The organism is Stenotrophomonas rhizophila (assembly GCF_003751305.1).
Lineage (GTDB): Bacteria > Pseudomonadota > Gammaproteobacteria > Xanthomonadales > Xanthomonadaceae > Stenotrophomonas > Stenotrophomonas rhizophila_B.
Genome location: NZ_RJKV01000002.1, coordinates 115,344 through 171,193 on the forward strand (window position 1 = coordinate 115,344; position 55,850 = coordinate 171,193).

The 55,850-nt window shown below is 68.0% G+C and carries 55 protein-coding genes (2 of these 55 cut by a window edge); 27 read left to right on the top strand and 28 right to left on the bottom strand.

Annotated features, from left to right (window positions below):
• Positions 1-761 carry the 5' portion of an aldo/keto reductase gene (locus EDF74_RS09120; protein ID WP_123729854.1) on the bottom strand. The gene continues 199 nt to the left of window position 1, outside the view, so 761 of the gene's 960 nt are visible here — the first part of the coding sequence; it begins with the start codon at positions 759-761; its stop codon lies beyond the left edge, outside the window.
• Between the two features lie 173 nt (positions 762-934).
• Between EDF74_RS09120 and EDF74_RS09125 the strand changes: the two genes are divergently transcribed.
• The 3 genes from EDF74_RS09125 to EDF74_RS09135 all read left to right on the top strand — a co-directional run bounded on the left by EDF74_RS09125 (position 935) and on the right by EDF74_RS09135 (position 2,735).
• Positions 935-1,795 (top strand): class I SAM-dependent methyltransferase, encoded by an 861-nt coding sequence (locus EDF74_RS09125; protein WP_123729855.1) that lies wholly within the window; start codon positions 935-937, stop codon positions 1,793-1,795.
• A 71-nt stretch (positions 1,796-1,866) separates the two neighbouring features.
• On the top strand, positions 1,867-2,127 hold the full coding sequence (locus tag EDF74_RS09130; protein ID WP_123729856.1) for a hypothetical protein: 261 nt from the start codon (positions 1,867-1,869) through the stop codon (positions 2,125-2,127).
• A gap of 68 nt (positions 2,128-2,195) precedes the next feature.
• The gene (locus tag EDF74_RS09135; protein ID WP_123730829.1) at positions 2,196-2,735 is read left to right on the top strand and encodes a pseudouridine synthase; all 540 of its coding nucleotides are present in this window, start codon (positions 2,196-2,198) and stop codon (positions 2,733-2,735) included.
• 59 nt (positions 2,736-2,794) lie between these two features.
• On the opposite strand, the gene EDF74_RS09140 is transcribed toward EDF74_RS09135, so the two are convergent.
• A complete protein-coding gene (locus tag EDF74_RS09140) occupies positions 2,795-3,184 on the bottom strand; it encodes a hypothetical protein (RefSeq protein WP_123729857.1) in 390 nt (129 codons plus the stop codon).
• Positions 3,185-3,367: 183 nt separating this feature from the next.
• Positions 3,368-5,872, bottom strand: a complete 2,505-nt coding sequence (gene hrpB / locus EDF74_RS09145; protein WP_123729858.1) for an ATP-dependent helicase HrpB — start codon at positions 5,870-5,872, stop codon at positions 3,368-3,370.
• A 90-nt stretch (positions 5,873-5,962) separates the two neighbouring features.
• Between hrpB and EDF74_RS09150 the strand changes: the two genes are divergently transcribed.
• Both EDF74_RS09150 and EDF74_RS09155 read left to right on the top strand, forming a co-directional pair.
• A complete protein-coding gene (locus tag EDF74_RS09150) occupies positions 5,963-6,484 on the top strand; it encodes a hypothetical protein (protein WP_148045934.1) in 522 nt (173 codons plus the stop codon).
• Between the two features lie 52 nt (positions 6,485-6,536).
• Positions 6,537-7,334 (top strand): TatD family hydrolase, encoded by a 798-nt coding sequence (locus EDF74_RS09155; RefSeq protein ID WP_123729860.1) that lies wholly within the window; start codon positions 6,537-6,539, stop codon positions 7,332-7,334.
• An 80-nt stretch (positions 7,335-7,414) separates the two neighbouring features.
• Here the strand turns inward: EDF74_RS09155 and EDF74_RS09160 are convergent, their stop codons facing one another.
• The 4 genes from EDF74_RS09160 to EDF74_RS09175 are packed head-to-tail and all read right to left on the bottom strand — an operon-like array spanning position 7,415 to position 11,011.
• The gene (locus EDF74_RS09160) at positions 7,415-8,311 is read right to left on the bottom strand and encodes an NAD-dependent epimerase/dehydratase family protein (RefSeq protein ID WP_123729861.1); all 897 of its coding nucleotides are present in this window, start codon (positions 8,309-8,311) and stop codon (positions 7,415-7,417) included.
• Between the two features lie 5 nt (positions 8,312-8,316).
• Positions 8,317-9,255, bottom strand: coding sequence for a 2-dehydropantoate 2-reductase (panE, locus tag EDF74_RS09165; RefSeq protein WP_123729862.1), 939 nt, complete (start codon positions 9,253-9,255; stop codon positions 8,317-8,319).
• Entirely contained in the window at positions 9,255-10,055 is an 801-nt protein-coding gene (locus EDF74_RS09170; RefSeq protein WP_123729863.1) for an ABC transporter permease, read from the bottom strand. The genes panE and EDF74_RS09170 overlap by 1 nt, the downstream gene beginning before the upstream one ends.
• Positions 10,052-11,011 carry an ABC transporter ATP-binding protein gene (locus EDF74_RS09175; protein WP_123729864.1) on the bottom strand — a complete coding sequence of 320 codons (960 nt, stop codon included), beginning with the start codon at positions 11,009-11,011 and terminating at the stop codon, positions 10,052-10,054. Before EDF74_RS09175 ends, EDF74_RS09170 begins: the two co-directional genes overlap by 4 nt.
• 104 nt (positions 11,012-11,115) lie before the next feature.
• On the opposite strand from EDF74_RS09175, the gene EDF74_RS09180 reads away from it, so the two are divergent.
• The 5 genes from EDF74_RS09180 to EDF74_RS09200 all read left to right on the top strand — a co-directional run bounded on the left by EDF74_RS09180 (position 11,116) and on the right by EDF74_RS09200 (position 16,709).
• On the top strand, positions 11,116-11,865 hold the full coding sequence (locus tag EDF74_RS09180; RefSeq protein WP_123729865.1) for a ferredoxin--NADP reductase: 750 nt from the start codon (positions 11,116-11,118) through the stop codon (positions 11,863-11,865).
• 98 nt (positions 11,866-11,963) lie between these two features.
• Positions 11,964-13,130 carry a GGDEF domain-containing protein gene (locus EDF74_RS09185; protein WP_123729866.1) on the top strand — a complete coding sequence of 389 codons (1,167 nt, stop codon included), beginning with the start codon at positions 11,964-11,966 and terminating at the stop codon, positions 13,128-13,130.
• Positions 13,131-13,238: 108 nt separating this feature from the next.
• Positions 13,239-14,747: an alpha/beta hydrolase gene (locus EDF74_RS09190; protein ID WP_123729867.1), complete on the top strand. Its 1,509-nt coding sequence runs from the start codon at positions 13,239-13,241 to the stop codon at positions 14,745-14,747.
• 34 nt (positions 14,748-14,781) lie between these two features.
• On the top strand, positions 14,782-15,528 hold the full coding sequence (locus tag EDF74_RS09195; RefSeq protein ID WP_123729868.1) for an ATP-binding cassette domain-containing protein: 747 nt from the start codon (positions 14,782-14,784) through the stop codon (positions 15,526-15,528).
• Entirely contained in the window at positions 15,525-16,709 is a 1,185-nt protein-coding gene (locus tag EDF74_RS09200; RefSeq protein ID WP_123729869.1) for an ABC transporter permease, read from the top strand. The genes EDF74_RS09195 and EDF74_RS09200 overlap by 4 nt, the downstream gene beginning before the upstream one ends.
• A 98-nt stretch (positions 16,710-16,807) precedes the next feature.
• On the opposite strand, the gene EDF74_RS09205 is transcribed toward EDF74_RS09200, so the two are convergent.
• The 3 genes from EDF74_RS09205 to EDF74_RS09215 all read right to left on the bottom strand — a co-directional run bounded on the left by EDF74_RS09205 (position 16,808) and on the right by EDF74_RS09215 (position 19,526).
• A complete protein-coding gene (locus EDF74_RS09205; RefSeq protein ID WP_123729870.1) occupies positions 16,808-17,503 on the bottom strand; it encodes a transposase in 696 nt (231 codons plus the stop codon).
• A 190-nt stretch (positions 17,504-17,693) separates the two neighbouring features.
• Complete coding sequence (locus tag EDF74_RS09210; protein ID WP_123729871.1) at positions 17,694-18,704, bottom strand: energy transducer TonB; 1,011 nt, start codon at positions 18,702-18,704, stop codon at positions 17,694-17,696.
• Between the two features lie 186 nt (positions 18,705-18,890).
• Positions 18,891-19,526 (bottom strand): TIGR00645 family protein, encoded by a 636-nt coding sequence (locus EDF74_RS09215; RefSeq protein WP_123729872.1) that lies wholly within the window; start codon positions 19,524-19,526, stop codon positions 18,891-18,893.
• Between the two features lie 108 nt (positions 19,527-19,634).
• On the opposite strand from EDF74_RS09215, the gene EDF74_RS09220 reads away from it, so the two are divergent.
• The 4 genes from EDF74_RS09220 (at position 19,635) to EDF74_RS09235 (ending at position 25,164) form a co-directional block, all read left to right on the top strand.
• Positions 19,635-20,324, top strand: coding sequence for a glutathione S-transferase N-terminal domain-containing protein (locus tag EDF74_RS09220; RefSeq protein WP_123729873.1), 690 nt, complete (start codon positions 19,635-19,637; stop codon positions 20,322-20,324).
• A gap of 171 nt (positions 20,325-20,495) precedes the next feature.
• Positions 20,496-22,724: a S9 family peptidase gene (locus EDF74_RS09225; protein ID WP_123729874.1), complete on the top strand. Its 2,229-nt coding sequence runs from the start codon at positions 20,496-20,498 to the stop codon at positions 22,722-22,724.
• Positions 22,725-22,763: 39 nt separating this feature from the next.
• The gene (locus EDF74_RS09230; RefSeq protein WP_123729875.1) at positions 22,764-23,273 is read left to right on the top strand and encodes a cytochrome c oxidase assembly factor Coa1 family protein; all 510 of its coding nucleotides are present in this window, start codon (positions 22,764-22,766) and stop codon (positions 23,271-23,273) included.
• Between the two features lie 79 nt (positions 23,274-23,352).
• Complete coding sequence (locus EDF74_RS09235; RefSeq protein ID WP_123729876.1) at positions 23,353-25,164, top strand: DUF885 domain-containing protein; 1,812 nt, start codon at positions 23,353-23,355, stop codon at positions 25,162-25,164.
• Between the two features lie 98 nt (positions 25,165-25,262).
• On the opposite strand, the gene EDF74_RS09240 is transcribed toward EDF74_RS09235, so the two are convergent.
• Positions 25,263-25,721: a hypothetical protein gene (locus EDF74_RS09240; RefSeq protein WP_123729877.1), complete on the bottom strand. Its 459-nt coding sequence runs from the start codon at positions 25,719-25,721 to the stop codon at positions 25,263-25,265.
• Between the two features lie 181 nt (positions 25,722-25,902).
• On the opposite strand from EDF74_RS09240, the gene EDF74_RS09245 reads away from it, so the two are divergent.
• The 4 genes from EDF74_RS09245 to EDF74_RS09260 all read left to right on the top strand — a co-directional run bounded on the left by EDF74_RS09245 (position 25,903) and on the right by EDF74_RS09260 (position 28,536).
• A complete protein-coding gene (locus EDF74_RS09245) occupies positions 25,903-26,151 on the top strand; it encodes a hypothetical protein (protein WP_123729878.1) in 249 nt (82 codons plus the stop codon).
• Positions 26,152-26,285: 134 nt separating this feature from the next.
• Positions 26,286-27,203, top strand: a complete 918-nt coding sequence (locus tag EDF74_RS09250; protein ID WP_123729879.1) for a bestrophin family protein — start codon at positions 26,286-26,288, stop codon at positions 27,201-27,203.
• A 39-nt stretch (positions 27,204-27,242) separates the two neighbouring features.
• Positions 27,243-28,232 carry a porphobilinogen synthase gene (gene hemB, locus EDF74_RS09255; protein WP_123729880.1) on the top strand — a complete coding sequence of 330 codons (990 nt, stop codon included), beginning with the start codon at positions 27,243-27,245 and terminating at the stop codon, positions 28,230-28,232.
• A gap of 34 nt (positions 28,233-28,266) precedes the next feature.
• The gene (locus EDF74_RS09260; protein WP_260232237.1) at positions 28,267-28,536 is read left to right on the top strand and encodes an SHOCT domain-containing protein; all 270 of its coding nucleotides are present in this window, start codon (positions 28,267-28,269) and stop codon (positions 28,534-28,536) included.
• Between the two features lie 67 nt (positions 28,537-28,603).
• On the opposite strand, the gene EDF74_RS09265 is transcribed toward EDF74_RS09260, so the two are convergent.
• A complete protein-coding gene (locus tag EDF74_RS09265; protein ID WP_123730830.1) occupies positions 28,604-29,476 on the bottom strand; it encodes a TolB family protein in 873 nt (290 codons plus the stop codon).
• Between the two features lie 52 nt (positions 29,477-29,528).
• Here EDF74_RS09265 and aroE point away from each other — a divergent pair, with 52 nt between their 5' ends.
• The 3 genes from aroE to dinG all read left to right on the top strand — a co-directional run bounded on the left by aroE (position 29,529) and on the right by dinG (position 32,991).
• Positions 29,529-30,374 (top strand): shikimate dehydrogenase, encoded by an 846-nt coding sequence (aroE, locus tag EDF74_RS09270; RefSeq protein ID WP_123729882.1) that lies wholly within the window; start codon positions 29,529-29,531, stop codon positions 30,372-30,374.
• 10 nt (positions 30,375-30,384) lie between these two features.
• Complete coding sequence (locus EDF74_RS09275) at positions 30,385-30,747, top strand: hypothetical protein (protein WP_123729883.1); 363 nt, start codon at positions 30,385-30,387, stop codon at positions 30,745-30,747.
• A 141-nt stretch (positions 30,748-30,888) separates the two neighbouring features.
• Positions 30,889-32,991, top strand: a complete 2,103-nt coding sequence (dinG, locus tag EDF74_RS09280; RefSeq protein WP_123729884.1) for an ATP-dependent DNA helicase DinG — start codon at positions 30,889-30,891, stop codon at positions 32,989-32,991.
• 25 nt (positions 32,992-33,016) lie between these two features.
• Here the strand turns inward: dinG and EDF74_RS09285 are convergent, their stop codons facing one another.
• Both EDF74_RS09285 and ilvD read right to left on the bottom strand, forming a co-directional pair.
• Positions 33,017-33,646, bottom strand: a complete 630-nt coding sequence (locus EDF74_RS09285; RefSeq protein ID WP_123729885.1) for a hypothetical protein — start codon at positions 33,644-33,646, stop codon at positions 33,017-33,019.
• 82 nt (positions 33,647-33,728) lie between these two features.
• Positions 33,729-35,567: a dihydroxy-acid dehydratase gene (gene ilvD / locus EDF74_RS09290; RefSeq protein WP_123729886.1), complete on the bottom strand. Its 1,839-nt coding sequence runs from the start codon at positions 35,565-35,567 to the stop codon at positions 33,729-33,731.
• Positions 35,568-35,780: 213 nt separating this feature from the next.
• On the opposite strand from ilvD, the gene EDF74_RS09295 reads away from it, so the two are divergent.
• Both EDF74_RS09295 and EDF74_RS09300 read left to right on the top strand, forming a co-directional pair.
• On the top strand, positions 35,781-36,344 hold the full coding sequence (locus EDF74_RS09295; RefSeq protein WP_121040776.1) for a DUF1190 domain-containing protein: 564 nt from the start codon (positions 35,781-35,783) through the stop codon (positions 36,342-36,344).
• Positions 36,345-36,347: 3 nt separating this feature from the next.
• Positions 36,348-37,526 carry a glutathionylspermidine synthase family protein gene (locus EDF74_RS09300; protein ID WP_123729887.1) on the top strand — a complete coding sequence of 393 codons (1,179 nt, stop codon included), beginning with the start codon at positions 36,348-36,350 and terminating at the stop codon, positions 37,524-37,526.
• 3 nt (positions 37,527-37,529) lie between these two features.
• Here the strand turns inward: EDF74_RS09300 and EDF74_RS09305 are convergent, their stop codons facing one another.
• The 9 genes from EDF74_RS09305 to EDF74_RS09345 all read right to left on the bottom strand — a co-directional run bounded on the left by EDF74_RS09305 (position 37,530) and on the right by EDF74_RS09345 (position 48,021).
• On the bottom strand, positions 37,530-38,828 hold the full coding sequence (locus EDF74_RS09305; RefSeq protein ID WP_123729888.1) for a DUF58 domain-containing protein: 1,299 nt from the start codon (positions 38,826-38,828) through the stop codon (positions 37,530-37,532).
• A 31-nt stretch (positions 38,829-38,859) separates the two neighbouring features.
• Complete coding sequence (locus EDF74_RS09310) at positions 38,860-39,873, bottom strand: AAA family ATPase (protein WP_123729889.1); 1,014 nt, start codon at positions 39,871-39,873, stop codon at positions 38,860-38,862.
• Positions 39,870-41,048 carry a DUF4350 domain-containing protein gene (locus EDF74_RS09315; RefSeq protein WP_123730832.1) on the bottom strand — a complete coding sequence of 393 codons (1,179 nt, stop codon included), beginning with the start codon at positions 41,046-41,048 and terminating at the stop codon, positions 39,870-39,872. Before EDF74_RS09315 ends, EDF74_RS09310 begins: the two co-directional genes overlap by 4 nt.
• A complete protein-coding gene (locus EDF74_RS09320; RefSeq protein WP_123730831.1) occupies positions 41,045-42,718 on the bottom strand; it encodes a DUF4129 domain-containing protein in 1,674 nt (557 codons plus the stop codon). The genes EDF74_RS09315 and EDF74_RS09320 overlap by 4 nt, the downstream gene beginning before the upstream one ends.
• Positions 42,708-43,700 carry a stage II sporulation protein M gene (locus EDF74_RS09325; protein ID WP_123729890.1) on the bottom strand — a complete coding sequence of 331 codons (993 nt, stop codon included), beginning with the start codon at positions 43,698-43,700 and terminating at the stop codon, positions 42,708-42,710. Before EDF74_RS09325 ends, EDF74_RS09320 begins: the two co-directional genes overlap by 11 nt.
• Positions 43,697-44,386, bottom strand: coding sequence for an RDD family protein (locus EDF74_RS09330; RefSeq protein ID WP_123729891.1), 690 nt, complete (start codon positions 44,384-44,386; stop codon positions 43,697-43,699). Before EDF74_RS09330 ends, EDF74_RS09325 begins: the two co-directional genes overlap by 4 nt.
• A 121-nt stretch (positions 44,387-44,507) precedes the next feature.
• Positions 44,508-45,038: a gamma carbonic anhydrase family protein gene (locus EDF74_RS09335; protein WP_123729892.1), complete on the bottom strand. Its 531-nt coding sequence runs from the start codon at positions 45,036-45,038 to the stop codon at positions 44,508-44,510.
• A 70-nt stretch (positions 45,039-45,108) separates the two neighbouring features.
• Positions 45,109-46,998 carry a tRNA uridine-5-carboxymethylaminomethyl(34) synthesis enzyme MnmG gene (gene mnmG / locus EDF74_RS09340; RefSeq protein WP_123729893.1) on the bottom strand — a complete coding sequence of 630 codons (1,890 nt, stop codon included), beginning with the start codon at positions 46,996-46,998 and terminating at the stop codon, positions 45,109-45,111.
• Between the two features lie 492 nt (positions 46,999-47,490).
• On the bottom strand, positions 47,491-48,021 hold the full coding sequence (locus tag EDF74_RS09345; RefSeq protein WP_123729894.1) for a hypothetical protein: 531 nt from the start codon (positions 48,019-48,021) through the stop codon (positions 47,491-47,493).
• A 148-nt stretch (positions 48,022-48,169) separates the two neighbouring features.
• On the opposite strand from EDF74_RS09345, the gene EDF74_RS09350 reads away from it, so the two are divergent.
• Positions 48,170-49,129, top strand: a complete 960-nt coding sequence (locus EDF74_RS09350; protein WP_123729895.1) for a pyridoxal-phosphate dependent enzyme — start codon at positions 48,170-48,172, stop codon at positions 49,127-49,129.
• Positions 49,114-49,725, top strand: coding sequence for a YdcF family protein (locus tag EDF74_RS09355; RefSeq protein ID WP_123729896.1), 612 nt, complete (start codon positions 49,114-49,116; stop codon positions 49,723-49,725). Before EDF74_RS09350 ends, EDF74_RS09355 begins: the two co-directional genes overlap by 16 nt.
• A 41-nt stretch (positions 49,726-49,766) precedes the next feature.
• Here EDF74_RS09355 and bioC read toward each other — a convergent pair whose 3' ends face one another.
• From bioC to bioB, 5 genes are all read right to left on the bottom strand, one after another.
• The gene (gene bioC / locus EDF74_RS09360) at positions 49,767-50,651 is read right to left on the bottom strand and encodes a malonyl-ACP O-methyltransferase BioC (protein ID WP_123729897.1); all 885 of its coding nucleotides are present in this window, start codon (positions 50,649-50,651) and stop codon (positions 49,767-49,769) included.
• 37 nt (positions 50,652-50,688) lie between these two features.
• Positions 50,689-51,471 carry an SDR family oxidoreductase gene (locus tag EDF74_RS09365; RefSeq protein ID WP_123729898.1) on the bottom strand — a complete coding sequence of 261 codons (783 nt, stop codon included), beginning with the start codon at positions 51,469-51,471 and terminating at the stop codon, positions 50,689-50,691.
• 60 nt (positions 51,472-51,531) lie between these two features.
• Positions 51,532-52,293 carry a pimeloyl-ACP methyl ester esterase BioH gene (gene bioH, locus EDF74_RS09370; protein ID WP_123729899.1) on the bottom strand — a complete coding sequence of 254 codons (762 nt, stop codon included), beginning with the start codon at positions 52,291-52,293 and terminating at the stop codon, positions 51,532-51,534.
• 16 nt (positions 52,294-52,309) lie between these two features.
• Positions 52,310-53,521: an 8-amino-7-oxononanoate synthase gene (gene bioF / locus EDF74_RS09375; protein WP_123730833.1), complete on the bottom strand. Its 1,212-nt coding sequence runs from the start codon at positions 53,519-53,521 to the stop codon at positions 52,310-52,312.
• A 62-nt stretch (positions 53,522-53,583) separates the two neighbouring features.
• Positions 53,584-54,618, bottom strand: a complete 1,035-nt coding sequence (gene bioB, locus EDF74_RS09380; RefSeq protein ID WP_123729900.1) for a biotin synthase BioB — start codon at positions 54,616-54,618, stop codon at positions 53,584-53,586.
• A 70-nt stretch (positions 54,619-54,688) separates the two neighbouring features.
• Between bioB and EDF74_RS09385 the strand changes: the two genes are divergently transcribed.
• On the top strand, positions 54,689-55,402 hold the full coding sequence (locus EDF74_RS09385) for a ComF family protein (RefSeq protein ID WP_123729901.1): 714 nt from the start codon (positions 54,689-54,691) through the stop codon (positions 55,400-55,402).
• Between the two features lie 82 nt (positions 55,403-55,484).
• Positions 55,485-55,850: the 5' portion of a SecDF P1 head subdomain-containing protein gene (locus EDF74_RS09390; protein WP_123729902.1), read on the top strand. The gene runs 135 nt beyond the window's last position; only the first 366 of its 501 coding nucleotides appear in the window; the start codon lies at positions 55,485-55,487; the stop codon falls past the right edge of the window.

Below are 55,850 nucleotides of genomic sequence, written 5' to 3' on the forward strand. Positions count from 1 at the left end.
AGCGCGCCCAGGATGCGCAGCCCGCGCGGATTGACGTACTTGTCGACCACGCTCTGGCCGCGCGCGCTGCTCTTGCCGGCGTCGGCAGTGCTGCGGTACTTGCCGCTGAGGAAGCCGCTTGCCAGCGAGTAGTAGCTGATCACCCCCAGCTGCGCCTCGCGCACCACCGCTTCCAACCCGGCCTCATAACCGGCGCGGTCGTACAGGTTGTACTCCGGCTGCAGCGTTTCATAGCGCGGCAGTTTGTAGTCGGCCGATACCCTCAAGGCATCGCGCAGACGCTCGGCGCTGTAATTGGAAGCACCGATCGCGCGCACCTTGCCCTGTTCGATCAGGCGGCCGAACGCGGCCAGCGTGGTCTCCAGCGGAGTGGCTTCATCATCTTCGTGCGCCTGGTACAGATCGATCACATCGGTCTGCAGGCGGCGCAGTGAATCCTCCACCGCGGCGGTGATGTTGTCGGCGGACAGTCCCGGGCGCTCGGCCCACTTGGCGACCTTGGTCGCCAGCACGACCTTGTCGCGCTTGCCGCTGTGCTTGAACCAGCGGCCCAGAATGGTTTCCGATTCGCCGCCCTGGTTGCCGGGCACCCATGCCGAATATGCATCGGCGGTGTCGACCAGGTTGAAGCCAGCATCGACGAAGGCATCGAGCAGGGCGAAGGACGTCTTCTCGTCCGCACTCCAGCCGAAGACATTGCCGCCGAAGGCGATGGGGGCGACATGGAGGCCGGAACGACCGAGTTCACGCGTGGCAGTCATGGGTGATGTTCTCCCTGGGAATCGTTTCCACAGGATACGGCCGGCGTGGTGACAGCGTTGGGGCAGCAGGCACAAAACAGTGTTCCGGATTGCTGCGTCGCACTAACGTTTTGTGAACACCTGTACACGCTTCGCTGCTAGTCTCGCGGCATCCCGCTACCGGAAGCTCGCCGATGAAAGCCCGTTCGTTGACCTGTGCCTGCCTGTTCACTGTTTCTACCCTGATGCTTGCCACGCCCGCGATGGCGATCAAGCCCGCCGGCCCGAACGCGCAGGTCGCGATCACCCCGGCCGTGCAGAAGGCCGTGCAGGACAGCCGCCGCGATCCGGCCAACGTCAAGCGCGACGCGTACCGCCATCCCGCGCAGACACTGTCGTTCTTCGGCGTCGCACCGGGGCAGACCGTCATCGAAGTCACCCCGGGCAGCGGCTGGTATTCGGAAATCCTCGCGCCGCTGCTGCACGACAAGGGCCAGTACGTCGCCGCCGTGGTCGACCCGATGGCCGTGGCGGAGGGACGTGGCCGCGACTACCAGCAGCGCAGCCGAGATGGGCTGGACAAGAAGTTCGCCGGCAACGCTGCTGTATTCGGCAAGAGCCGCGTGGTCGCCTATGACCCGAAGGCCCCGGTCTTTGGCCCGGCCAACTCGGCGGACGTGGTGCTGACCTTCCGCAACGTGCACAACTGGCGCAGCAGCGGCCAGGCCGAAGGCATGTTCAAGGGCTTCTTCTCGGTGCTCAAGCCGGGTGGCGTGCTCGGCGTGGTGGAACACCGGGCCAAGGCCGATGTGCCGGCAGACGACAAGACCGGTTACGTGGGCCAGCAGCAGGTGATCGCGATGGCCAAGGCCGCCGGTTTCGAACTGGCCGGCAGCAGCGAGATCAACACCAATCCGCGCGACACCAAGGATTACCCGAACGGTGTGTGGACGCTGCCGCCGACCAACCAGCATGACGCGGCCGATGAGGCCAAGTACCAGGCGATCGGCGAAAGCGACCGCATGACCCTGCGCTTCGTGAAGCCAGGTAAGTAAGCGACCCGCGCATAAGACACGGCGCGCGGGCTGCGGCCCGCGCGTTCCAGGGACGGTAAAGGAATGCACCCTTGAAGAAGCTGCTGTTGATCGGTCTTGCGGCGATGACGCTGATCAAGATCGTTGATTTCGTGTTTTACGGTCAGCACGGCTACGACCTGATGGGGGCGGCGGGCTTTGGGCTGCTGCTCACTGGCGCTGCGCTGGATGGACGCAGCGCGTTCAACGCGCCCGCCACGGGGCGCTGGGCACGGGAAGCCCGCATCGCCAATGTCTGCGGCGTGGTGCTGGTGCTCGTCTACTTTCTCCTCAAGATGAACGTCATCGGCTGACGCCGTCCGGATCGCGGCGGCGGCACGGGGATGGGACAATGGGCCATCCCCGTGCCGCTGTTGCCCCGATGCTGATCGCCTTCAACAAACCGTTCAACGTGCTGTGCCAGTTCACCGACCGCAGCCAGCCGCCGCGCGCGACCCTGGCTGGTTTCGGGCTGCCACCGGCGGTGTACGCGGCTGGCCGGCTGGATTACGACAGCGAAGGCCTGCTGTTGCTCACTGATGATGGCGGCCTCGCACACCAGTTGACCGATCCGCGGCACAAGGCCGACAAAACCTATTGGGTGCAGGTGGAAGGCACGGTGACCGATGAGCAGGTCCAGGCGCTGCGCCGTGGCGTGCTGCTCAACGATGGGCCAACGCTGCCGGCCGGTGTCGAACGGCTGGAACCGTCGCCTGAGCTGTGGCCGCGCACGCCGCCGGTGCGTTTCCGCAAGACGGTGCCCGATGCGTGGCTGGCGATCACGCTGCGCGAAGGCCGCAACCGCCAGGTACGCCGCATGACTGCGGCGGTCGGACTGCCCACGTTGCGCCTGGTGCGTGTCTCGATGGGCGCCCATGCGATCGGCGATCTTCAACCCGGCCAATGGCGCGAGATCGGATAATAAAAAACCGCCGGTAGCGACCGGCGGTTTCGATGCACGTGCGGTAACGCGTCAGCGGATCAGGCGTCGCTGCCGATATCGCTGGTTTCGTCCACCACGGTCTCGTTGCGGCGGTTGCGTGCGCTGATGCGCTGCGCCTGGCCGTTCACCACGCCGCCGTTGGCAAGCTTCTTCTTCTGCTGCTTGCGGTACAGCGCGTAGCCCAGCAGCCCCACGCCGACAGCGGCGGCGGCGATGGTCACGGCCGGATTGCGGCGCACCACCTTGGCGGCGACCTTGCTGCCGGTCTTGACCGCGCCGAGTGCGGCACCGGTCTTGATCCAGTCGGTGGCCTGCGGCCCGAAATGGCGCAGGTTGCTGCCGGCATGCTTGAGGCCATCACCAGCGGTGCTGGCGAGGTCCAGGGCACGCTCGAGGGCGCGGTCGGTAATCACAGTCAATCTGCTCATGGGGGGTCCTTGCCTAAAGGTTCTGATCCAGTGTCGCGCGGTGGCCGTGTAGGGCGTGTTATCCATTTGCTACGGCCGGATCACGACTGTAGCCGGTTCCCCGCGCTGCGCGAGCCACGTGCCCGGCGATGGTCAGGTGACAGCCATGAATGCGCGCGTCGGGTGAGGAAGAGGGCGGCGTGTTCACGTGCCGCGCGGCTTGGCGCGGTGTGTCGCGTTCGCCGTCCACGGATCGTCCGGCCACGGATGCCGGGGATACCGCCCCTTCATTTCCTTCTTCACCTCGGCGTAGGTGTTCGCCCAGAAGTTGCGCAGATCCTGGGTGACCTGCAGCGGGCGGCCGCCGGGGGACAGCAGGTGCAGCGTCAACGGAATGCGGCCGTCGGCGATGCGTGGGGTATCGCTCAGGCCGAACAGCTCCTGCAGCTTGACCGCCAGCACTGGCGCCTGCGGGCTGATGCCGTCGGCATCCACTGCGTAATGGATCGGGCGCTCCATGCCGGAGGGCACGGTGATGCGGACCGGGGCATGACGATCGATCAGCTGGCGTTGCGCCCACGGCAGCGGTGACTTCAGCGCTTCGCCGAGGCTGGATTCATCGAGGGCATCCAGGCGTGTCTTGCCATTGAACGCGGGCGTCAGCCAGGTCGGCAGCGTCGCCATCAACGCTGCATCGGAGACGTCCGGCACCTCCAGCTCCGGCATCCACGCACGCACGGCCAGCGCCCGTGCCTGCCACTGGCGCAGGCCGTCCGTCCACGGTAGTGCCTCCAGCCCGAGTTCGGCCACGGCCTCGGTCAGGGCCTTCGCGGCATGCGCGGGATCCACGCGGCCGGCCGAGCGGCTGTCCAGCACGATGCGATCGAAACGGGTTTCGCGCCGCGCGACCAGCGCACGTTTCTCACCGTCCCAGCGCACCACGTCCTCCTGCGTGAAGCGCGCCGCGAAGTCACGCCGCAGGCGGTTCTCGTCCACCGGCGCGGCGCGCAGCAGCAATGCGTCGCGCGCCTCATAGCGCAGTTCAACGGCAACCAGCCACGGCTCACCGCGCAGGTCACTGGGATCAAACAAGCGCGCGCTGCGGCCGTTGGCCAGCAGGTAGCGCAGCGGATCGGTGGGGTGGCGGGCGGCGATCCGGTCCGGGAACGCATGTGCGAGCAGGTCGCCGAGCTGATGCGCTTCGACTGAGGAAGGGGGCGCGGCATCACAGCGCAGGCGTCGCCGCCACTGTTTGCTGGCGGCATCGATCATGGCCAGGCCGCCGCGGTTGGCGTCGTGGGGTGCCCGCCCTTGGCGGAACGCCGCCAGCGCCCGCCACCGCGCGGCGAGCGCATCACCGCCCTGGCGCAGCGGATCGCGCGCTTCCACCAGCGCGGCCAGATCGCAGGCCAGGGCCTGCTCGACACCACTGCCTGCCGCCATCAGCATCGCCGCCAGGCGCGGATGCGTGCCGAGGGTCAGCATGCGCCGGCCCAGCGGGGTCAGTGTGCCGCTGTCGCTGAGCGCGCCCAGGCGCTGCAGCAGTTCACGCGCGGCGGCCAGCGCACCGGCCGGCGGTGTATCGACGAAGCGCAGGTCGTCACTGCCCCAGGCGGCCAGCTCCAGTGCCAGCGAGGCCAGTTCCACCTGCGCGATCTCGGGCCGACGCTGTGCCTCCAACCGCTGCGACTGCGGCCACAAGCGCCACGCCCAGCCCTCGGCGACACGGCCGGCACGGCCGGCACGCTGATCGGCCGAGGCCTGCGCGATGTTCACCACGTCCAGGCGCGCGAAACCGCTGTTGGGGTCGTAACGCGGCTCGCGTGCCAGACCCGCGTCGATCACCACCCGCACGCCGGGCAGGGTCACCGATGACTCGGCCACGTTGGTGGCCAGTACCACGCGGCGCCGACCGCCGGGATCGGGCTGCAGCACCTGCGATTGCTGGTCCACTGGAAGCTCGCCATGCAGCGGCAGTACCTGCACGGCCGGATCCAGCACGGACTGCAGCGCGGTCTGCACGCGCGCGATCTCGCGCTGGCCGGGCAGGAACACCAGCACGTCGCCGGGATGCTCGGCCAGCGCCTGCTCCACCGCACGCCGCGCCTGCGGTTCCAGTGACTCGTCGCGGCGGGCGGGGAAGTGCGCGATCGTGACCGGGAAGCTACGGCCCTCACTGCTCAGGCGCGGCGCATCGAGAAACTGCGCCAGTCGCTCGCCGTCCAGCGTGGCCGACATCACCACGATGCGCAGGTCCTCGCGCAGCTGGGACTGCACGTCCAGCGCCAGGGCCAGGCCCAGGTCAGCGGCCAGATGCCGTTCGTGGAATTCGTCGAACAGCAGCGCGCCCACGCCCTCCAGCAGCGGGTCGTCCTGCAGCATCCGGGTGAGGATGCCTTCAGTCACCACCTCGACACGGGTACGAGCGGAGATCTTGTTCTCGAAGCGGATGCGGTAACCGACGGTCTCACCGACGTTCTCGCCCAGCTGACGCGCCATGAACTGCGCGGCGCTGCGGGCGGCCACGCGGCGCGGTTCCAGCATGATGATCTTCCGGCCTTCCAGCCATGGCGCATCCAGCAGGGCCAGCGGCACCTGGGTGGTCTTGCCGGCGCCGGGTGGCGCTTCCAGCACCAGTCGGGTGCCGCGCTCCAGCGTGGTCAGGATCTGCGGCAGCAGCGTGGAGATGGGGAAAATCGGGGGGCTCATTGCACAAGGATACGGCGTCCGCTGCGCAGCGCATTGCCAGCGCGCGGCGGGCGTGTTTCCCTGTGCCGCCCTGACCCCATGGATACCCCGATGCGCTGCGCTCTACGCGTGCTGTCGTTGTTGATCGCAGGCGCCATGGCGCCGTTCGCTGCCATCGCTGCCGAGCCCGCCACGGCCGAGGCGGACACGTCGCTGCAGGCACCCTACGATGGCAACCACTGGGCCGTGCTCGCGCGGGCGCAGATCCAGGCGCGCTACCTGCCGGCGGGGTTGAGCGATGATGCTGCGATCCAGCGCGCACTGGCCGATGGCACGCTGCGCGAAGCGGTGTATCCGAGCCTGCAGCTGGCCGACGATGTGGCTTACATCACGCTGAGGGCGCTGGCGCGCAGCACGCTGGACCGCCGCAAGGACATTCTCTACCTGTGCCGGCGGACGGATGGCTTCGAGCTTCTGCTCGACGATACCGCTGAGTGTGCTGACGATGCCGCGCGCCGCCTGCGTTTCGACGCTACCGCCGGCGGTGCGCTGACGTGCCGCGACTGCGCAGCGTTCGGCCTGCCCACGCGGTGGGAGCGCCATGATCGCCCCACGCGCGGGGCGTCCGATTGAGCCTGCCGGGGCGCAGGTACAATGGCCGGGTTTCCCGTCCTGCAGCAGCCCCATGCAACTGATCGATATCGGCGCCAACCTCACCCACGATTCCTTTGATCGCGACCGCGACGCCGTGCTGGCGCGTGCGCGCGAGGCGGGGGTGGTGCAGATGGTGATCACCGGCGCCAGCCGCGAGCATTCGCCGATGGCGCTGGATCTGGCCCGCCAGCATCCGGGGTTCCTGTACGCGACCGCTGGCGTGCACCCGCACCATGCGGTGGAATACACCGACGAATGCGACGCGGAAATGCGCGCGCTGCACGCCCATGCCGAGGTGGTGGCGGTAGGTGAGTGCGGGCTGGATTACTTCCGAGATTTCTCGCCGCGCCCGGCGCAGCACCGTGCCTTCGAGCGCCAACTGCAGCTCGCCGCCGAGAACGGCAAGCCGCTGTTCCTGCACCAGCGCGACGCCCATGCCGATTTCATGGCGCAGATGAAGAATTTCGACGGCAAGCTCGGCCCGGCGGTGGTGCATTGCTTCACCGGCGAGCGCCAGGAACTGTTCGATTATCTGGACCAGGACTGGTACATCGGCATCACCGGCTGGTTGTGCGATGAACGCCGCGGCGCGCACCTGCGCGAGCTGGTCAAGCACATCCCGGCCAACCGGCTGATGATCGAGACCGACGCACCGTACCTGCTGCCGCGCACGCTCAAGCCACTGCCGAAGGACCGTCGCAACGAGCCGATGTTCCTGTCGCACATTGTTGAAGAGCTGGCCCGCGATCGTGGGGCAGACGTGGCGACCACGGCCGCCAACGCGACGGCGGCTACGCGCGCGTTCTTCCGGTTGCCTGACGCGGCCTGAGAGGGTAGGTACCGACCGTGGGTCGGTATGCGTGTCGGGCCGCGCATTGGTGCACCGCACCCACGACCAACGGTCGTGGGCTACCGTAGCGCGGGGCGTCCGTCGCCGTGGGCCCACGCGTCGTCCAGCCCTTCGCGGTAGGTCGTGAAGCGTGGCTGCCACTGCAATGCGGCGCGCGTGACGCGGCCATCGATGCGCTTGTTGCTGGTGTAGAAGCGGCGCAGTGAGGCGGCCACCTCGGGTGCGTCCCACGCCTGCACGACGGGCAGCGGCAGCCCACTCAGCGCCGCCGCGTAGGCCACCACGTCCTGCGGCGGCGCCGGTTCGTCATCGCTGAGCAGATGGAGCGCATGGCCTTCGGCCTGCTGCATTGCCGCCAGCACCGCGCTGGCCAGATCCTCCACATGCAGCCGGTTGAATACCAGCCCCGGCCGCACGACATGCCTCGCCTTGCCCTGCGCCAGCTGGACCAGTGCATTGCGCCCGAGCCCGTACAGGCCAGGCAGCCGGAACACCGCCGAGGCGATGCCGCGGGCCTGCGCGGCGGCCTGCCACTGCTGTTCCGCGTGCAGGCGTTTCAAGGCGGTCTCATCGGTCGCATCGGCGGTGGATGTCTCGTTGACCCAGCCGCCAGCGCGGTCGGCATACACCGCAGTCGAGGAGAGATAGCCGACCCAGCGCAGGGCAGGGCTGTCACTCAGCGCATCAGTGAGCAGGCGCAAGGCCGGGTCGCCCTCCGCATCGGGTGGCACGGCGCAGACGATGGCCTCGGCCGTGCGGATCGCCTCACACAGGTCCGCGCTGATCGGTTCGCCTGCAACCAGACGGTGGCGGAGCAGCCCATCCTCCGGCGCACTCGCCGGATCACGCACGGTGCCGCTGCAGGCCACGCCGTGCGCGTGCAGCAGCGCGGCCAGATGCCGGCCGCTGTAGCCCAGGCCCAGCACCAGTACGCGGGCGGGCAGCGCGGTAGGCATCGTGCTCAGGCGCTGCGCAGCTGCTGGTAGGCCTGCAGGTGCGCATAGGCCACCGCCAGCAGCGGCGCCGCCTGTCCGGCTGCGCGTGCACGCACCAGCATGTCGCCGACGATATGCCCGGCCTCCACCTGCTGGCCGGCCTCCAGATCGCGCAGCATCGAGGCCTTCAAGGCCGAGCCGGCCTGGGTGGTCGCGGTCAGCGCGATCTCGCGTGCCTTGGCCGGGATCGGCTCGCCAGCCGCCTCGGCAACGGCCACGCATTCGTCGTAAAGGCCGCGCACGATCGCCGCACCGTCATCGGTGGCCACGATCGTGCCGACATCGGCGCGCATCAGGCAGGTCGCCGCCGCCAGCGTGGTCAGGAAGGTGTACTTGATCCACTGCTCCTGCCCGATGGCATCGCTGGCGACGTGGTCCACGCCGGCCTGCACGCAGGCCGCCGCCAGGGCCAGTACCCGCGCGCTGCTGCCGGTGCCGTCACGCTCGCCGAAGGTCAGCTTGGCCGCGGGCGCCAGATGCACCACCGCGCCATCGGCGGCCTTGGTCGCGCTGATGAAGCACAGCCCACCGAGCACCGCATCGCGGCCGAAGCGGGCATCCAGATCGGCGTAATGGCGCAGCCCGTTGAGGATCGGCAGCACCGTGGTGCGCGGCCCGACCGCCGGGGCGATCGCATCGATCGAACTGGCCAGGTCGTAGGCCTTGCAGCTCAGGATCACCAGGTCGAACGGTTCAGCGCCCGCCAACGCGGGCAGCGCCTCGGCGGTGACGTGCTGGACCGGGAACGCCGCATCCCCCAGCGGGCTGCGAAGCACCAGCCCTGCCGCATCCAGCTGCGCCGCCCGGGCCGGGCGCACCAGGAAGGTCACGTCCACGCCGGCCTGGGCCAGGCGACCACCGAAGTAACCGCCGGTCCCGCCGGCGCCGAGGATCAGGATGCGCATCAGCTCCGCATCCCCACCCCACGCTTCAGCAGCCACAGCGCCAGCGCGGTCAGGGCGACCACGAAGCCGATCATCAGCGCGTAGGCCACCCACAGCGGCACGTCGCTGGTGCCCAGCAGGCCGTAGCGGAATGCGTTGACCATGTAGAAGATCGGATTGGCGTGCGTGGCCGCTTCTGCCCAGGTCGGCAGCAGCTTGACCGAATAGAACACGCCGCCCAGGTAGGTCAGCGGGGTCAGGATGAAGGTCGGCACGATCGCCACGTCATCGAACTTCTTGGCGTACACCGCGTTGATGAAGCCGGCCAGCGAGAAGATCGTCGCGCCCAGCAGCACCGTGGTCAGCGTCACCAGCGGGTGCGGGATGCGCACCGGGGTGAAGAACATGGCGATGATCAGCACGATCACGCCGACCATCATGCCGCGCAGCACAGCACCGGACACATAACCCCACAGGATCACCCAGTTCGGCATCGGGCTGACCAGCAGCTCTTCCACGTGGCGGCCGAACTTGGCGCCGAAGAAGGACGAGCTGATGTTGCCGTAGCTGTTCTGGATCACGCTCATCATGACCAGGCCGGGCACGATGAACTGCATGTAGCTGTAGCCGCCCATCTCGCCCACGCGCGAGCCGATCAGCCCGCCGAAGATCAGGAAGTACAGGGTCATGGTGATCGCCGGCGGCACCAGGGTCTGGCCCCAGATGCGCAGGATGCGCGCCACTTCACGGCGCACGATGGTCATCAGGGCGATGCGGTTGCGCTGGCCGTCGGTCAGGACCGGGGTCGGGGTGCTGCTCATGCCACGTTCTCCTGGTTGCCGGTGAGGCGCACGAACAGCTCCTCCAGGCGGTTGCTCTTGGTCCGCATCGAACGCACCCGGATGCCGGCGGCGTTCAAGGCGTCAAACACCCGGTTGAGGTCCATCGCGCGCGGCATGTCCACATCCAGCGTGTGGCTGTCGGTGGCGATCAGGATGGCGCCTTCGATCTCCGGCAGCTGGGCTGGCAGGCTGCCGTCGATGTCGAACAGGAAGCCTTCCACGTCCAGCTTGGCCAGCAGTTCGCGCATCGGGCCCTGGGTGACGATCTGGCCGTGGTTGATGATGGCCAGGTTCCGGCACAGGTGCTCGGCCTCTTCCAGGTAGTGCGTGGTCAGGATGATCGTGGTGCCGGCGGCGTTGATCTCCTTGAGCACGCGCCACATGTCGCGGCGGATCTCGATGTCCACGCCAGCGGTCGGCTCATCCAGGATCAGCAGGCGCGGGCGGGTCATCATCGCGCGGGCGATCATCAGCCGGCGCTTCATGCCGCCGGACAGGGTGCGGCTCATCACCTGGGCCTTCTCCCACAGGTGGGCGCGTTTGAGCTCTTCTTCGGCCATCTTCTCCGCCTCGGCACGCGCCACGCCATAGAAGCCGGCGTAGTTGACCAGGATGTCGAAGGGCTTTTCAAACAGGTTGAAGTTGATCTCCTGGGGGACCAGGCCGATCAGGCGCATGGTGGCGCTGCGGTTGCGCACCAGGTCGCTGCCGAATACCTCCACCTGGCCTTCGCTCAGGTTCACCAGCGAGCTGATGATGCCGATCAGGGTCGACTTGCCGGCGCCGTTGGGGCCCAGCAGGGCGAAGAAGTCGCCCGGGGCCACGTCCAGGGAGACGCCCTTCAGCGCCTGGGTGCCGTTGTCATAGGTTTTGCGGAGGTCACGCACCCGCAGGGCGGGCGCGGCGGTGGGCGCGGGGGTGTTCTGGGAAGCCAAGCTCTTGCCTTCGCGCCCATGGGCTGGCGCTGGATAGGGGCGGGGAGCGGCTATTATAGAAGACCCCGAGGGCTCGCCCCGGCTACACACTGTCCCGAAACGTCGTGCCTGCCCAATTCCCCCTAAAACTGGTCGACCGGCGCATGCTGGCGCCCACCATCGGCCATTACCAGTTCCTGCGTGATGACGGCCAGCCGCTGGATTTCCAGCCCGGCCAGTTCATCCAGGTCCATTTCGAGTACGCCGATGGCACCGCTACCAAGCGCAGTTATTCGCTGGCGACCATTCATGATCATGCCCTCGGCGCCGGTGACGCGGTCGATATCGCGGTCAGTTTCGTCCCCGGCGGTGCCGCCACGGCCCTGTTCGAGGGCCTGGACATCGGCGGCCACGTCAGCGCCAGCGGCCCGTTCGGCCGGTTCTGCCTGCAGCCGGGCGACCATAACGCCCGTTATCTGCTGATCGCCACCGGAACCGGGGTCACCCCGTACCGGTCGATGCTGCCGCTGCTGGCGACCGCCATGGCCGAGCGTGGCGTGGAGGTGGTCCTGCTGCAGGGTGCCCGCACGCCGGCCGAACTGCTCTACAGCGAGGACTTCTATGCCTTCGCGGCCGCCCATCCGGGCTTCCGCTACGTGCCGTGCCTGTCCCGCGAGCTGCCGGAGGACCCGCATCCGGACGTACGCCACGGCTACGTGCAACAGCACTTGGCCGAATTCGCTCCGAGCGCGGGCACCGACATTGCCTACCTGTGCGGCAACCCGGACATGGTCGATGCGACGTTCGAGGCGCTGAAGACGGCCGGGTTGCCGACTCCGCAGGTGCGGCGCGAGAAGTACGTCAGCAGCAAGTGACCGTGTCCGGCGGTCACGCCTGAGGGTGTGGGCGCCCAGCGGCGTCGGCCTGCGGCTGGCGGTAAGATGCGCCGCGTCCCCCCGGCCTGACTGCCACGATGCTCTTGGACTTCCCCACCATCGCCGTGCTCGGCTTCCTGCTGTGCCTGGGCATCGCCATGGGCTTTTCGCTGCTGTTGCTGGTGCTGCGGCGGCAGCCCGCGCTGCGGCTGTGGACGGCGAGTCTGTGGTTGTTGTCAGTCAGCCTGACGCTGGTCGCAGTGCGCCCCTATCTCCCACCGGTCTCCGGGATCCTGGCCAGCAATGTCGCAGTCGCGCTGTCTGGCGTGCTCATGCTGTACGGCGTGGCGCGCCATCTCGGCCATCGCCTGCCGCCCTGGCAGCCCGTGGTGTTGTGCCTCAGCTACCTGGGCGCCATCACGTTCTTCCTGCTGGTCCATCCCAGCCTGGTCATCCGGCTGCATGTCTTCAGCGTCTTCGCGGTGCTGCTCAACGGCTGGATGACGTGGTTGCTGCTGCGCCAGGCGCCCCCCGCCCAGCGCACCAGCTGTCGGTTGGCGGCGGCCGTGTTCGGCGCGCAGACCCTGCTTTATCTGATCCGCCTGTTCCTGCCCGTCGCGCCGGATGCGGGCGATGACATCATGCGCGCCGGGTCGCCGGTATTCGCCACGTACCTGATCGGCCTGATCCTGGAACTGGCCCGGTGTTTCGCGCTGGTGCTGCTGCTGGTGGAACGGATGCTGGTCGATCTGCAGCGGCTGGCGCGTACCGATGTGCTGACCGGTCTGCTCAACCGCGGTGCGGTACTCGCTGATGGAGCCAACCTGCTCAGCAGCGTGCGCCGCGCCCCTCGACCGCTGGCGCTGTTGCTGCTGGACGTGGACCACTTCAAACAGATCAACGACCGCTGGGGCCATCTGGCCGGCGACGCGGTCCTGCGGCGTATCGCGGATGTACTTGCCGGCTGCGTGGCCGACCGCGAGCATCTGCTGGGACGCTATGGTGGCGAGGAGTTCATTGTGTTGCTGCCCGGTGCGGATGCCGCCGGGGCGATGCAGTACGCCGATCGGATCCTGCATGCGCTGCGCGCCTCGCCGGCCCTGATCGACGGTGTGCCGGTGCCGGTCACGGCGAGCATCGGGCTGGCCATCGATCGCCGTGGCGACATCGCGCGTCTGCTGGGCGATGCCGATGCGGCGCTGTACCAGGCCAAGGCCGAGGGTCGCGACCGGACCGTCATGTCGGGACCGGCACAGCGCCGCTGACGGATATCGTCGGGGTGGGTCCGCTCCGATGCCTGCGCGCCCGGTCACATCCGCGCCGCCCGGTCGTCATGGCATGCTGAGACCCTTAACTCCAGGACGAGATCGACCATGCGACTTCCCTGCCGTCCCCTGGCCAGCGCAGCAGTCCTGCTGCTGGCTGCCTGCCAGGCTGCCCCGGAGGCGACGCCCAAAGCGGCAGAGCGCCTCTACGGGACGCTGGCATTCCAGCCCTGCACCCTGACCAGCGCACAGGCCAGCGCGAATGTCGAAGCCCAATGCACCACGCTGCAGGTGCCGGAGAACCCGGCGGCACCGGACGGTCGCAAGATCGGCTTGAACATCGCCTGGCTGAACGCCGGCAACGATGGCGCGGGCAACGGCGACCCCGTCTTCTTCGTCGCCGGTGGCCCGGGCCAGGCCGCGACGGATGTTGCCGCACCGGTCAACATGGCACTTCGTGACGTGCGCAAGCAGCGCGACATCTTCCTGATCGATCAGCGCGGTACCGGCAAGTCCAATCCACTGACCTGCCTGGATGCGCAGGGCAAGGAACTGCCGCTGGACGAGAACGCGGCGCCCAGCACCACGCTGATCGAGGACTACGCCCGCCAGTGCGCGCAGTCGCTGACCGGCCGCGCCGACACCCGCTTCTACACCACCACCGAGGCCATCGGTGATCTGGATACGGTGCGCAAAGCGCTCGGGGTGGACAAGGTCAACCTGGTCGGTGGCTCTTATGGCACCCGCGTGGCGCAGCAGTATGCCGCGCGCTATCCGCAGCACACCCGTACGGTGGTGATCGATGGCGTGGTGCCGAACGACCTGGTGGTCGGCGGTGATTTCGCCAACACCTTCGAAGATGCGATCACCCTGCAGTCGGCGCAGTGCCGCCAGGATCCGATCTGCGCCAAACGCTTCCCGGTGGATACCCGTACGCAGCTGCGCAACGTCATGGCGACCCTGGCCAAGGCGCCGGTCGAGGTCGACTACCGCAACCCGGGCACCGGTCAGGCAGAGCATGGCGTGCTGACCGCCGATTCGGTCACTGCCCTGGCGTTCATGTTCTCGTACATGCCCGAGCTGTCCTCGCTGCTGCCGGTCATGCTGGATGAAGCTGCACAGGGCCGTTATGCGCCGCTGATGTCGCTGAGCAGGATGGCCAGCCGCACCCTCGGCGTGCAGATGAACCGTGGCATGCAGTGGTCGGTGCTGTGCGCCGAAGATGCCGATCGCTACCAGGAAGGTGCGCAGGGCGACCGCGTGCTGGGCCCGGAAGTGGCGCGCATGTTCTTCGCCGCATGCCCGGCCTGGAATGCCGGTTCGCGACCGAAGGATTTCACCGCGCCGTTCGCTTCGTCGCTGCCGGTGCTGCTGCTGTCGGGCCAGTTCGATCCGGTCACACCGCCGCGCTACGCCGAGCAGGTGGTCAAGCAGCTGCCCAATGGCCGTCACCTGCTCGCCAAGGGGCAGGGCCACGGCACCATCAACGCCGGCTGCATGCCACGCATCCTCGGGCAGTTCATCGACACGGCGGATGCCAAGTCGCTCGATGCCACCTGCCTGGATACCCTCAGCCCGGTGCCCGCCTTCACCTCGTTCAACGGGTGGGCCCCATGAACCGTACTTCGTACCGCACCGGGGAGGTGCGCGCATGATCGTCGCCGAGAATCTGCATAAAGCCTTCAAGACCAAGACCGGCCTGATCCAGGCCGTCCAGAACGTGGGCTTCCACGCCGAAGACGGCCGCATCACCGGCCTGCTCGGCCCGAACGGTGCCGGCAAGACCACCACCATGCGCATGCTGTACACATTGATGGCGCCCGATCAGGGCCGCGTGCTGGTGGATGGCATCGACGCGGCGGTGGACCCGGTCGCGGTGCGTCGCCAGCTGGCGGTGCTGCCGGACGCGCGCGGGGTGTACAAGCGCCTGACCGCGCGCGAGAACATCGCCTACTTCGGCCAGCTGCACGGCCTGAGCGCGGCGCGGATCCGTGAGCGCACCAAGGTGCTGTCCACGGCGCTGGAGATGGACGACATCCTCGACCGTCAGACCGAAGGCTTCTCGCAGGGCCAGCGCACCAAGACCGCGATCGCCCGCGCCCTGGTGCACGACCCGCGCAATGTGATCCTGGATGAGCCCACGAACGGGCTGGACGTGATGACCACGCGCGCGCTGCGCGGGTTCCTGCGGGGACTGCGCGACGAGGGGCGCTGCGTGATTTTCTCCAGCCACATCATGCAGGAGGTGGCTGCGCTGTGTGACCACGTGGTGATCATCGCCCAGGGCACGGTGATGGCGGCCGGCAGCGCCGATGAGCTGCGCGCACAGACCGGGGAAAGCAACCTGGAAGATGCCTTCGTCAAGGCGATCGGTACCGAAGAAGGATTGCACGCATGAGTTCGTTCGCCACGCTGTTGACCGTGATGCGCAAGGAACTGCGCGATCTCTCCCGTGACCGCCGCACGCTCGCGCTGACGCTGCTGCTGGGGCCGCTGTTGTACCCGGTATTGATCCTGGGCATGAGCAAGCTGGCCGAAAGCCGGGTCAAGACGCAGATCGAGCAGCCGCTGGAAATCCCGATGATCGGCGGCGAGCATGCCCCCAATCTGGTGCGTTTCCTGGCATCGCAGGGTCTGAATGCGACCGAGGCACCGAAAGACCTCACCGAGGCGATCCGCAGCCAGCGGATTGATGTGGCGCTGCGCATCAGCCCGGAATTCGGCAAGGACTGGGCCGACGGCCGCCCGGCGCTGGTGGAGATCATCAAGGACAGCACCCGCCGCGCCGCCGATATTCCCAGCAGCCGCCTGGAGGCGGCACTGGGCGGCTACAGCCAGCAGGTCGGCGCCCTGCGCCTGCTGGCGCGCGGTATCGATGCACAGGTGGCCCGACCGCTGGACGTTGCCGCTCAGGACCTGGCGACGGCCGAAGCCAAGCGCGGGATGATGCTGTCAGTGCTGTTGCCGATCCTGCTGACGATCACCTCGTTCCTGGGCGGCGCCTACCTGGTGATGGATACCACGGCCGGCGAACGTGAGCGGCAATCGCTGGAGCCGCTGCTCGCCACCCCGGCACCGCGCAGTGCGATCGTCAGCGGCAAGATCGCTGCGGCCTGCGCTGTCGGTGTAGCGTCGCTGTTGCTGACGCTGGCGGCCTTCAAGATCAGCGCGCAGCTCTCTTCCGGCGGGGTAGGCCGGCAGCTCAACATGGGCTTCGTGCCGATGCTGCAGATGCTGCTGATCATGCTGCCGATGCTGTTCATCGGCACCTCGCTGCTGACCTTCCTCTCGGCGGCCGCCAAAAGCATGAAAGAAGCCCAGAGCCACATGACCTGGCTGATGCTGCTGCCGATGCTGCCGGGGTATGCGCTGATGGTGTACCCGATCAAGAGTGAGCTGTGGCAGTTCGCGGTGCCGTTCCTGGCGCAGAACCAGATGCTGCTCAAGATCATCCGCCACGAAGCGATCAGCCCGCAGATGTGGGCGGTCTACCTCGGCGCGGGCTTCGGGCTGGCGGCGCTGTTCTGGTATGCGGCGGTGCGTCGCTACCATCAGGAACGGTTGGCGATTTCGGGTTGATCCACGAGGGGCTCCGAAAGGGGCCCTTCTTCATAACAGGGACGGAGGTAGTTAATTCGGGGGTGTCAGGTGGTTCCGGGACGCTGACCGATAGTCTGCTAGTCGCCCGTCTTCTTGACCGGTCTTCCCGCAGGCCTGCAGACCACGGACCTCTGCAATGCCCGCCCGGCCATGTCTTGGAAGCGCGGGCTGCCCAACGCGCGCTCCTGCGCGACGTAGGCCACGATCCGCTCTCGTTCGTCTGGTTGAATGCTGGCCCGCAGCCATTCGCCGTAGGCATTCGCACGTGCTTCCGGCGTCGGGCCTAGAAGGGTGTAGCAGGGATGTGGTGTCAGCATCGGGTTGTGCTCAAGGCCGAGGTACACCCGAACGCTGGACCATCGATATTCTTCTGGAAACGCCACCATCGCGGCCCGTACCGGATTCAGCTCGATGTATCGATGCACCATCATCAGGTAACCATCGGAATCCACCAGGCACGATTTGAACCGGCCCTCCAGCAACGTACCGCTCCGCACATGTCGCTTGTTGAAGTACTGCACGTAGTTCTGCCCACACTGCCGCATGGCTGGGGCCAGCCCCTCCGCTGCGGACGGTGTGATCAGCAGATGGACGTGATTGCCCATCAACACAAACGCGTGAATGGCGACCCCGTGCCTGCGGCAGGCATTGCGCAACAGGCGCAGGTAGTGACGCCGATCTTCATCGTCGATGAACAACGCAGCGCGATTGACACCGCGTTGTATGACATGAAGCGGGATGCCGGGAAGAACCAAGCGGGGGGAGCGGGGCATGGTCGGCTGCGTTGAGGGCGAGCCATTACCTTGCAGAGCCACGCAGGAAAAAGCGGTAGGCCCGCGGCGCGCTCAGTCGTCAGACAAGCGCGCTTAACTATCTCCGTCCCTGTTATTAACTACCTCCGTCCCCGTTAAAGAAAAGGCCCGGATCGCCCCGGGCCTTTCGTCATCCAACGTGACGCCGCGATCAGCCGCCTTCCGGCGCGAAGGCAAGCGTACGGCGCGTGGTGACCGGTGCACCGACCGGCTCGAACTTCCAGCGTTTGACGGCATTGAGTGCTTCGCGATCGAACACGCGGGCCGGGGTGGCGCGCAGCACGCGGGCGGCGGTTACCGAACCGTCGGTGCCGACGGTGAGCTCGACCAGCACTTCGCCGGCGGTGCCCGAACGCAGGGCGTCGGCGGGGTAGCGCGGGGCCGGGGTACTGACCGGGCGCAGGCTCGATGCCGGCGCGGCGGCAGCCGGGGCCTGACGGGCGGCAGCGGCCTGGGCGGCGGCGGCCTGCTGCTGCCGCTGTTCGGCCTCGCGGCGGGCAGCGGCCTGGCGCTCAGTGTCTTGGTTGTCAGTGCGGGCGGCGGCTTCCTGCTGGGCGGCGATTTTCTTCGCTGCTTCGGCTTCCGTGGCCTGCTGCTGGGCCAGCTTCTGCTGTTCAACCAGCTGCTTGGCGCGGCTCTCGGCGTCCTTCTTGACCTTGTCGGTCTCTTCCTGGGTTCGCTTGAGCGCGGTCTGCATGCTGCCGCTGATGCCCTGCTTCAGGCGCGGCAACGCCGGGGCGGTCGGGTCGACTTTCTCGATCAGCGCGACCAGGCGCTGGGTTTCGGCGAAGTCCTCGCGGCCCAGGTTCTGCTCGGCGGCGATCAGGGTGTAGGGCAGCAGATCGGTCAGTGCGCTCTTGACCGAGGCGTCATCCGGCGTCTTGTCGCGGAGCGCCAGGTAATACTCGATGGCATTGTCGCCGGCCGGGGCGTACATGCGGTTCTCGCGCAGCGCCTTGCTGGCCAGCTCGCGCAGTTCCTCGGTGCCCATCGACTGGACCTTGGCCGACACCGCTGGTGCGGCCGGGGCAGCAGTGGGGGCCACAGGGGCCGCCGGCGTCGCCGGTGCGGTCTCGTCCTTGCCCGAGCAGGCGGACAGGGCCACCAGCAGGATCATCGGCGCGAACAGCCGCGCCGGGCCATGAGTCTTGACGTGCGACATCCAACTCCCCTTTGAAGACGACGATACGTAGGGCCTGATGCGGTCAGGCCGACCGAAGGCCGTGGACGTTTCCCGACGTCCACGGCGGACCCGCAGGTGTGCAATCTAGCATCACCCGCCCGGCCCGGGGGCCAGGCGGTCAGGGCAGGGGGCATCCTCACCGATGCCGCCGCTGCCGGGCAAGCCTCAGTGCGACAGTGTCTTGCTGGGCGTGCCGTTCATCAGCTTGTCGGTGTAGGCGATGCCGATCGCCGACAGGATGAAGGCGGCATGGATGATGGTCTGCCACATCACGCCGGTGGAGGTGAGGGGCGCGCACTTGAAGGCGGCCGCAGCGCTCGGACCGACCGTGCTGATGGCGGTCTGCACCGCCAGGATGTAGTCGGGGCTGTTGCACGACGGCAGGCCGTCCAGGGTGCCGGCCGCGATGAAGGTCTTGAGCAGGTGGATCGAGGAGATGCCGATGATCGACAGCGCCAGCTTCACCTTCAGCACGCTGGCGTTGACGTGGCTCAGCCACTCCGGCTGGTCGGGGTGGTTCTCCAGGCGCAGGCGCGATACGAAGGTCTCGTAGCCGCCCACGATCACCATCACCAGCAGGTTGGAGATCATCACCACGTCGATCAGGCCCAGCACCAGCAGCATGATCTCCTGCTCGCCCATGCTGTTGGCCTTGTGCAGCAGGTGCCAGAGTTCCTTGCCGAACAGGAACACGTAGACGCATTGCGCCAGGATCAGGCCCAGGTACAGCGGCAGCTGCAGCCAGCGCGAGGCGAAGATCAGGGAGGACAGGGGACTGATGGGGGTCTGGGTCGAGCTCATGCTGGAATGCTGCGTTGCGGGGACGGCGCAGCGTAACGGTCCGGCTTGACCCTGCCAAGCCGAGTGACGGACTAGACTCGGGATTCCCTCTTCGCGAGCGCCGTCGCCATGATCGATCTGTACTACTGGCCTACCCCCAATGGCCACAAAGTCACGCTGATGCTGGAGGAAACCGGGCTGCCGTACCGGATCCAGCCGGTGAACATCGGCGCTGGGGATCAGTTCACGCCCGCCTTCCTGGCGATCTCACCCAACAACAAGATGCCGGCGCTGGTCGACCACCAGCCCACCGACGGCGGCGCCCCGCAAAGCGTGTTCGAGTCCGGCGCGATCCTGCTGTACCTGGCCGAGAAGACCGGTCGCTTCCTGCCGGCCGACAGCCGCGGCCGGGTGGCCGTTCTGGAATGGCTGTTCTGGCAGATGGCCGGGCTCGGCCCGATGAGTGGCCAGATGGGCCATTTCAACGTCTACGCGCCCGAAAAGATTCCCTATGCGATCGAGCGCTACAACAACGAAGTGCGCCGCCTGCACGGGGTGATGGACAAGCGCCTGGCCCAGACCGCCTATCTCGGCGGTGAGGCGTACAGCATCGCCGACATGGCCAGCTACCCGTGGATCGGGGCCTACGACAAGCTCCCGGTGGACGTTGACGCCTTCCCGAACCTCAAGCGCTGGCATGACGCGATCGCCGCCCGTCCGGCCACCCAGCGCGCGTATGCCCTGCGCGAGAAGGTGAATCCGCAGGCCGGCAAGCCGCTCAGCGAGGAAGAGCGCAAGCACCTGTTCGGCCAGCGCTGACGCGGTGGTCGCTTGCCCGGTCGTGCCGGCCGCTGACCGGCTCCCCGGCGCGGTCGGCGCGGCCTGGAACCGGCCAGCTCCCGGCACGACCGGAACGGTTTTGGTTAGGATGAAGCGTTCCCCGTGCCGTTTTCCTGGCCGGGGACTGCCCAGACGCTGCCGGAACCCTCCATGCGCCACCTGTTTGCTTCGCTCGCCCTGATGCTCGCCTCGACCTCGCTCGCCCACGCTGAAAAACTGACCCTGGATGCCATCACCGGCCCGCTGCCGTTGTCCGGCCCGACCCTGATGAAACCCAAGGTGGCCCCGGACGGCTCGCAGGTCAGCTTCCTGCGCGGCAAGGATGCGGACCGCAATCAGCTGGACCTGTGGGCGTACGACATCGCCAGCGGCCAGACCCATCTGCTGGTGGATTCCAAGGTGGTGCTGCCCGGCACGGAAACCCTGAGCGACGCCGAAAAGGCCCGCCGCGAGCGCCAGCGCATCGCCGCGATGACCGGCATCGTCGATTACCAGTGGTCGCCGGATGCGCGCACCCTGCTGTTCCCGCTCGGCGGCGAGCTGTACCTGTACGACCTGAGCAAACAGGGCAAGGCCGCGGTGCGCCAGCTCACCCACGGTGAAGGCTTCGCCACGGATGCCAAGCTCTCGCCCAAGGGCGGCTTCGTCAGCTTCGTGCGCGCCCGCAACCTGTGGGTGATCGACCTGGCCAGCGGCCAGCAGATCCAGCTGACCGGCGATGGCAGCGACACCATCGGCAACGGCGTGGCCGAGTTCGTCGCCGATGAGGAAATGGACCGCCACACCGGCTACTGGTGGGCGCCGGATGACTCGGCGATCGCCTTCGCCCGCATCGACGAATCGCCGGTGCCGGTACAGAAGCGCTACGAGATGTATGCCGACCGCACCGAGATGATCGAGCAGCGCTACCCGGCCGCCGGCGACCACAACGTCACCGTCAAACTGGCGGTGATCGCGCCGCGCCGGAACGCCACGCCGCGCTGGATCGACCTGGGCCGCAACCCCGATATCTATCTGGCCCGCGTCGATTGGCGCGACCCGAAGTATTTGACGTTCCAGCGCCAGTCGCGCGACCAGAAGACGCTCGAACTGATCCAGACCGAGCTGGCCAGCGGCCAGCAGCGCACGCTGGTGACCGAAACCTCGCCGACCTGGGTGCCACTGCACAACAGCCTGCGCTTCCTTAAGCAGGGTGGTTTTGTGTGGTCGTCCGAGCGCAGTGGTTTCGAGCACCTGTACCGTATCTCCGATGACGGCAAGACCGTCACCGCACTGACCGCCGGCAACTGGCCGGTGGACGAACTGCTGGCCGTGGACGAAGACGCTGGCAAGGTCTACTTCCGCGCCGGCATGGACGGCCCGCGCGAAAGCCAGCTGTACGCCGTGTCGTTGCAGGGCGGTGCGCCGCAGCGCCTGTCGCAGACCCCGGGCATGCATACCGCCAGCTTCGCGCGCAACGCCAGCGTCTACGTGGACAGCTGGTCCAACACCACCACGCCGCCGCAGATCGCGCTGCACCGTGCCAACGGCGAGAAGATCGCGACCCTGGTCGAGAACAATCTTGAAGACCCGGCGCATCCGTACGCGCGCTATCTCGATGCGCAGCGCCCGGTCGAGTTCGGCACCCTGACCGCCGCCGACGGCAAGACCGAGCTGCATTACAGCCTGATCAAGCCGACCGGTTTCGATCCGGCCAAGCGCTACCCGGTGGCGGTGTACGTCTACGGCGGCCCGGCCTCGCAGACGGTCACCAACAGCTGGCCCGGCCGTGGCGATCACCTGTTCAACCAGTACCTGGCCCAGCAGGGCTACGTGGTGTTTTCGCTCGACAACCGCGGTACCCCACGCCGCGGCCGTGATTTCGGCGGTGCACTGTACGGCGTGCAGGGCACGGTGGAAGTGGCTGACCAGCTGCGCGGCGTGGCTTGGCTGAAGCAGCAGGCGTGGGTCGATCCGGCGCGCATCGGTGTGCAGGGCTGGTCCAACGGCGGCTACATGACCCTGATGCTGCTGGCCAAGGCCTCGGACAGCTATGCCTGTGGCGTGGCCGGTGCACCGGTGACCGATTGGGGCCTGTACGACACCCACTACACCGAGCGCTACATGAACCTGCCGGGCAACAACCCGAAGGGCTACGAGGAAGCGCGCGTGCTGGCGCATATCGACGGCCTGCGCTCGCGACTGCTGCTGATCCACGGCATGGCCGATGACAACGTGCTGTTCACCAACTCCACCGTGTTGATGAGTGCGTTGCAGAAGCGCGGCCAGCCGTTTGAACTGATGACCTATCCCGGTGCCAAGCACGGTCTGTCGGGCAGCAATGCGCTGCACCGCTACCGCCTGGCCGAGGATTTCCTGGGGCGCTGCCTGGCACCCTGATCCGCCGTTCCTGCCACCGGCCTGACAAGGAGTTTGCCGATGACATTGCCGCCTGCACTTCCCGGTACCACCGTGCGCACCGGTTGGTGGCGCCGCCACTGGCGCTGGGCCATGCCACTGGCAGTGGTGGTCGGCATTGCGGCGGCAGCGGGCGCGGTGTGGTTCGCGCTGTCGCAGTGGGCGTACTGGAGCAAATCCAGCACGCCCTACCAGGAGGCCATGCGCCGCGCACGTTGCAACATCGAACTGGTCGAGGCCCTCGGTGAGCCCCTGCGCGATGGTTACCTGCCCGCCGGCTCGATGCATTCCAACGGACAGAGCCAGTTCGTGATCGGGGTAACCGGCCCACAAGGGAAGGGCCGCCTGTTCCTCAATGCCAAGCGCAGTGGCGAGCACTGGGACTACCCGATGCTGTACGTGGTCACCGATGCCAACGAGGCCATCGATCTGACCGCGCTGGATGACGCCGAGGCCGCCGAGCGCTGCGCGCTGGCCGAGTGCCGGGCCAAGGGCGAGTGCCCACCGTCGCCCGCCTCGCTGGGCGTCTGAGCACGGCATGACCTCCGGCCGATTGCCGCGCCGGGCGTGAGTGCGTAGGGTCGCAGGCATCCTGCCCTGGAGTTCCTGCATGAAGCCGCTTGTCCTCGCCGTCGCGTTGGCCTTGTCCGTTCCCGCCGCACTGTCGGCCCCGCCGGCCCTGGCCGCCCCGGCTGCCGCCAAGCCCGCCGCCTCGCCGGCATGGGTCACCCGCAGCAACACGCTGGCGCAGATCCTGCTCGATGCGCAGGGCCCGTTCCAGCCGGAAGAGACCGGTTTCTTCGGCGTGCCGGGCTATGACGACAAGGTGGCCGACTTCGGCCCGGACAATGGCGCCCGCTACCGCGCGGCGATGGCCAAGGCGCGCAGTGAACTGCAGGCCAAGCTCGCCACTGAGCGTGATGCCAACGTCCGCCAGGACCTGGCGATCATGATCGCTGCCGCCGATCAGAACATCGAAGGCAGCGAACTCAACGAGAAGTACCTGCTGCCGTGGAGCGATACCCCGCAGACAGTGTTCAGCGGCCTCAACCTGCTGCTGTCCGATCAGGTGCCGGCCGAGCGCCGGGCCAAGGCGCTGGATCGCCTGAAGGCCTACGCCGGGCTTGCCCCGGGCACGCAGCCGGTGACCACCCTGTCGCGCCAGCGCTATGAAGAACGCTTGGGCGACAAGACCCTGCTGCAGCCGACGAAGATCGAAGTCGAGCAGTCGCTGGCCAATGTGGACACCTACATCACCGGCATCGAGCAGCTGTTCGGCAAATACAAGGTGGCCGGCGCCGAGCAGGCGCTGCAGGCCATTGCCAGCCAGCTGCGCGAGTACCGCGACTGGACCCGCCGTGAGGTGCTGCCCAAAGCCCGCACCGATGCGCGCCTGCCCGAGCCGCTGTATGCCTACCAGCTCAAGCGCGTGGGCATCGACATCGCCCCGGCGCTGTTGATGCAGCGGGCCCAGCTGGAATTCATGGAAACCCGCTCGGCGATGCGCCAGCTGGCGCCGCTGGTGGTGCAGGCCAAGGGCCTGAAGGTCACTGACAGCACCGCTCCGGTGGCCGTGGTGCGTGCGCTCAAGGGCGACAAGATCCCCGACGATCAGCTCGAGCACCACTACCGCGGCGTGATCGATGCGATCGACCCGATCATCCGCAAGGAAAAGATCGTCGATGTGCCGCAGCGCCCGATGCAGATGCGCCTGGGCTCGGCCGCCGAAAGCGCCGCCTCGCCGGCACCGCATTTCCTGCCGGCGCCGCTGGTCGGCAATACCGGGCAGCAGGGCACCTTCGTGTTGCCGCTGGGCAACCCGGCCGCCGGCGACAAGGCCGCGCAGTACGACGATTTCAACTTCGGCTCGGCCGCCTGGACGCTGAGCGCGCATGAAGGCCGCCCGGGCCACGAACTGCAGTTCACCGCGATGGTCGAGCGCGGCATCTCGCTGGCCCGCACGATGTTCGCCTTCAATTCGGTCAACGTGGAAGGCTGGGCGCTGTATGCCGAAGCGGAGATGGTGCCGTACGAGCCGCTGGACGGTCAGCTGATCGCGCTGCAGTTCCGCCTGCTGCGGGCCGCGCGCGCGATGCTGGACCCGATGCTCAACCTGGGTCAGATCGACCGGGCCAACGCCGAGCGCGTGCTGATCGATGAGGTCGGCCTGTCCAAGGCGATGGCCACGCAGGAGCTGGACCGCTACATGGTGCGCATGCCCGGCCAGGCCGGCAGCTACTTCTACGGCTACACCCGGATTCTTGAGCTGCGCATGCAGACCGAGCTGGCGCTGGGCGATCGCTTCGACCGGCTGGCGTTCAACAACTTCCTGCTCGACCAGGGCCTGCTGCCGCCGGACCAGCTGGCCAAGGCAGTCAACGACGTGTTCGTGCCGAAGTACAAAAGCGCGGCCAAGCGCTGACGCATTTGCGGTAGGCACCGACCGTTGGTCGGTGCGCTGTTCCAGCAGCCACGACCAATGGTCGTGGCCTACCGCGGTATCTGTTACCGCAGCGCTCGTTACCGCTGCGGCGTGATCGTCTGCGTCGGCAGGCGCGGCGCCGGCGGCGGATTCGGCACCCAGATCGCCACACCGGCCGCGCGCTTCTGCGTGGTCGGGATGCCGATGCCGACGCCACCGCCCACGTGCGAGCCGTAGCTGCCCGCGCCGACGGACATGCCCACCGGCGAGCCGCTGGAACCCACGCCCATCAGGATCACGCCGTTGGCACCAAGGGCGGCCGCTTCACGCTTGAGCCGCATGACGGCAGCATCGGTCTGGCCCTGTGTGCCGAAACCGACTGCACTGGCCGATTCGAGCTGGGCGATTTCCTGCGACCCCGCCGGCGGGGTGGAGTAGATCTGCACCGTGGCCGGATCGACCGGCGAACGCGCCTGGCCGAGCATGACCTTGGAGGTGCTGGCGCAGCCGGCGCTGAGCAGCGCCAGGCCCAGCAATGCAGCGCATCGGATGTTCATGGCGTTACCCCTGTGTGTGATGGCTGGGATGATCGGCGCTGGTGACTGAATCGGTCCCAACCCCTGCCAGCGCACCCTAGCACCGCCCCGGTGAGGCCCCCGCCAACGGCGTCTCGCTGCCGCTTGCGCCTGCGCCGGGAACCGCTATGGTGGGCCACGCATTCACCTCAAGGAGCCGGGCATGGGATTGATCAGTCTGTTGTGGGGCATCGTCGCGCTGCTCTGGATGATTGTGGCCCTGATCCCGCTGCTGGGCTGGGGCAACTGGTTCCTGATCCCGTTTGCCGCGGTGGGCGCGGTCATCGCGGCCATCGGCATCCTGTTCACCCACGCCAGCAAGCGCGGCCGGGCCTGGACCGGGCTGGTGCTCAACGGCATCGTGGTGGTGGTGGGTGTCGTCCGGCTCGGGCTGGGTGGCGGCATCATCTGAGCGGCCCGTGCGCGACCCGGGTGCGACCGACCGTCGCAGCTCACGGCCGCCCGGCATCATCGGCGTAGAATGACCGGCTGCCGTATCCGGCTCCGCCGGCGGTCCTCGCCCGTCCGGGCGCTCTCCCTGCACCGATGATCATTCGTCCTCGTCCCCACGGCTGGCAACTGCTCTACATCCTGCGCGGCTCCATCGTTCCGGCGGTGGCTCCGAAGGTCGTGGCGATCCTGCTGCTGTCGGTTGCGGTCGCGGCCCTGGCCGAGCTGTGGCACCCGCCGGGCATCGAGCGCGTGTCGGTGGCACCGTTCACGCTGCTGGGCCTGGTGCTGTCGATCTTCCTCAGCTTCCGCAACAACGCCTGCTTCGAGCGCTGGTGGGAAGGCCGAAAGCTGTGGGGCCAGCTGATCTATGAATCACGCAGCCTGGCACGCCTGTGTCAGGCGCTGTTGGTTGACGATCCCGCGCTGCGCGACCGCGTGTGCCGGCTGTGCATCGGCTTCGCGCATGCGCTGGCCGCCCGCCTGCGTGGCCGCGACATGATGCTGGCGGCACTGCCGTGGGTGCCGGAGGCCGACCGCGCGCGGTTCGGCCAGCGCCTCAATGCACCGGATCAACTGTTGGCGATGATCGCTGCCGATCTCGCCCAGGCGCTGCGCGCCGGTCAGCTTGATCCGTACCTGTACACCCAGTTCGAAACACGCCTGCATGCGCTGTCCAGCATCCAGGCCGGTTGCGAGCGCATCCTGACCACGCCGCTGCCGTTCGCCTACACGCTGCTGCTGCACCGCTGCGCATGGCTGTTCTGCGTGCTGCTGCCGTTCGGCCTGGCCAGCTCGCTGGGCTGGGCCACACCCGTGGTGTCGGCCGTGCTGGCCTATGCGTTCTTCGGCCTGGACCAGCTCGGTGAGGAGATGGAAGAGCCGTTCGGGCTGGAATCCAACGACCTGCCGCTGGATGCGATGGTGCGCACCGTCGAAATCGATCTGCTCGACAGCCTGGGCGTCCAGCCGCTGCCCGAGCCCCTGCAACCGCGGCAGTACCTGCTGCAGTAATGCCTGCACTCTTTCCTGCATTCCGTTCCGGAGTTCCTCATGGCACACCCCGACTATCGCCCCCGCCGCATGCGTCACGACGAGTTCTCGCGCCGTTTGATGCGCGAGAACACGCTGACCACCGACGACCTGATCTACCCGGTGTTCGTGCACGAGCTGGCGGGTCGCGCCCCGGTGGCCTCGATGCCGGGCGTGGAGCGGCTGTCCATCGACGAGCTGCTCAAGGTGGCCGAAGAAGCGTTGGAACTGGGCATCCCGGTGATCGACCTGTTCCCGGTGATCGATCCGGCCGGCAAGTCGCTCGATGCCGCCGCGGCGTGGGATGAGAACGGTCTGGCACAGCGCGCCATCCGCGCGGTGAAGTCGCGCTTCCCGGAGCTGGGCGTGATGACCGACGTCGCGCTGGATCCGTACACCACGCACGGCCAGGACGGCATCATCGATGACAAGGGATACGTGCTCAACGACATCACCGTGGAGGCACTGGTCAAGCAGTCGCTGTCGCACGCCGAAGCCGGCGTGGACATCATTTCGCCCTCGGACATGATGGATGGCCGCATCGGTGCGATCCGCCGTGCGCTGGATGCCGCCGGCCACGTCAACGTGCGGATCATGGCCTACTCGGCCAAGTACGCCTCGGCGTTCTACGGTCCGTTCCGCGACGCGGTCGGCAGCTCCACCGGCCTCGGCAAGGCGGACAAGAAGACCTACCAGATGGACCCGGCCAACGGCGACGAGGCCATGCGCGAGATCGCGCTGGATCTGGAAGAAGGCGCGGACATGGTGATGGTCAAGCCGGGCATGCCCTATCTGGACCTCGTACGCCGGGTGAAACAGCAGTTCGGCGTGCCGACCTTCGCGTATCAGGTCAGTGGCGAGTACGCGATGATGAAGGCGGCCTTCGCCAATGGCTGGCTGGACGAACGGGCCTGCGTGATGGAGTCGCTGATCGGCTTCAAGCGTGCCGGCGCCGATGGCGTGCTGACCTATTTCGCCCCGCAGGTGGCGCGTTGGCTGCGCGAACGCTGACAATACGCGCCCACCCCGATACAGGACGACGATGATGCAGACGATGGGATGGCTACAGTGGGTGACCTGGACGGCCGGCGTGCTCGCCTTCGCCGTGGTCATCGGGCTGGTGATCCGTGGCGTGCGCCGCGCTGCGCGGCAGGCGCCGGAGCAACCCTCCGCCGCCGCCCGCATCGCCCGTGAGGCGCAGCTGTCGCCCGCCTTGCAGGCGCAGCTGGCGGCATTGAACCAGCGCAAGGATCACGGCGAGATCAGCGAGGCGCACTACGAGCAGCTGCGCGCGGAGCTGCTGCAGGGCCATTGACGCTGGGCGGCGCCGCCTCCACGGGGAGAGCCACGCCACGCGTGGCTGCCTTGCGGCGACCGCAGCGTCAACCGCAGCCAGTACCCTGCGGCACCGACGGCTTCTTGATCCGGTACAGATCCAGCCCGCCGGCACGCGGTGCGCGTGCCATGCCAGCCAGGACCATCTCCGAAGGTTTTGACGCGTCCACCACCGGCGCGCCGGTCTGGCCGTCGGCGGTGTTGAACGACAGCGTCAGCGGCACCGCCGCCTGGCGGTGATCGCAGCTCGCCAGCAAGACCTGCGAATGTCCCTCGCTCGCGCGGGTGAAGGCCAGCGCGCCCGCATTGTCCAGCCACGCGGCCCCGAGTTCGTCGGCGGCAGTATTGAGCGGGGCCGGCAGGGCCTGCGCCGTCCCAAATCCCTCACCCTGCACGGGCGCCAGGTACAGATCGAAGCCGCCCTGGGTGGGCGTGCCATTGCGCGAGAACAGCAGCGTGCGTCCATCCGGGCGCAGCGCAGGTGCACGTTCGTCGGCGCGGGTGTTGAGCGCCGGCAGGGCCTGCACGGTCCCGAGGGTGCCATCGGTGGCCACCGGGGCACGGTACAGATCGAAGCCGCCCTGGCCGCCGCGGCGGTTGGAGGCGAAGTACAGCCATTGGCCATCGTGGCTGAAGTACGGGTCGCGCTCGTCGTTGGCGCTGTTGAGCGCGAGCGGGGCAGGGTCCTGCCAGCGCCCCTCGCGCAGCACCGCCTGCCACAGGTCCCAACCCCCGTGTCCGCCGGCGCGGTCGCTGGCCCACACGATGCGCTGGCCATCCGGCGCGATCGTGGCCTGGGCTTCGTTGGCCTTGGTCGAGACCACGCCCATGCCCTCGATGCCGAATTCGGAAAGCGCCATCGCGGCGGGTGTGCAGAGTAAACTGGCGCTCAGCGCGAGCAGAGACAATGGAATGCGCATCATCGCGTCCGTTGGGGTTTGCGTTCCATTCTAGGCCCGGAGCAGGAAACCCATGACCGACCGTTACGCCGTATTCGGCCAGCCCATCGCGCATTCGCAGTCGCCGCACATCCATGCCACGTTCGGCCGGCAGGAAGGCCTGGCGCTGGACTACCGCGCGATCGAGGCATCGCCGGGCGAGTTCCTGGCGGCCCTGGACGCCTTTGCCACCGAGGGTGGCGTGGGCGCCAACATCACCGCGCCGCACAAGGAAGCCGCCTTCGCGCTGTGCACCACGCTGACCTCGCGCGCGCGCCGCGCCGGTGCGGTCAACACGCTGCTGCGCAAGGGTGACCGCTGGCACGGCGATACCACCGATGGCATCGGCCTGGTCCGGGATCTCACCGACCGCCACGGCCTGGACCTGCGTGGCCGCCGCACCCTGTTGATCGGCGCGGGCGGCTCGGCCCGCAGCGTGGCCCCGGCCCTGCTGGATGCCGGCATCCTGGAGCTGGTGGTGGTCAACCGCACCCCCGAGCGCGCCGACGCGCTGATCGATGCAATGGGCGAGCCGGGCCGCGCCATCACCCGCTACTGGGAAGACATCCGCGAGCTGGGCGATTTCGAGCTGATCATCAACGCCACCTCGGCCGGCCGCGACCGCGCTGCGGAGTTCAAGCTGCCGTTGTCGCTGGTCAACAGCATGACCACCGCGGTCGATCTCAACTACGGCGAGGCCGCGATTGCCTTTACCGCGTGGGCGCGCTCGGCGGGGTGCCGCAACATCGTCGATGGCCTGGGCATGCTGGTCGAACAGGCCGCCGAGAGCTTCCTGCAGTGGCACGCGGTGCGCCCGCAGACCGATGCCGTCTACACCGAGCTGCGCACCCAGCTGGCCCCGCTGGCCGGCGAGGACTGAGCCGGTGGACATGGATCTGCTGATCTCGATGCTGACCATGGTGGGCGTGCGCCTGCCGGTGCTGATCGCGCTGGCGATCGCCGTGGTCTGGGTGGTGGATACCCCGCGCGGCGCGATCCGCAGCGTGGCCCTGGGTGCGCTCGGCGTGATGGCGCTGACCACCCTGGCCGGCCTGGTCCTGAACCTGGTGCCGATGTGGATGGTGCAGCAGGGCAACTACGAGAACCTGCAGCTGATGTCCAAGCTGCTCGGTGCCGGCCACTTCGCACTCAATCTGTTCGAGGCCCTCGCGCTGGTGCTGCTGGTCTGGGCGATGACCCGCGCGCTGCGCGGCCGCGCCGTTCCACCCGCTGCGCCGCTGCCGCCACGCTGAGCGGGTGCAGCCGCCTGTCGCGGCCCACAGTATTGGCGTGGGCCGCGTCACGGATATGAACCGGCGCGGAAAATGGCGCCGGTCACGGCCCCCGGGTCGTGAGAAAATGGGGGCCGTGATCCAGTCAGGCAGTCCCCCGGCGTGACCGAAAAAGTTGAAGCTCCCCGCGCCCTGAACGACGAGCTCAAGGCCGGCATCCGCGACGCCTACGCCAAGCTGCAGGCCAATACGCCCGGCTTCAGTACCCGGCGCTCGCAGAGCCAGATGATCGGTGTGGTGTCGCGTGCGCTGTCGCACAGCGGCGGCGTCGGCGTGGTCGAAGCGCCCACCGGCGTCGGCAAGTCGCTGGGCTACCTGACCGCCGGCGTGCCGATCGCGCTGGCGACCAAGAAGAAACTGGTGATCAGCACCGGCACCGTGGCGCTGCAGTCGCAGCTGGTCGAGCGCGACATCCCCAATTTCCTCAAGGCCACCGGCATCGAAGCCACCGTGGCGCTGGCCAAGGGCCGCACCCGCTACCTGTGCACCCGCAACGCGGCCGAGGCGCATGGCGATGGCGCGCAGGAAGGCATGTTCGACGACGAACAGCCGTTGTTCGACCGCCCGCTGGCGCCGATCGAGATGGACCTGGCGCAGTCGCTGAGCAAGGCCTTCCTGGAAGGCCGCTGGAACGGTGACCTGGACAACGCGCCGGAAACGATCAGCAATACCCTGCGCTCGCGCATCACCACGCCGGCCTCGGGCTGCGCGGGACGCAAGTGCGCCTACTCGGCGCAATGCGCGGTGCTGCGCTCGCGCAACACCGTGCGCGAGGCGCAGATCGTGGTGACCAATCACGCGCTGCTGTTGTCGGCGCTGTCGATCGGCGAGAGCGACAACGGCCAGCCGCTGATCGCGCCGCCCTCGGACATGCTGCTGGTGCTTGATGAAGGGCACCACATCGGCAACGTCGCCATCGACCAGGGCGCGGCCAGCCTCGCGCTGGACGAAATGGCCAAGCGCACCGGCCGCCTGCAGGTGCTGATCGCCGCGTCCTACCGCGCGGTGGACAAGGACAAGCTGGGCAACCTGCTACCCAATGAGGCCATCGAAGCCGCCGCCAAGGTCAGCAAGCAGCTCAAGGCCTTCCGCGATGTGATCGACCGCAGCTGGCGGCCGGACCCGGCCGCGCAGGAGCCGATGTGGCGCGCTCCGAATGGTCGCTTGCCGGACATCTGGATGCCGGATATCGAGGCCATCGCCGACGACACCCGCGCGCTGTTCAACTGGGCGCACGCCGCGCTGACGCAGGTGGCCAAGGGCAAGCCCGAGGATGCCGCGCGCGAGCGCCTGCAGCGCAACCTCGGCATGGCGCTGGAGATGATCGAGCAGCAGCACAATCTGTGGACCGGCTGGCGCCGCGAAGACAAGGAGGGCCAGCCGCCGACCGCGCGCTGGATCACCCTCTCGCGCGATGGCGACCTGGTCCTGCATGGCTCGCCGGTCTCGGCCGCGAACGTGCTGCGCAAGCTGCTCTGGGATGAAGTGGATTCGGTGGTGATGACCTCGGCCACGCTCACCGGCGGCGGGGACTTCCAGGCGCTGGCGATCGACAACGGCATTCCGGCCGAAGCCGAGATGGTCTCGCTGGCCTCGCCGTTCGATCTGCCCAACCAGGCCCAGCTGATCGTGCCGGCATTCCCGGTGACCCCGGATGACAAGGAAGGTCACCCCAGGGAAATCGCCAAGTACCTGGTCAAGGAGCTGGACTGGGGCAAGGGCAGCATCGTGCTGTTCACCTCGCGGTGGAAGATGGAAAAGGTGGCCGAGCTGATGCCGGCCGCGCAGCGCAAGCAGGTGCTGGTGCAGGGCGAGACCGCCAAGCAGAAGATGATCGACGAGCACCTGCGGCGCACCTCGGCCGGGGAGGGCTCGGTGCTGTTCGGGCTCAATTCCTTCGGCGAAGGCCTCGATCTGCCCGGCGAAGCCTGCACCACGGTAGTGATCACCCAGGTGCCGTTCGCGGTGCCGACCGATCCGCAGACCTCCACGCTGAGCGAGTGGTTCGAAAGCCGCGGCCTGAATGCCTTCAACCTGATCGCGATCCCGCATGCGCTGCGCACGCTGACCCAGTTCTCCGGCCGGTTGATCCGCACCTCCACCGATACCGGCCGCGTGATCATCCTCGATTCGCGGCTGCTGACCCGTCGCTACGGCAAGCGCATCATCGATTCACTGCCGCCGTTCAAGCGGGTAATCGGGTAGCGCCGAATGCTTCATGGCAGTTCGGTCAGGGGGAGCTTCCTTGAGGCGCGGCCGAGGTGTCGGGATGACGGCAGGCCTGGTTGGAGAAGGCCTGCCGGTAGCTCTGGCCGAAGCACCGGACAAACGCATCGACGATATCGAGATTGGGCGGCCAGGCGACCTGTACCACCTCACCGTTGGGCATCGTGAAGTCGAAGAAGCCGTTCTCGACGTTGGTCTCAGGCGGCGCAGGCAGGGCTGCGAGCGTCGCGCGCGCGGCGACCAGGGCCGGGCGGTCCTTTTCGATGAGCGCGACGCTGGCATCCACGTAAGGATTCCAGCCGCCTGCATCCGGCGCAGGTTTGTAGGTCTGCCGCATCAACGTGACCGCCTGCGCGTCCTGCCCAGCCTGCGCGCGCATCTGCGCTTCATGCCAGATCATCGTAGTGTTGCCGGCGGCCTTGGGCTGCGCACGATAGGTCGCGATGAGATCGGCAGCAGCGAGCTGGCACTCGGCCTTCTCCGCCATTGGTCGCCAGCCACCTTCCAGATCCTGATCAAACTGCGCCGGGGTCAGCGCCAGCATCGCGGCGCGATCCACGGCGCAGTCGTCGGCAAAGGCCGGCAATGCGGCGGCCGACAAGGCCAGTAACAGCAGAGAACGCGTGCCGTGCATCGTCACATCCTTGTGCAGAGGTCTGATCTGAGTGTTTGCCAGTGCTGCACTCAGGTCAAGCCGGGAACCTGCGCTGGCGTCCTCAGTCCTCCAGCTTCGCCAGGTCGCGCACCGCGCCCTTGTCAGCACTGGTGGCCAGCAACGCATACGCCTTGAGTGCACCGGTGACCTTGCGCGGGCGCGCCTCGCGCGGCTTCCAGCCGAGCGCGTCCTGTTCGGCGCGGCGTGCGGCCAGCGTGGCGTCATCCAGCAGCAGATCGATGCGCCGTGCGGGAATGTCGATGCGGATGCGGTCGCCGTTGCGCACCAGGCCAATGGTGCCGCCCGAGGCCGCTTCCGGCGAGGCATGCCCGATCGACAGGCCCGAGGTGCCGCCGGAGAAACGGCCGTCGGTGAGCAGCGCGCAGTGCTTGCCCAGCCCCTTGGATTTCAGATAACTGGTCGGGTACAGCATCTCCTGCATGCCCGGGCCACCGCGCGGGCCTTCGTAGCGGATCACCACCACGTCGCCGGCCACCACTTCATCGGCGAGGATGCCCTGCACGGCGGCATCCTGGCTCTCGAACACGCGCGCGTTGCCTTCGAACACGTGGATGGATTCGTCCACGCCGGCGGTCTTCACCACGCAGCCATCGACGGCCAGATTGCCGCGCAGCACCGCCAGCCCGCCTTCGGACGAATAGGCATGCGCGACGGCGCGGATGCAGCCTTCGGCACGATCCACGTCCAGCGTCGGCCAGCGCGTGGCCTGGCTGAAGGCGACCTGGGTCGGGATGCCGGCGGGGCCGGCACGGAAGAAATCGTGCACCTTTTCATCGGTGCTCACCGCGACATCCCAGCGTGCGATCGCCTCGGCCAGGGTGCGGCTGTGCACGGTCGGCACGTCGGTATGCAGCAGGCCACCGCGCGCGAGTTCGCCGAGGATGCCGAACACACCGCCAGCGCGATGCACATCCTCCATGTGGTACTTCGGCGTGTTTGGCGCGACCTTGCACAGCTGTGGCACACGGCGTGACAGCGCATCGATGGCATGCAGGTCGAAGTCCACCTCCGCTTCCTGCGCGGCGGCCAGCAGATGCAGGATCGTGTTGGTCGAGCCGCCCATCGCGATATCCAGCGTCATCGCGTTCTCGAAGGCTTCGCGGGTGGCGATGCCGCGTGGCAATGCACCCACGTCTTCGCCGCCGTACCAGCGGTGGCACAGTTCCACGACCACGCGGCCGGCGCGGCGGAACAGCTGCTCGCGGTCGGCATGCGTGGCCAGGGTCGAGCCGTTGCCGGGCAGCGACAGCCCCAGCGCTTCGGTCAGGCAGTTCATCGAGTTGGCGGTGAACATGCCCGAGCACGAGCCGCAGGTCGGGCACGCACTGCGCTCGTACTCGGCGACCTTCTCGTCGCTGGCGCTTTCATCGGCGGCGATCACCATCGCATCCACCAGATCCAGCTTGTGCTCGGACAGGCGCGTCTTGCCCGCTTCCATCGGCCCGCCGGAGACGAACACCACCGGGATGTTCAACCGCAGCGCGGCCATCAGCATGCCGGGGGTGATCTTGTCGCAGTTGGAAATGCACACCAGCGCATCGGCGCAATGCGCGTTGACCATGTACTCCACCGAGTCGGCGATGATCTCGCGGCTGGGCAGCGAATACAGCATGCCGTCGTGGCCCATCGCGATGCCGTCATCCACCGCGATCGTATTGAACTCCTTGGCCACGCCGCCGACCTGCTCGATCTCGCGCGCCACCAGTTGCCCCAGGTCCTTGAGGTGCACGTGGCCGGGCACGAACTGGGTGAACGAATTGGCGATGGCGATGATCGGCTTGTGGAAGTCGCCATCGGTCATGCCGGTGGCGCGCCACAGGGCGCGGGCGCCGGCCATGTTGCGGCCGGCGGTGGAGGTGCGGGAGCGGTATTCAGGCATGGTGGCTGGCAGGATCTGGCGGGCCGTGGGGGCGCGTTTCAGCTCGATTCTGCCGAAAAATTCCGGTTGCGTTTGCAACCACCTTCGCCGCTGGCGCGGCCCCGCCCAGAGCGAATGCTGAAACGCTGTTCATGTTTTGGACTTTGCCGGTTTTGGTTGTTCGCCCCGATCAGGCATGATTGGGGAGATAACCGTACTAGGGGGCATGACGCCATGAAACGTTCCAGGACCACTGCGCTGCTGTTGATGAGCGCTGCGCCGCTGCTGTTCACCGCCTGCCAGAAGAACGAGGCCGTGCAGGTGCAGGAAGGGCTCTACACCTCGGTGCAGGCCTGTACCGAAGCCACCGGCGATCCGTCCAGCTGCCGCAACGCGTTTGCCGAAGCGCAGAAGCAGTCGGCCGATGCGGCCCCCAAGTACGCCACGCGTGAAGCCTGCGAGGCCGAATACAACGCCGAGCAGTGCGTGGAACAGAAGACCTCCACCGGCCATTCGTTCATCGGCCCGATGATGATGGGCTTCTTCATGTCGCAGATGCTCAGCAACCGTGGTGGCGCCGGCCTGGCCCAGCAGCCGGCCGCGAGCCCGGCCTACCAGGACAAGGCCAAGGGCTGGGCACGCCCGGGTCCGTCGACCGGTGGCATGAACACCGCCAGCGGCATCGGCGCGGGCAAGGCCGGCCTGGCGCCGGTCAATGCCACCCCGAACCGGGCGGTCACCGCCAGCCGCGGCGGCTTCGGCAACACCAGCAGCAACCGCAGCAGCGTCGGCGGCTGATCGATGCAGCGCGTGCGTATCGCCGAGCGCAGCCAATGGCGCGCTCGGGCAGAAGAATCCGGGTTCCGTTTCCACACCATCGATGGCCTGCCGTACTGGGATGAAACCGCGTACTACGCGTTCACCCTGCGCCAGATCGAACAGGACATCGAAGATCCCAGCGCCGAGCTGCATGCCATGGCGATGGATCTGGTCGACGAGGTGGTGGGCAGCCAGCAGCTGATGGACCAGCTGGCGATCCCGCCGCAGTTCCGCGACTGGATCGCCGAGAGCTGGCGCCGCCGCGAGCCGCACCTGTATGGGCGGCTCGATTTCGCCTACGACGGCACCGGCCCGGCCAAACTCTACGAGCTGAATTACGACACGCCCACCTCGCTGTTCGAGGCCTCGTTCTTCCAGTGGCAGTGGCTGGAGGACCAGCGCAACCAGAACCGGCTGCCGCCGGATGCCGATCAGTTCAACGCGATCCATGAGGCCTTGGTCGAACGCTTCGGTGAGCTGGCCGCGCAGCTGCCGCCGCCGCTGTATTTCAGCGCGGTCGGTGCGTCGGAAGAAGACCAGGGCACCGTCGCCTACCTGCGCGACTGTGCGGCTCAGGCTGGCCTTCGTGGTGAAGCGATCGCGATCGAGGATATCGGCCTGTCCGAGGACGGGCGCTTCACCGCGCTCGACGACACCGTGATCGGCAGCCTGTTCAAGCTGTACCCGCTGGAAGACCTGATGACCGAGTCGTTCGGCCAGGCGCTGCCCGCCTCGGGCGTGCAGCTGCTGGAACCGGCGTGGAAAGCGATCCTCAGCAACAAGGGCGTGCTGCCGCTGCTGTGGCAGCGTCACCGCGGCCACCCGAACCTGCTCGCGGCCGAGTTCGACGATGGCAGCGAACTGCCGCGTGGCTGGGTGCGCAAGCCGTTGTTCTCGCGCGAGGGCGCCAACGTGGCCATGCACCTGGCCGATGGCAGCTGGCAGGAAAGCGAAGGCCCGTACACCGGCCCGGCGATCCGCCAGGCCGCGCATCCGCTCACCGCGTTCGATGGCGGTTATCCGCTGATCGGCAGCTGGGTGGTGGGTGATCAGGCCTGTGGCATGGGCATCCGTGAGGACAACAGCCGGATCACCCGCGACAGCGCCCGCTTCGTACCGCACGCGATCATCGACGAAGCGCCGACGCGCATCTATCTCTGAGCGTTACAGCAACCCATCCCGCTTGACGGCCAGGTAGCGTTCCACCAGCGCCCCCGGCAGTGCTTCGGCGGTGACATCCAGCACCATCACCCGGTGGCTGCGCAGCGCGTCATGTGCGTCGCTGCGCTGCTGCAGGTAACGCGCGATCGCACCGGCCTGGGCAGCGTCCTGCAGGGTCTCCACCGGCTGGGACAGCGCATCATCCAGCGCGCGTTCGCGCAGGCTGGCCACGCACACCAGGTGCTGGCGTTGCAGCAGGCGCACTGCGGCGAGCAGATCTTCGATGTCTTCATCGCGCACGTTGGTGACCAGCATCACCAGCGAGCGACGGCGCTGGCGCAGCGACAGTTCGGTGGCGGCGGCAAGGTAATCGGTGGCAATCGGCTGCGCCTGCAGATCGTAGCTGGCGCGCAGCAGGGTATCGATGGTGCCCATGCTGCGTTTCGGCGCGACCCAGCGGCTGTCGCCCCCGGCCGCGAACAGGCCCACGCCGTCGCCTTGGCGCAGCGCGAGGTAGGACACCACCAGCGCCGCATTGAGGACATGATCGAAGTGCGACAGCCCGCCTTCGCTGGCCATCATGCGCCGGCCGGTGTCGATCATCAGCACCAGCTGCTGGTTTTTCTCGTCCTGGTATTCGCGGGAGATCAGCTTGCGCGCGCGCGCGGTCGCCTTCCAGTCGACCTGGCGCAGGCTGTCGCCGACGCGGTACTCGCGCATCTGATGGAAATCGGTGCCTTCGCCGCGGCGGCGCTTGAGGTGCGCGCCGACCAGGCGCGAGGCTTGTTCGGCACTGAACAATGCAAAGCGCGTCAGCGGTGCGAAGTTGGGGTAGACGCGCACCGCCAGCGCCGGCGGCAGTTGCCGCCGCTGATGCCACAGCCGCCACGCGCTGTGCATGCGCAGGTGCACGCCCTCGAAGACGAAACGGCCACGCGCGGTCGGCGTCAGTCGGTACGCCACGCTGCTGGTGACCATCGGCTTGAGCGCCAGCGACCGCGGCAGGCCCTGCAGGCTCCAGCCACCGGGAACCAGATCGAATACCTCCACGCGCTGGTGCCGGCTCGATTCCAGCCGCAGCGTCGCCTCACGCTCGACGTTCAGCGCGAGCGACTCCGGCAGCTCGCGGTGCACGCTGGGCGAGGGCTGGTGGCGCAGGCGAAGCAGGTCCACCAGCGCAATCAGCGCCACGCCACCGCCGATCGCCCACCAGACCGCGTGCGGCCATACGCCGATCACCACCGGCACGCCGAGCAGGCCCCAACCGGCCAGCAATGCCAGCAGCAGTGCGCCCGGCCTCATGCCGGTCGCTCGCGATGGAGGACGCGCCCACTCATTTGCGCGGTGCGTCCACCTTGGCCAGCAGCGCGGTCAGCGCGTCGTCGGCGCTCTGTCCTTCGATCTGCAGTTCCGGCGCCAGCGCGATGCGGTGGCGCAGGGCGGGCTTGGCGATATCGCGCACGTCATCGGGGGTGACGAAATCACGACCGGACAGCACGGCCTGCGCACGGGCCGCACGCACCAGCGCGATGCTGCCGCGCGGGCCGGCACCGAGCGCGATACCCGGCCATTGCCGCGTGGCGGCGACGATCCGCACCGCGTAGTCGATCACTTCCGGATCGACCGTGATTGCTGCGGTCGCCTGCTGCAACGCAATCACCTCGGCCGCGTTCAGCACGCGTGGCACCTGGGAGAGATCGAAATCGGCGGCGCTGCGGCCGGTGGTGATCGCATCGACCATGCGCTTCTCATCGTCCAGCGTCGGGTAGTCGATCAGCACCTTCAGCAGGAAACGGTCCAGCTGCGCTTCGGGCAGCGGGTAGGTGCCTTCCTGCTCGACAGGGTTCTGGGTGGCCAGGGTCAGGAATGGCGGGGTCAGCGCGAACGCTTTGCCTTCGATGGTGACCTGGCCTTCCTGCATCACTTCCAGCAGGGCCGACTGGGTCTTGGCCGGGGCGCGGTTGATTTCATCGGCGAGCAGCAGATTGGTGAACACCGGGCCGCGACGGATCTTGAAGCTCTCCGTCTTCGGGTCGTACACCGCATGGCCGCTGACATCGCTGGGCATCAGGTCCGGGGTGAACTGCACACGGCCGTAATCCAGCTCCAGCGCCTGGGCGAGCGCGCGCACCAGCAGCGTCTTGCCGAGCCCCGGCACCCCTTCGATCAGCACGTGGCCGCCGGCCAGCAGCGCGATCAGGATCTGGTCGAGGACCTCGGGCTGGCCGATGAAGGCCTGGCCCACGGCCTCACGGACGGCATCGACGCGCTCGGACAACGGCGATGGCGACGGGGATGGCGTCACGGCAGGCGGGGACAACGGCGGCGGAAGCGTCGGCTCGGTCATAGCAGGGTTCTCATCTGGATCAGCAGGCGGATGCGGTCGCGCAGGCCGGCGACGTCGTGGGAAGCGGGTGGGGTCAAGGCGGTCCGCACGCGCTCGTGCGACCACTGCAGTACCGCGGCGATGGCGTGCACCTGGGCCTCGCCGGTGAGGGCGGCTGCCGTCGGCGAGCGTCGCCGCAGGCGGGCCAGGAAGGCGCCGCGCACCGCGTCATACAGCAGTGGTGCCTTGCCAAAGCGCAGCAGGTGTTCGCCACTGGCGCGGATGTGTTCCAGCAGCGAGCGGCGTTCCGCGGCAGGCGAGGGTAGTTCACTGCCCAGGCGCTGCGCACGCTGCCACAGCCAGCCGAGCAGGGCCAGCAGCAACGGCGCCCACACCGGCCAGCCGAGGTAGAACACGCGGTTCCACAATGACGGCGGGCGCGAGGCGTAGACCAGCCACATCGTGCCCTTGCCATAGTTGGGCGCCAGCACGTAGCGGGTGAGATCGCGGTGGGCTTTGTCGTGCAGGTCATCAACGAAGGCGTTGGCAGCATTCGGCGGAACGCTCGGGTTGGGCCGGCCCTTGCCATGCATGAAGGCCATGTCGGCCAATACGTCGATGCGCCCCTGGCCGTGGCGCAGGCGGGCGAAGACCAGGTCATAGTCGTCACCCCAGCCACGCTCGAGGGTGACGCCGGCAGGCGGCTCGGCCGAGAAGCGGCGACCATTGCAGAACTCGACATGCTGCGGATCGTCGCGTACGTGGAAGCGCTGGCAGTAGCTTTCGTAGCCCTCGCTGTCCACGCCGAGCGCGTCCAGCAGGGGGCCATTACCGGCGCTGTCCTTTCCGATCGGTGGCGTGCGCACGATCAGATGCCCACCCTTGGCCACCCACGCCATCAGCTCGGTCACGGCCGGCGCCGGGACCTCTCCACTGTCCTGCAGCAGCACCACGGTATCGCCCGGCTCCAGCGGCATCCGGGTCAGGTCCAGACGTGGGCGCGACTGCACCGTGATCCCATCCGCACGCAGCGCCTGGCCGAGCACGTACAGTGCGTTGTAACTGGCTTCGCCCTGGGGCGGCAGGTGTTCTATGTGTGTCACCCGCTCGTGCGTGCGCAGGAACAGGATCGCCAGCGGCACGCAGATCACCAGCAGGCCCAGGACGATCAGCAGCCAGCGCAGACGGACGCTCACGCGCGCCACCCGAACTGGGCCTGCAGAATCGTGGCCAGCGCATCGAAGTCATCATCGCTGGGCAGTCGGCCGGCATACGCCGCGTACTGCCAGACCCGCACGATGCGCGCGAACAGGCTGCGGTCGGCCTCGACCGGCATCCGACGCGAGGCACGCAGGCACTGCGCTTCGGTGGCACCCGGCGGAAGCGTGATCCCGGCGCGCTCGCTCATCGATTCGACACTGGCGCGGTACAGCAGCGCCAGCGCCTGGCGGGGGCGTCCTTCCTGCCACAGGGCACGCGCACGCGACGCCGGATCGGGCGGCACCACGTCCGGTATCCGGATTGGTTCTTCGACCACCGCCGCGGCCTTCGCACGACGGCGCTGGCCGGAGCCGCGCAGCCACGGCAGCCAGCGCGGTGCGGTGGCCAGCAGCAGCAACACCAGGACCCCGACCACTGCCCACAGCGTCCATTCGGCGATCCGGGCCGGCAACAGCGGCCCCTTGCTGCCGCGTTTGCCAGTGGCCTTGGCCGCAGCCTCACGTTTTGCCTTCTCCGCCTCGGTTGCATCGCTTTCGATGCGTTTCCACTCGGTAACCTCACGGGTCGGGCTCTGCAGCGGGTCTTCATACGCGCGCTGCACAGCCTGGCGGAAGCCAGCCGTATCCACCGCGTCATCGCCAAAGATGACCGGGGGCGTGTTGTCCGGATCGTTGTCGTACGTCCGCGGCGGGTCATCGGCGTCATCATCTTCGCCACCGTCGGCGTCCGCGTCCGAAGCCGCATCGGCGTCTTGCGCAGGCGACGGAGCGTCATCGGCCGGCGCCGGCAACGCACCCTTGGTGTTCGACTGCGCCGGCGCCTGTTGGGCGTGCAGTGCCGCGCCCGGCCAGAGCAGCACGAGGGCCAGGACCAGCAGCGGCGCAGCGCGCTGCAACCGTGCATGCAGGCGGCGGAAGGCGATCTCCACATCCCACGCTTCCATCTGGGTGCGGCGATCCAGATACAGGCCGAAGCCGGCACCGACGTAGAACGGGCCGATCAGCGTGGCGGCCCCCCAGAACAGCAGGTTCACGCCCAGCTGCATCCATGCGGGCATGTCCTGCTTGGCCAGCTCCCATGCCGCGCGCCAGGACTCGGACAGCAGGTCCACCGGAATGAACAGGAACACCGCTGCGATGCCGCCGACCACCAGCACCGTCTCGAAGACCATGCACACCATCGTCAGCAGGACGGCATAGCCCATCGCACCCCCGGCGATGGCGCGACGCCGTTGGCGACGATGTGCCGGATCCGCGCCTTCCAGCAGATTGACCGGCAGCAGCACCGAACGCAGCGGGCTCAGGCGTCGCCAGCCGAGATAGCCCCAGAAGCCCTGCCAGCCCCATGTGCGCTGCGCGCGCAATGTCTGCAGGGGCGTGGATGCATCGCCGAACACCCCGCGTGAGATCACGTACAGCGCGATGCGCTCGAACAGCGGCTTGAGCCACCACATCGCCAGCCAGGCCCAGCCGAAGCTGTTGGTCCACCATGCCACTGCGTTGAGCAGCACGAACACCGGCAGCGACACGAGGATCCACGGCGCCCAGATCGCCGCGGCATGCCGGCGTACCAGGGCCATGCCCAGCTCCATGGCTTCCCAGCCCGAGCGCGCGCGCAGCACGACGTTGAGCCGATCAATCTGCATCGGCCGCCCCACGTCCGCCACGCCACAACCACACGAACACGGTGGTCCACAGCACAGCGGCAACGCTGTATTTGCCCCACGCCGGAATTGCCGCGATCGAGGACCAGAACGCTTCGATGAAGGCGGCGATCAGCAGCATCGCCGCAACGCCCACGCACAGCTTGGCGCCGATCACACCGCCCTCGACCAGCGCATCGATGCGCCGCCGGCGACCGGGTGCGAGCAGTTTCATGCCCAGCTGGAGGCCCGCCCCGCCGGCGATCACGATCGCGGTCAGCTCGAACGCGCCGTGGCCGGCCACGAAGCGCCAGAACGGATCGCCATGGCCGATATGCTGCAGATGGCCGGCGACCGATCCGATGCCGACGCCGTTGAACAGCATCACCAGCACCGTGCCGACGCCGGCGATCAAGCCGAAGGCGAACGTGCGCAGGCCGATGCTGATGTTGTTCATGATGTAGTAGCCGAACATCGTCCAGTTGGTGCCGCTGTCGCGGCCCAGGTTGGGCGATGCCGGATCGTACATGCGTTCGAATTCGGCGATGCGCGCGTTGTCCATCAGCAGATGGATCAGCTCGGGGCGCCACAGGATCAGCGCGAAACTGCCCACCAGCGGCACCCCGAACAACACCGCAGCGACCCACATGCTGCGTGCCTGGCTGCGCACCAGCTGCGGGAAATCGGCGAACAGGAAGGCGAGCGCACGCCGCCACTGCGGGCGCGGCGTGCGGTAGAGCAGGGTGTGGCCCTGCTGCATCAGCTGCTGCAGGCGTGCCACCAGCTGCGGGCTGTAGCCGCGCCGGCGCGCCAGCGCGAGCTGCTGGCACAGGCGGCGATAGCGCTGCGGGAAGTCGGCATCGTCCAGACCCTCGTGGGCCGCCTGCCGGCGCGCCTGCCGCGGACGCTCACCGCGCTGGGCCAGCCACTGCTCCAGCGTCTGCCACTCGGCCTGGTAACGGGCGACGAACTGTTCCTGTCTCATCGACGTCCCAGCAGCCAGTTGGCCATCGCATACAGGCGCAGCACGCCGACCTGGCCCTGGCTCTCGGTCAGCGGCGCGGCGATGTCGGCCAGTTCCTGCTGGCGCGGCACCGACAGCCGCGGCGCACGCTCGGCGAAGTCGACCACGGCGGCCTGCTCGGCCGGCTGCAGTGGCTGCGGCGGGGCCAGTACGCTGCCGACCGGCACCGTGCCGCCCACCGGCGGTGCGCTCTGGTGGATCACCACGGTTCCCGCGACCAGGTCACCGAGGCGGCGGCCATGCGCATCGAACAGGCTCGACAGCAGTCCCAGCGCGTAGCCGAACGGCAGCATGTCCACGGTGCGCAGCAGGTTGCGGGTGATCGCGCTCATCCAGCCGATCGGCCCACCATCGCTCGCCACCACGCGCAGGCCCATCGCGCGCTTGCCCAGGGTGCGGCCCCAGCACGCTTCCTGGACGATGGTGTAGGCCCACATCAACAGGAACATCAGGCCCAGGTAGAGGCCTTGGCCGAATCCACCGAGGAAGGCCAGTGGAATGCTCAGCACCATCAACGCACCCACCCGGATCACCAGGTCGATCGCCCACGCCAGCGCACGCGGCAACGGCCCGGCCACGGGCAGGTGCAGAGGCACGCCTTCGGGGGTGATGACCTCCCGGTAGGTATCCAGCATGGGCGCGCTCATCGGCGGCGCATCGCGCGGGATCCTGCGGGCGGGCACGAGGGGGGCCGGAGTCCTCTCCGGTCTGCCAGCGGGGGCATGCGGTTCTCGACTGCTTCCTGGTCGGCTGAGGACTTTACCGCAATCAACCCCGGTACTGGTCCTTGAGGCGCACGTAGTGATCGGCCGAGTAATGCAGCGACTCGATCTCCTTGTCGCTGAGCGTGCGCGCCAGCCGTGCCGGGTTGCCCAGCCACAGCTCGCCTTCGCCGACCACCTTGCCCGGGCCGAGCACCGCGCCGGCGCCCAGGAAGCCGTGCGTGTTCACCGTCGCGCCATCGAGAATGCACGCCCCCATGCCGATCAGGCAGTAATCGCCGATCGTGCAGGCATGGATGATGGTGCCGTGGCCGACGGTGACGCCCTCACCGATGATCGTCGGGTAGCCGCCCTTGTTGAACGGGCTGTGGTGACTGACGTGGATGATGGTGCCGTCCTGGATGTTGCTGCGCGCGCCGATCCGCACGTGGTTCACATCGCCGCGGATCACCGTGCCCGGCCACACCGAGACGTCATCGCCCAGCACCACGTCACCGATGATCGTGCAGGCCGGATCGATGTAGACGCGTTCGCCAAGCACCGGCAGCGTGTCAAGGAAGGGGCGGATCGGGGACATGCGGACTCCAGACAATGACGCGCCCTGCTGGGCGCGTGGTCATGATACCGGGCGCCGTTTTTTCTTTCCGTTACGCCACGCGGCTGCGGCGCGCGCGTTCCAGATGCACCAGCAGCAGCGAGATCGCCGCCGGGGTCATGCCGGGGATGCGCTGGGCCTGGCCGAGGGTCTGCGGCCGCACGCGCTCGAGCTTCTGCTGCACTTCCGCCGAGAGACCGCGCACGCCGGCATAATCGAAATCGGCGGCGATGGCGGTGTTCTCGTGACGCTGCTGGCGCTCGATCTCATCGCGCTGGCGGTCCAGGTAGCCGGCGTACTTCACCCCGATTTCGACCTGCTCGGCCACCTTGGCATCGGCCACGGCCGGGCCGAGCGACGGCACCTGCATGAGCGTGGCGTAGTCCAGTTCCGGGCGCTTGATCAGATCCAGTACGTTGGTTTCGCGGCTGACCGCCACGCCCAGCGTGGCCTCCACTTCGCGGCCCAGCGCATTGCCCGGCGTGGCCCACAGCGCACGCAGCCGTGCGGTTTCCTGCGTCACCGCGTCCTGCTTGGTCTGGAACGCGCTCCAGCGGCGGTCGTCGACCAGGCCCAGCTCGCGGCCGAGGCCGGTCAGGCGCACATCGGCGTTGTCCTCGCGCAGTTGCAGCCGGTACTCGGCGCGGCTGGTGAACATGCGATACGGCTCGTTGGTGCCGTGGGTGATCAGGTCGTCGACCAGGACACCCAGGTAGGCCTCGTCGCGGCGCGGGCACCAGCCGGCGTCGTCACGGGTGAAGCGCGCGGCGTTGAGCCCGGCCAGCAGGCCCTGCGCGGCGGCTTCTTCATAGCCGGTGGTGCCGTTGATCTGGCCCGCAAAGAACAGGCCGCTGACGGTCTTGGTCTCCAGCGTGTTCTTCAGCCCGCGCGGATCGAAGAAGTCGTATTCGATCGCGTAACCGGGGCGGGTGATGTGCGCGTTCTCGAAGCCGCGCATGCTGCGCACCAGCTCCAGCTGCACATCGAAGGGCAGCGAAGTGGAGATGCCGTTGGGATAGATCTCGACCACGTCCAGCCCTTCAGGCTCGACGAAGATCTGGTGGCTGGCCTTTTCGGCGAAGCGCACCACCTTGTCCTCGATGGAGGGGCAGTAACGCGGGCCGATGCCTTCGATCTGGCCGCTGTACAGCGGCGAGCGGTGCAGCGCATTGCGGATGATCTCGTGGGTGCGCTCGCTGGTGTGGGTGATCCAGCAGCTGACCTGCGCCGGGTGCTCGTCCACGCTGCCGAGGAAGGACATCACCGGGCGCGGATCGTCGCCGGGCTGTTCTTCCATGAGGCTGTAGTCCAGCGAGCGGCCATCGATACGCGGCGGGGTGCCGGTCTTGAGGCGGTCGATCACGAACGGACGCTCGCGCAGGCGCGCGGCCAGCGTGGTCGCCGGCGGGTCGCCCATGCGGCCGGCGGCGTACTGGGTCTCACCCACGTGGATCTTGCCGGCCAGGAAGGTGCCGGCGGTGAGCACCACGGCCGCCGCGCTGAAGCGCAGCCCGGTCTGGGTGATCGCACCGCGCACGGCATCGCCTTCGATGATCAGGTCATCGACCGCCGCTTGGAATACCGTCAGGTTGGGCTGGGCTTCGACGATCTGGCGGATCGCCATCCGGTACAGATTGCGGTCGGCCTGGCAGCGCGTGGCGCGCACGGCCGGCCCTTTGGAGGCGTTGAGCGTGCGCCACTGGATGCCGGCGCGGTCGGCGGCATGCGCCATCGCGCCGCCCAGGGCATCGATCTCCTTGACCAGATGGCCCTTGCCGATCCCGCCGATGGCCGGGTTGCAGCTCATCGCGCCGATCGTTTCCACGTTGTGGGTCAGCAGCAGGGTGCGCGCACCGCTGCGTGCGGCCGCCAGCGCGGCCTCGGTGCCGGCGTGGCCGCCGCCGATGACGATGACGTCGTAGCGGTAGAAGGTGTCAGTCATGGCGGAGGAGCTCGGGACGGGGCCGGACGGCCCGGATCAGCCCTGGAGGCAGGGCGCGGGTGGCGATTTTAGCGCCATTCGTCGGGGGCCATGAAATCCACCCTCAAGTTGGCACGTTTTCTGCAGATAACCCAATAGCACCCAGGATGGCATGCGCCTTGTGCGTAACGGACCGGAATTGGAACAGGGGCCGGTCCAAGCGCATCGTGGGGAAGCAGAAGGGCCGGTAGTCGGGGGACTGCCGGCCCTGTTTTTTTGCCGTCCCGCGCTGGTTTCAAGGGCGCCAGATACAAAAGGCCCCGCCATTGGCGGGGCCTTCTGCGTTATAGGTGCCGACATCCGACAGGGCCGGAACAGGGGGGATCCAGATGTTCCTGGCGGATATCGACATAGAACCGAATGTGACGCCACTTGTCGCTTTTGGCACTTTGTGACCGTGGCCGTCACCGCCCGGCTAGATTGAACCGCCGGGCGCGTGAAAATCAAGCCATATCAGGGCTCAACTGTGCGTTGGTTCGCATTGTTGAGATTCCGCCACGGGGAACCGTTCATCCTCGGGGACGCCGGGCGCGGTGCCTGGGCCGGCCGGGCCTGGGGCCGCGACGACGGGCGCTGCTGTTGCTGCGGCTGCGGCCGGCGCGGACCACTCACCGAATCCATGTTCCGCCACGGCGAGCCACCGTTGTTGGGGCGCGGACGATCCGGCGGACGGGTCGGCTGACCGCCATTGCCGTTGCCGGGGCGCGGCGGCGGGCGGTGATTGTGCGGCGGGCGATAGTTCGGGTACGGACGGTAGACCGGGTAGCCGTAGCCACCGCCATACCCGCCATAGCCGTAATAGCCACCGCCGCCGTAATAGCCGCTGCCGTAACCATAGGGATACCCGGCCGGGTAGCGGTACTCGACCGAGGGTGCGCCGTGGTAGTAGCCGTTGCCACCGCCGCCACCGCCGACATAGTCGTACGTCGCGCAGCCGGACAGGGCCAACAACAGGCCACCGGCAAGAACAAGGCGCATTTTCATGATGGGGTCCCCCCAAAGGGCTGTATGGCCAGCTTCGGCCCATGGCATTGAATCGGCCCTTAACTTGGCCCGGTCCGAATGAATGGTTGCCATGCTGACATGTTCAGCAAGGCGGGTGTGGATGCGGGGCATACGTTAATCTTGCGTCATGAGCGATTCACCCTTGCCCTGTGTTGACGACGTGCTGGCGGCGGCGGCACGCATTGCCGCGCACGCCTGCGTGACCCCGGTCCTGCGCTCGCGCACGATCGATGCCATGACCGGCGCGACCGTCTTCTTCAAAGCCGAACACCTGCAGCGCAGCGGGGCCTTCAAGTTCCGCGGCGCCTGCAATGCGGTCTGGGCGCTGGATGAGGAACAGGCCCGGCGCGGGGTGGTCACCCACTCGTCGGGCAACCATGGCGCCGCGTTGGCGCTGGCCGCGCGTACCCGCGGCATTGCCTGTCATGTGGTGGTGCCCGAGGGAGCCGTGGCCGCCAAGTTGGCCAACATCGGCCGCCACGGGGCCACGCTGTGGCGCTGCGACGCCTCGATCGCCGCGCGTGAAGCCATGTGCGCCCAGGTCCAGGCTGAAACCGGGGCCACCCTGGTGCACCCCTATACCGACCCCCGGGTCATTGCCGGCCAAGGCACGGCTGCGCTGGAACTGCTGCACGCCGCCGACGGACTGGACGTGATGGTGGTACCGGTCGGCGGTGGTGGCCTGGCCGCTGGCACGCGGCTGGCGCTGCAGACTGCGACCCCCGGGGTGGACCTGATCCTGGCCGAGCCGCTGGGTGCTGCCGATACCGCGCGCTCGCTGGCCGCGGGCGAGCGGCGCATCGATTTCACTCCCGACACCCTCTGCGACGGCCTGCGCGGAACGCTGGGCGTGCCCAACTTCGCGCTGTTGCACGGTGCATCGCAGGTGATCACCGTGGCCGACGCCGATACCGTCGCGGCGATGCGGGTGATCTGGCAGGTGCTCAAGCAGGTGGTCGAACCCTCGTCGGCGATCGCGCTGGCGGCGATCTTCGCCGAACCGGAACGCTTTGCCGGCAAACGCGTGGGCGTGGTGCTGTCCGGTGGCAACGTCGATCTTGATGCCCTCCCGTGGGGGGTGGCATGAGCCGACGCACAGGGGTGGGGTTCTTCGGCTGGCTGTGGCGGTTGTGCGTGCTGCTGGCGGTCTGGCTGCTCGGGGTCACCGCGTGGATCGTCTGGATCGGCGAGCGCGACCAGGCGCAGAAGGCTGACGCGATCATCGTGCTCGGCGCGGCGGCGTATGACGCCAAGCCGTCGCCGGTGTTCGAAGAGCGCATCCGGCACGGGCTGGATCTGTACCAGCACGGCTATGCGCCGCTGCTGATCTTCACCGGTGGCTACGGTGGCACCGGCGCGCGCTTCTCCGAATCGCAGGTGGCACGTCGCTACGCGCTCAAGCAGGGCGTGCCCGATGACGCGATCCTGATCGAGACCGCCTCACGCACCACGCGCCAGAACCTGATCGAGGCGCGGCGCCTGATGGAGCAGCGCAAGCTGCACCGCGTGATCATCGTCAGCGACCCGCTGCACATGGCCCGCGCGCTGCGCCTCTGCCGCGAGCTGGGCATCGATGCGCTGGCCTCGTCCACGCCGAGCACGCGCTTCCGCAGCTTCCACACCAGCTGGCGGTTCCTGGCGCAGGAAATCTATTTCTTCCATCGCGATCTGTTCCCGTCGTAGAGCCGACCGTTGGTCGGCTGGACGCGATCAGCGCGGTCGGCTCAGGGCGTTTTGCGGCGGATCGGAATCGCCGAGACCGGCACCGTGGCGACATCGTGCCCCCGCTCGCGGATCGGTGCGCCGCCTTCCGGCGCCCACGCGTGTGCGTAGATCACTTCCCAGCTGCTGGGCAGCTTGCCGTCTGCGCGCCGCAGCGGCTCGTAGGCTGCGCGCGCGGCATCGAAGCGCCCGCGCCCGGTCAGCGTATGGCGGCGGTCCTGGCGCGCGTTGGTGGCGCCGATCGCCTTCAGCTCGCGCATCAGCGCGGTCAGGTCGTCGTAGGTCAGGGTGAACAGGTCGCGGTCCAGGACCGGATCGCGGAAACCGGACATCATCAGCGCATCGCCGAACTGTGCGATTGGGGCGAAGCGGCTGACATGCGGCACGTCGTCGGCCGCGGCGAATGCATCGCGCAGTTCGATCAGGGTCTCGGGCCCGAACGTGGAGACCAGCAGCAGGCCGCCGGGCTTGAGCGCGCGGCGGAACCCGGCGAACACCGCCGGCAGATCCTCCACCCACTGCAGGCACAGGTTGCTGAAGATCACATCCACGCTCTGGTCCAGCACCGGCAACGCCTGCGCATCGCCGCACACGCGCGAGAACGGCTTCCACCAGCCGGCCTGCTTCTTCGCCTCACGCAGCATCGGCTGGGCCAGATCCAGCGCGATCACCTGTGCCTTCGGCCAGCGCTTCTTCATGAGCGCGCTGGCGTGGCCGGTGCCGCTGCCGACATCGAGCACCACCTGCGGCTGGCGGTTTTCCAGGTAGTCCAGCGATTCGATCAGGCGCTTTTCCACCTCGCGCTGCAGCGCGGCGGCGGCGTCGTAACTGCTGGCGGCGCGCGAGAAGGCGCGGCGGACGTGATGGGGATCGAAGCTGGACGTCATGGGGTACTCACGGCTCAAAACGGTGGTGCGGGTGGACTCAGAAGGTGCCCGGGTAGGCGCCGCCATCGATCAGCAGGTTCTGCCCGGTGATGTAGCCGGCCTGTGCGCTGCACAGGAAGGCGCAGGCGGCACCGAACTCATCGGCGGTGCCAAAGCGGCCGGCGGGAATATGCGTGCGTTTGCGCTCGGCGAGCTGGCCGGCATCGATGCCCTGCTGCTGGGCCAGATACGCGAAGTTGCCGCGCAGGCGATCAGTATCGAACTGGCCCGGCAGCAGATTGTTGAGGGTGACATTGTGGGCGACGGTCTTGCGTGCCAGCCCGGCCACGAACCCGGTCAGCCCGGAGCGTGCGCCGTTGGACAGCCCGAGGATGTCGATCGGGGCCTTCACCGAGGAGGAGGTGATGTTGACCACGCGGCCGAAGCCACGCTCGATCATGCCATCCACCGTGGCGCGGATCAGCTCGATCGGAGCCAGCATGTTGGCATCCAGTGCGGCGATCCAGTCTTCGCGGGTGAACTGGCGGAAATCGCCCGCCGGCGGGCCCCCCGCGTTGTTGACCAGAATGTCGACCTGCGGGCAGGCGGCCAGCGCGGCGGCACGTCCCTCCGGGGTGGTGATGTCGGCAACCACGCCGATCACCCGGCGTGCGCCCGGCAGGGCCTGCAGTTCGAGCACGGCGTGTTCCAGGTCCGATTGACCGCGCGCGGCGATCACCACGTTGACGCCTTCGCGGGCGAGGGCGCGTGCACAGCCCAGCCCGAGGCCTTTGCTGGCGGCGCAGACCAGGGCCCAGCGGCCGGCGATTCCAAGATCCATGGGGTCAGTCCTGTGGGGAAAGGCAGGCGTACATGATCGGTGATGCGCGGCCGGAACAGGTCAAGGCTGCGCGGCAACAAAGTGTTGCAGCTGCGCGGCCACCTCATCGGTATGGCCGAGGAAGGGGGCATGCCCGCCCTGGGCGATCACATGCGCCTGCGCGCCCGGCGCCAGCGCGGCAGCAGCCTGCATGGCCCGCGCCGAGACCAGCCGGTCGCGCTGGCCGGCCAGCCACAGGCTGGGCTTGCCCAGCCGGGCCAGGGCGCCGCGCAGATCGGTGTTCTCCAGCAGGCGCAAGCCTTCCTGCAACGCACGAGGGGCGGGCTCGCCGCGCGCGACCAGCATCTCGCGCAGCGTGCGCAGTTCCTGACGGGCGTGTTCGGAGCCCATCGCATCCAGCGCGAGAAAGCGCTCCAGCGTGCCGCGGTAGTCCTGCGCGAGATCCTGGCCAAACTGCTCGAACACCGCCGGTTCCACCGCATGCGGCCAGTCCTCGCCGCGCACGAAACGCGGCGTGGCGGCGATCATCGCCAGCGCACGCACCTGGGGCAGGGTCGCGGCAGCATGCAGCGCGAACAGACCCCCGAGCGACCAGCCGCACCAGACCGCCGGCGGCGTGGCCGCGGCAATGGCGTTGACCACATGCGGCAGGCGCAGCGGCGTGGTGTCATCGCGGCTGGCGCCGTGGCCGGGCAGGTCCACCAGGTGCAGCTGGAAGTGCGCCGACAGGCGCTCCACCAACGGTGCGAACACGCCGCCGTGCAGGGCCCAGCCGTGGATGAGAACCAGCGCCGGGCCCTGGCCGATGACCTCGATATGCATGCTCAACGCTGCGGTGTCACGCGGTCAGCGCGCTGAGTGCTTGCTGCTGCACCACGGTATCGCGGGCATGCGCGATCGCATCGACCAGGGCGCGGACCTGTGCGGGTGCATGCAGCGCCGACAGTGTCACCCGCAGGCGTGCCTTGCCCTCCGGTACGGTCGGCGGCCGGATCGCGCTGACCAGGAAACCGGCGGCTTCCAGCGCGGCCGACATGCCCATCACCGTCGACTCGGCGCCGCACAGCAGCGGCTGGATCGGGGTATCGGACGGCATCAATTCCAGGCCGTGCTGGCGCGCACCGGTGCGGAAGATGCCGATCAGTTCGGTGAGCTTTTCGCGGCGCCAGTCGTCGCGGCGCGCCAGCTTCACCGCGGCCAGGGCGGCGGCCGCCTGCGCCGGCGGTACGGCGGTGGTGTAGATGTAGGGGCGCGCGGTTTCGGCCAGGTGCTGGATCATCGCCTCGTCACCGAGCACGACCGCGCCGCTGCCGCCGAGCGCCTTGCCGAGCGTGGCCAGCTGCAGCGGCACATCATTGACGCCCAGGCCCGCATCGGCCACGCAGCCGCGGCCGTGTTCACCGACCACGCCGATGCCGTGCGCGTCATCGACGTACAGCAGCGCTTCCTGCATGCGCGCCACCAGCGACAACGACCGCAGCGGGGCGATGTCGCCGTCCATGCTGAAGACGCCGTCGGTGGCCAGCATCGCCGCGCCGTTGGGCGCGTGCTTGAGTTGGCGCAGCGCGCCTTCGGTATCCAGATGCGGATAACGACGCAGGCGGCAACCGGCCAGGCGCGTGGCATCGAGCAGGCTGGCGTGGTTGAGCCGGTCCTGCACGCAGACATCGTCTTCTTCGCTGAGCAGCGCCTGCTGCACGGCAAGGTTGGCGGCAAAGCCACTGCCGAACAGCAGCGCCCGCGGATAGCCGAGCCAGTCGGCCATCTCCTGTTCGAGCGCTTCATGCAGGGCATGGTGGCCGCAGATCAGGTGCGAGGCGGTCGCGCCGGCACCTTCGCGCGCAGCGGCATCCTGCAATGCGCTGACCACGCCGAACTGCTGCGACAGACCCAGATAGTCATTGCTGCAGAAGTTGGTCAGCCATTGGCCGTCCACTTCCAGCTGCACACCATCGCGCCGGCTCACCATGCGGCGCACGCGAAGGCGCCCCTGCGCGTCGCGGAGCTTGCGCTGGGCCTGGATGCGGTCGTGCAGGTCAGGACGGGCCATGGTCATCAGGGGGTCCGGGTGGGCCGTTAGCGTACCCGGTTGCCGGGCCCGCTGCTCGGGGCTCAGGCCGCCTGCCCGCAGCTGCGTCCGGCGGTGATGTCGGCGTGGACCGTGCCCGGGTGGTCGTGCCCGGCGGCGTCCACCGTGACCGGCATCGGGCGCAGGCCCAGCCGTTCGAACAGGGCCAGATCGCGTTCGGTGTCCGGGTTGCCGGTGGTCAGCAGCTTTTCGCCGTAGAAGATGGAATTGGCCCCGGCCAGGAAGCACAGCGCCTGCAGCTCATCGCTCATCGCCTCGCGCCCGGCCGAGAGCCGCACCATCGCCCGTGGCATCACGATGCGGGCCACCGCGATCATCCGCACGAACTCGAAGGGATCCAGCTCGGCGGTGCCGTGCAACGGTGTGCCGGCGACCTGCACCAGGCGGTTGATCGGCACTGAATCCGGATGGGCCGGCAGGGTGGCCAGCGCCAGCAGCAGGCCGGCGCGGTGTTCTCGCGTCTCACCCATGCCGACGATGCCACCGCAGCAGGTCTTCAGCCCGGCATCGCGCACGTGCGCCAGCGTGTCCAGGCGGTCCTGGTACTGGCGCGTGTGGATGATCGAATCGTAGTAGTCCGGCGCGGTATCCAGGTTGTGGTTGTAGTAGTCCAGCCCGGCCTCGCGCAGGGCGGTGGCCTGCGCGCCGCTGAGCATGCCCAGCGTGGCGCAGGTCTCCAGGCCGAGTGCTTTCACCTCGCGGATCATCGCCGCCACCTTGGGGATGTCGCGGTCTTTGGGCGAGCGCCAGGCCGCACCCATGCAGAACCGGGAGGCGCCCGCCGCCTTGGCCTGGCGGGCCTTGGCGACCACGTCGTCGGTGGCCATCAGCTTCTGTGCGTCCACCCCGGTGCTGTAGCGCTGCGCCTGCGGGCAGTACGCGCAGTCTTCCGGGCAGCCGCCGGTCTTGACCGACAGCAGGGTCGAGACCTGCACTTCCGCCGGGTCGAACTGCTCGCGGTGCACGCTGGCCGCGCGGTGCAGCAGGTCCGGGAACGGCAGCGCGAACAGGGCCAGCAACTCCTCGCGGTGCCAGTCGTGTCGGATGACAGAAGCCATGGGAGTGTCCTGACAGATAGTGGAACGAAAGGGCGGCAGTCTGGTGAGGCAGCCCTCTTCTGTCAACCATATGGTCTTTTCGAAAGTTTACGGAGTACTCGGTTGGCTTGGCTGGCAGATCCTGCCGCTGCGCTGCCTGGTCTGCGAGTGCCCGGGCGAAGACGGGATGGACCTGTGCCGCGCCTGTCATCAGGCGCTACCGTGGAACGACCGCGCCTGCCGTCGCTGTGCGCTGCCGTTGGCGACGACCGACCCCGGTGATGCAGCAGGGGATCACTGCGAGCGCTGCGTGGACGAGTACCCCCGCCAGGCGGCGGCCAGTGCCGCGTTCCTCTACGCGCCGCCGATCGACCGGTTGCTGATCCGGTTCAAATTCCACCAGGACCTGGCCGCCGGCCGGCTGCTCTCACAACTGATGCTGCAGCGCGTGCCGCCGTTTCTGGCCGGGCCGCTGCAGCCGATGCCACTGCACCGCCGCCGGTTGCGCCAGCGCGGTTACAACCAGGCGCTGGAACTGAGCAAGCCGCTGGCGCGCGGGCTGTGCTGTCCACTCTGGCAGGGCCTGCAGCGCACCCGTGAAACCGCAGCGCAATCGAATCTGGACGCGGATGCCCGGCGCTGCAATCTGCGCGATGCATTCACCGTACGCGGCCATCCACCTGCCGGGCTGACCGTGGTCGACGATGTGATGACCACCGGAGCCACCACCGATGCCGCGCTGCGCGCGCTGCAGTATGCCGGTGCCGGCCCGATGCAGGTCTGGGTCTGTGCGCGGGTGCCGTAAGCGCAGCCGATTGGCGTAGTTGCCGCCGCGCTGAGTGCGCACAGCAGCGATACTGACGTCATCTACTCATGGAGAAACACGCATGCGCAGCAGTCTGTTGATCATGACGATGGCACTGGGGGCGGGCCTCAGCGGCTGCACCCCGCCACCTCCTGCACCGGCGGCGATCGAGACGCCGGCGGGCGTCGCACCGCTGGCGCAGGCGGGTATCCAGATGCGTGAGGTGGCCGAGGATGCCAAGCGCCCCGGCGCCACGACGCTCAAGGACCGCGACGGCAACGCGCTGTCCCTGATCGAGCCCGCCTTCATCACGACGGCCGACATCGCCTCGGTGGCCGTGGGGACCGACGGCCACACCGGCCACGGAACCCTGATCCTGCGCTTCACCGACGCAGCCGCACCGCGCATCCTCGCGGCCACGGAAGCGCGCGTAGCCAAGCGTGTGGCA

Coding starts and splice junctions, on each gene's coding strand:
- EDF74_RS09345 (WP_123729894.1), bottom strand. CDS start 48,021: ATGAAAATGCGCCTTGTTCTTGCCGGTGGCCTGTTGTTGGCCCTGTCC.
- bioC (WP_123729897.1), bottom strand. CDS start 50,651: ATGACGTCCAGCTTCGATCCCCATCACGTCCGCCGCGCCTTCTCGCGC.
- EDF74_RS09275 (WP_123729883.1), top strand. CDS start 30,385: ATGGATCTGCTGATCTCGATGCTGACCATGGTGGGCGTGCGCCTGCCG.
- EDF74_RS09310 (WP_123729889.1), bottom strand. CDS start 39,873: ATGACCGAGCCGACGCTTCCGCCGCCGTTGTCCCCGCCTGCCGTGACG.
- EDF74_RS09220 (WP_123729873.1), top strand. CDS start 19,635: ATGATCGATCTGTACTACTGGCCTACCCCCAATGGCCACAAAGTCACG.
- EDF74_RS09190 (WP_123729867.1), top strand. CDS start 13,239: ATGCGACTTCCCTGCCGTCCCCTGGCCAGCGCAGCAGTCCTGCTGCTG.
- EDF74_RS09185 (WP_123729866.1), top strand. CDS start 11,964: ATGCTCTTGGACTTCCCCACCATCGCCGTGCTCGGCTTCCTGCTGTGC.
- bioF (WP_123730833.1), bottom strand. CDS start 53,521: ATGGCCCGTCCTGACCTGCACGACCGCATCCAGGCCCAGCGCAAGCTC.
- EDF74_RS09265 (WP_123730830.1), bottom strand. CDS start 29,476: ATGCGCATTCCATTGTCTCTGCTCGCGCTGAGCGCCAGTTTACTCTGC.
- EDF74_RS09250 (WP_123729879.1), top strand. CDS start 26,286: ATGATCATTCGTCCTCGTCCCCACGGCTGGCAACTGCTCTACATCCTG.
- bioH (WP_123729899.1), bottom strand. CDS start 52,293: ATGCATATCGAGGTCATCGGCCAGGGCCCGGCGCTGGTTCTCATCCAC.
- EDF74_RS09170 (WP_123729863.1), bottom strand. CDS start 10,055: ATGAGCAGCACCCCGACCCCGGTCCTGACCGACGGCCAGCGCAACCGC.
- EDF74_RS09245 (WP_123729878.1), top strand. CDS start 25,903: ATGGGATTGATCAGTCTGTTGTGGGGCATCGTCGCGCTGCTCTGGATG.
- EDF74_RS09160 (WP_123729861.1), bottom strand. CDS start 8,311: ATGCCTACCGCGCTGCCCGCCCGCGTACTGGTGCTGGGCCTGGGCTAC.
- EDF74_RS09305 (WP_123729888.1), bottom strand. CDS start 38,828: ATGAGGCCGGGCGCACTGCTGCTGGCATTGCTGGCCGGTTGGGGCCTG.
- EDF74_RS09225 (WP_123729874.1), top strand. CDS start 20,496: ATGCGCCACCTGTTTGCTTCGCTCGCCCTGATGCTCGCCTCGACCTCG.
- EDF74_RS09235 (WP_123729876.1), top strand. CDS start 23,353: ATGAAGCCGCTTGTCCTCGCCGTCGCGTTGGCCTTGTCCGTTCCCGCC.
- EDF74_RS09325 (WP_123729890.1), bottom strand. CDS start 43,700: ATGAGACAGGAACAGTTCGTCGCCCGTTACCAGGCCGAGTGGCAGACG.
- EDF74_RS09330 (WP_123729891.1), bottom strand. CDS start 44,386: ATGAGCGCGCCCATGCTGGATACCTACCGGGAGGTCATCACCCCCGAA.
- mnmG (WP_123729893.1), bottom strand. CDS start 46,998: ATGACTGACACCTTCTACCGCTACGACGTCATCGTCATCGGCGGCGGC.
- EDF74_RS09320 (WP_123730831.1), bottom strand. CDS start 42,718: ATGCAGATTGATCGGCTCAACGTCGTGCTGCGCGCGCGCTCGGGCTGG.
- EDF74_RS09350 (WP_123729895.1), top strand. CDS start 48,170: ATGAGCGATTCACCCTTGCCCTGTGTTGACGACGTGCTGGCGGCGGCG.
- EDF74_RS09140 (WP_123729857.1), bottom strand. CDS start 3,184: ATGAGCAGATTGACTGTGATTACCGACCGCGCCCTCGAGCGTGCCCTG.
- EDF74_RS09210 (WP_123729871.1), bottom strand. CDS start 18,704: ATGTCGCACGTCAAGACTCATGGCCCGGCGCGGCTGTTCGCGCCGATG.
- ilvD (WP_123729886.1), bottom strand. CDS start 35,567: ATGCCTGAATACCGCTCCCGCACCTCCACCGCCGGCCGCAACATGGCC.
- EDF74_RS09125 (WP_123729855.1), top strand. CDS start 935: ATGAAAGCCCGTTCGTTGACCTGTGCCTGCCTGTTCACTGTTTCTACC.
- hemB (WP_123729880.1), top strand. CDS start 27,243: ATGGCACACCCCGACTATCGCCCCCGCCGCATGCGTCACGACGAGTTC.
- EDF74_RS09205 (WP_123729870.1), bottom strand. CDS start 17,503: ATGCCCCGCTCCCCCCGCTTGGTTCTTCCCGGCATCCCGCTTCATGTC.
- EDF74_RS09155 (WP_123729860.1), top strand. CDS start 6,537: ATGCAACTGATCGATATCGGCGCCAACCTCACCCACGATTCCTTTGAT.
- EDF74_RS09295 (WP_121040776.1), top strand. CDS start 35,781: ATGAAACGTTCCAGGACCACTGCGCTGCTGTTGATGAGCGCTGCGCCG.
- EDF74_RS09260 (WP_260232237.1), top strand. CDS start 28,267: ATGCAGACGATGGGATGGCTACAGTGGGTGACCTGGACGGCCGGCGTG.
- EDF74_RS09335 (WP_123729892.1), bottom strand. CDS start 45,038: ATGTCCCCGATCCGCCCCTTCCTTGACACGCTGCCGGTGCTTGGCGAA.
- aroE (WP_123729882.1), top strand. CDS start 29,529: ATGACCGACCGTTACGCCGTATTCGGCCAGCCCATCGCGCATTCGCAG.
- bioB (WP_123729900.1), bottom strand. CDS start 54,618: ATGGCTTCTGTCATCCGACACGACTGGCACCGCGAGGAGTTGCTGGCC.
- EDF74_RS09135 (WP_123730829.1), top strand. CDS start 2,196: ATGCTGATCGCCTTCAACAAACCGTTCAACGTGCTGTGCCAGTTCACC.
- EDF74_RS09285 (WP_123729885.1), bottom strand. CDS start 33,646: ATGCACGGCACGCGTTCTCTGCTGTTACTGGCCTTGTCGGCCGCCGCA.
- panE (WP_123729862.1), bottom strand. CDS start 9,255: ATGCGCATCCTGATCCTCGGCGCCGGCGGGACCGGCGGTTACTTCGGT.
- EDF74_RS09200 (WP_123729869.1), top strand. CDS start 15,525: ATGAGTTCGTTCGCCACGCTGTTGACCGTGATGCGCAAGGAACTGCGC.
- EDF74_RS09365 (WP_123729898.1), bottom strand. CDS start 51,471: ATGGATCTTGGAATCGCCGGCCGCTGGGCCCTGGTCTGCGCCGCCAGC.
- EDF74_RS09150 (WP_148045934.1), top strand. CDS start 5,963: ATGCGCTGCGCTCTACGCGTGCTGTCGTTGTTGATCGCAGGCGCCATG.
- EDF74_RS09385 (WP_123729901.1), top strand. CDS start 54,689: ATGGTCTTTTCGAAAGTTTACGGAGTACTCGGTTGGCTTGGCTGGCAG.
- EDF74_RS09195 (WP_123729868.1), top strand. CDS start 14,782: ATGATCGTCGCCGAGAATCTGCATAAAGCCTTCAAGACCAAGACCGGC.
- EDF74_RS09230 (WP_123729875.1), top strand. CDS start 22,764: ATGACATTGCCGCCTGCACTTCCCGGTACCACCGTGCGCACCGGTTGG.
- EDF74_RS09300 (WP_123729887.1), top strand. CDS start 36,348: ATGCAGCGCGTGCGTATCGCCGAGCGCAGCCAATGGCGCGCTCGGGCA.
- EDF74_RS09215 (WP_123729872.1), bottom strand. CDS start 19,526: ATGAGCTCGACCCAGACCCCCATCAGTCCCCTGTCCTCCCTGATCTTC.
- EDF74_RS09240 (WP_123729877.1), bottom strand. CDS start 25,721: ATGAACATCCGATGCGCTGCATTGCTGGGCCTGGCGCTGCTCAGCGCC.
- hrpB (WP_123729858.1), bottom strand. CDS start 5,872: ATGAGCCCCCCGATTTTCCCCATCTCCACGCTGCTGCCGCAGATCCTG.